Here is a 45,953-nt window from a genome sequence, read left to right as displayed (position 1 = left end):
CCTCTTTCGCCCACGTCCACGCGGTCTGATAGTGCACGCCATTGCGCGCCGCCCACTCGGAAAGCTTCACCCGATCAAGATAGACCATGAGAGAAGCTGAGATTCACTGATTAATCATGTGACAGCTGTCGACCCTCCACGCCGCCCGTGACGGCGACCTCCTCAAGGTCGCGGCGAAGGAACTGCAGGGCCTGCTCCTTCCGCACACCGACCAGACCGCCGTGCACTACCTCAGCCCGGCACCACCCCAGGCCACCGCCTGAGACCTCCACCTGACCCCAGGCTCGCCCCAGTCGGCGTGCCGGACACGTGCCCCTCTTTTTTGCCCTATGAATGCGATGCCGGCGGCGAAAGGAACCACCGATCATGAGCACAGCACCCCACTCGTCGCACACCCCTCGACCCGATAAGCACGACCCGTCCACTCTCGCGTTCGCCACCCAATCCGTGCACGCCGGCAACACCATCGACAAGGGAACCGGCGCAGTACGGACACCGCTGGTGATGGCCAACTCGTACCTGCTGCCGGACGACCCGTCGACAATGGACTGGTCCTCGGCCGAAGGACTGGTCTACACCCGCAACTCCGGCGCCAACCAAGTCGGCCTCCAGGCAAAACTCGCAGCACTGGAGGGCGGCGAGGACGCAGTCGTCTTCGCCACGGGTGTGGCCGCCCTGCACGGTGTGTTCTTCACCCACCTGAAGTCGGGTGACCATGTGGTGGTCTCGGACGTGACGTACGAGGCCGTCTGGCGGCTCTTCAGCAAACTGCTTCCGGAGAAGTACGGCATCCAGGCGACGTTCGTCGACGTCGGCGACCTCGACGCGGTCCGCCGCGCCGTGCGCCCGAACACCAAGCTCGTACACGCAGAGACCATCGCCAATCCGACGACGAAGGTCGCCGACATCGCGGCGCTCGCCGACATCGCGCATGCCGCCGGCGCCTTGCTGTCGGTCGATTCCACCTTCACCCCTCCGCCGTTCTACCGCCCCCTGCAGGATGGCGCCGATCTTGTCGTGCATTCGCTGACGAAGTACATCAACGGCCACGGCGATGCGATGGGCGGGGTCGTCATCGGGGCCGGCGATCTCGTCGGCCCGATCCGCGGTGAGGCCATGGTCGAGGTCGGCGGAGTGATCTCGCCGTTCAACGCCTGGCTGATCATGCGCGGATCCGTCACTCTGCCGCTGAGGCTGCGGCAGCACTTCGCCTCGGCCGAGAAGGTAGCGGCGTTCCTGGAGGCCGACCCGCGGGTCGCGTTCGTCGCCTACCCGGGCCTCACCTCGCACCCGCAGCACCAGCTCGCCCTCCGCCAATTCGAGGGCGCCGGATACGGCGCCATGATGGCCTTCGCCGTGAACGGTGACCCCGACGCCCAGAACCGATTCGTCGACGGCCTGCGCGTCATCACCTCCGCCGTGTCCCTCGGCCACGACGAATCCCTGATCGTGCACGTCGGCACCACCGGACGCGGCGGCATCGAGCACTACCCCGAACCCTTCAGGGAGTACGGGCACCTGCGGCTGTCCGTCGGCCTGGAGGATGCCGACGATCTCATCGCCGACCTCCGCGCCGCCCTCGATGCGACCTTCCCGTCCTGACCGGCCCGCCTACGACCAGCCTCGACCCGGATGACCAGCTGAAACTCAAGGAGGTCCTGGCAGCCTGCCCGCACCTCGGCGCCTTACACGGCCACATCAAGACCTTCGCGGAGATGATGACCGAACGCCAAGGCCACCGCCTCGACGCTTGGATCGACGCCGTCCGGGCTGACGACCTGCCCCACCTGCATTCCTTCGCCAATGGCCTCGAACGCGACCACGCCGCCGTCCTGAACGGACTCACGCTCCCTTACAGCTCAGGCGTTGTCGAGGGCAAAGTATGCAAGATCAAATTCTTGAAACGGCTCATGTTCGGCCGCGCCAGCCACGACCTCCTCAGAAAGATGGCACTGCTGAACTGAGCCGAGATCACCGACCGTGACCGCTCTCCAGCAAATGCACCAGACCCCGGTAAGTGGCCGCGAGCCTTCAGAGATATCTGGCCGCTCCACCAGGGCAGGGGGTTCGACCCACGACATGCTGTGGACATACCACTGCTATACCGCCGGTGTTTAGCGTTCTTCGCGGTGCTCCGATCACAGGCGGAGCACCGCGAAGTTCTCGCTGACTGACAAGGATCGAATCTCATGCGGAAGCTCTCCCCCTCGAAGATGCTCGCCACTGTTGTCGGGGTCTCTGCGGCCTTCGCCGTACTGACACCGGCCACGACCGCCACGGCCTCCACCACCACCGCCTCCTCGAGCGTCTCTTCGGCCGGTTGCAAGGACAAGTGGAGCAAGCTGAACACCAAGGACGGCTTCGTCAGCTACGTCCTGAAGCTCTGCAGCAACGGCTACGGCGAGGCGCGCGGCAGCGTGACGGACACCAAGAACGACGTCTGGACGACCGTGGTCGAGGTCTCCTTCAAGAAGAGCAACGGCAACGAAATTTACGGCGGGTACAAGGAGGCCGGCCGGAACAAGGGCCACAAGAGCTTCAAATGGTCCACGACCCGCACCAACCTCGACCGGATTACGATCAGGGCCAAGCGCTGCCTTCCGGGCACGATCGTGTGCAACAACACCAAGACCTACACGCTCTACCCCTGATCTGAGGCGTGGCAGTCGGGTCGCCAATGGTTGTCAGTTTCGGCGAGAGATGGCCGAGACCTTCTCAGTTATAGGGCCGCGCGTACCTTCGTGCAGCCGAGTAGCCGCCGCGACCACCAGTAAATCCGCATTTACTGCGGCAGCCGCCCGCGCCGTGCCCATCCTGAACTGGACTTGGCGGCGCAACTCCGCGAGCGCGAGGTCGATCTCTTGGTGCTCAAGCAGGGCATCGACACCTCCACGCCGGGTGGACGCCTGCAGTTCCACATGTTCGGTGCCTTCGACGAATTCCTCCGCGAACTCATCGTCGAGGGCACCCTCGAAGGACTGGCCTCGGCCCGCGCACGCGACCGCGTCGGCGGGCGGCCGGCGGCCCTGAACGCCCACGGGGTGGAGATGGCCCGCGCGCTGTACGAGATGAAGGGCGATGACGGCAAGCGCCGCTACACCGTCCCGCAGATCGCCGACCGGCGATGAAGGTCTGGCCCTTCGGCGTCGCCACCGCCGGACAACTCCGAGGCGTCATCGAGCGGCTGATCGATGCCCGCACTCGATGCAGACGCGAAAGCACGTGATGCACCGGCCGGCCTCTCGCTGAACTGGACGGCCGGCAGGTACTGCATCATGGCGAACTCCTTGGAAAGTATCAGGCGGACAGGCGGCGGGCGATGGCCGGGACCACGATCGCGGCGGCGACCACGTGCGTCATCATCAGCAGCACCCTTGTGGCCGGGGCCGCGTCCACGAGCACATCCGGCACCAGCGACAACACGGTGAGCACCACGGTGGTTCGGACGAATACCGTGCGCGGACGGCGAACCGAGCGAGCCAGCACCAGCGCCAGCACCAACCCCACCGCGGAGAAGATGACGGTCAGCACGCCGAACCCGGGCACCGGGATCGGCGTGCCGCCGACGACCAGGCTGATCCCGGCGAGCTCACCCACCGCGGCGATGGCCGCGGTCGCCGCGCCGGCGACCACCGCGGCGATCAAGCCCCCGATGACCAGCGGCTGCGCGGGAGAGGTGGCGGTGGCGGTGACGTCGTCGTGGACGTTCTGCATCATTTTGATGCCTTTCGGAGGAGAACTATTCGGACGGTCAGGCCCGGATCGCTTTGGAGCCGTAGCCCTTGTCGCCGATGACGTGGTCGGGCCGGAAGCGCGGCCTTCCCGGACCGGGCGGCGCACCCGTATCGCGTCCATCACGGCGGTGAAATGGGTGCCGTCGTTGGTGTTCCCGGCCCGTGAGGGTGAAAGCGAGCGGACGCCCCAGGGCATCGCAGGCCAGGTGAATCTTGCTGGTCAGCCCGCCTCGGGAGCGTCCGAGTGCGGCGCGGCCCATGGGCCGTACCACTTGCGTATGTCACGCCAAGCGGTCCCGGTACGGGACTTCCACACGATCCCGTTGAGAACCGGGCGGTCGTCCAACCGCTTCCTGCCCCGCAACGACTCGGGCAGCAGCGGACGGACGAACTCTCACTCGGCAGCCAAACCTGAACGGCCCGGTCGGGGCCGCCGCGGTTCCTAAGCTTCTGCAACGGGGTGGTAGCGCACATCGACCTCGGCAAAGGGTTGTGAGCCGTGGGCGTGTCGCAGCCGGATCGGCTGGCCGCCGGGGTTGTCGAAGAGTCGGATGCCGTCACCGAGCAGGATTGGTGCAATGTGCAGGTCGATTTCATCGATCAGGCCGCGTTCGAGCAGTTGGCGGCCGATCGTCGGGGAGAGGACTTCGAGGTTCTTGCCGCCGGCGGCCTCCAGGCCGATGCGTACGGCCTCGGCCACGTCGCAGTTCAGGAACGTGACGCCGTCGGCGGGCGTGGCGTCTTCGGGGTGGTGGGTGAGCACGAAGATCGGGCCGTTCCAGTCCTCGCTGTAGGGTCGGGCGCTCGGGTCGCGGTCCCAGCCGTTCCGCCCGCCCAGGACCGCGCCGGTGGTCTTGATGTACTCCTCTTCCACGCCGTCGCGGCCGGTGATCCCGGTCAGCCAGTTCATGGCGTGGTTCGGGCCCGCCACGAACCCGTCCAGCGACATGCTGAAGTGAAGTAGCACTTTCCCGCCTGCGGTCTGCGGCTCGGGGTCGTTCATTTTGTCGCCTCCTGCGATCTGCTTGCGTTCTGTGACTTTGTCGAAGAGAGATGGATCCGCCTGTCGCTTGGCCAGCGTCAGGGTCCGGTGAGTTTGGAGGAAACACGCTTCGGCGTGTCGCGATCAGCGACCTGTCCCAGGATCTCGGCGGCGCGGCGCTCGCCAAGGGCTCGGGCGAGCACGTCGCGGAGTTGCCTCCCCGGCGAGTTCCTCGGCCTTCGCGATCGCCTGTGCCACATCGTCGACGAAGTGGTACGACGCCTCAGGGGGCCACCCCGCCGGGCTTGGGCCGGTGCGATACCACGAACAGGTGACGCCCGATCACCATCGCCCCGATGCTCGCCCAGGTCGGCTTGACGTACGCGGCCGAGACCCGCGAAGTCTTGAACGAGCTGCCTTTGACGAGTTCGACGTCACCGTTGGGGTACCAGTCGAACAGCGGGCCGACCTGATCATCGGCGTCGGCGATGAAGCCGTCCACCGACACGACATCGTGCATCACAGTGCTCATGACTTCTCCAAGGTGTTCTGAGGGAATTGACGCTCTGTTTGATCTGCCGTTCTCACCGTCCGGCCGTCACCCAGCGACCACACCGCCATCGAGGTCGAGGTCGGCTGCCTCCTCGCCGCCACCGGCCCCGACGCCACCCACGACTTCGGCCTGCTGCCGGTCACCTGACGTCGGCGTCAGGTAGTAGCACGTGGGTGCGGTGGTCGAAGGCCTGTCCGTGCGGCGCGCAGGCAGTACCGGGCTCGCGCGGGCACAGCGCCCAGTGCCGAGTGACGCGCGCCCGGTAGAGGCGGTACGGCGCGGGCGGACGCAACCGATCGGGCGGGAACGCCCAGCCACCACGTTCGGGATCTCCCGGATAGACCGAAAGCCACCGGTCGAGGTCGATCTCCTCGGCCGCGCTCGCCGCCATGTACACCGCCTGCCCGCTGCCGGGCTCCACCTGGGAGTCGAAGACGACGATGCTGACCTCGGGGCGCTCGGCGATGTTGCGCGAGTGGGCCGCCCCCGGCGAGGAGATCCACAGGAAGTCCCGGTAGCCGTCGTGCGCGAAGTAGACCGGTGTGACCCACGGGCTTCCCATCCCGTCGGCCGTGCCGAGTGCGAGGTAGCGATTGGCGTCGATGATCGTCCGTACCGTGTCGGCGAGCGCGCTCATCGCCGGCTCCCCGCGATCAGCCCGGCCACCGTACCGAGGGCTAGGGGCAGCCACGGGTCCGCGTGCAGGATCGCGACACTCGTGACGACGGCGCCGGCCATCAGGCCGGCCAGGCCCAGCGCCGGGCCTCCGGCGAGCTTGACCGCGCCGGCCATCGCGAACTGGACGGCGAGCACTACCTGCCCCGCCCACAACAGGACCATGGCCCGGGGCCGGATGCGGTTGATCGCAGTAGTCATCGGTGACCTCCGAAACCGTCGTGGTGATGTCGACGTCACCACCTTGCGCCCGACCGGCTGCCGCGCTGAACCGTGGCGTCCACCGAAGCACCACCGAGGCATTACCGAAGCACCGCCGAGCGACCGCGCACCCGCTACCGGCCGCACCGGCGGATGCGCCATCCTGGGGTGATGGAAGGCGAGATCTCCCCGAGGGAAGCCGAGGTCCTGGCAGCTGTCGGTAAGCACCTGTCCAACGCGCAGATCGCCGGCCGCCTGCAGCTTTCGGTGCGGACCGTGGAAAGCCACGTGGCGTCCCTTCTGCGCAAGTACGGCGTCGCCGACCGGCGGGCCCTCGCGGCGCACGCCGCTCTCCGGGCCGTCCGGCCAGGCGAGATCAGCCGCTTGCCCGCCGGCCGTACGAGCTTCATCGGCAGAAGCGACGAGCGCGACGCCGCCCTCACCGCGCTGGCGGAGTCGCGCCTGGTCACGCTGCTCGGCCCGGGCGGGGTGGGCAAGACGCGGCTGGCGACGGTGGTGGCCGACGCGTATCCCGACGGCGGCGCGTTCGTCGACCTGGTCCCGGCCCGCGCCGGGCATGTCGTCCAGGCGCTGGCCGCCGCGCTCGGGGTGTCGGAGCACCCGCCGAGGCCGCTTGAGCACACCGTGCTGGAACGGCTCGCCCCCGGACGGGCCCTGCTCGTCATGGACAACTGCGAGCACCTGATCGAGGAGGCCGGCGCGCTGATCGACCGCGTCCTGTCCCGCTGCCCGGAGGTCCGCGTGCTGGCGACCACCAGGGAACGGCTGAGCGTGATGGGGGAACGGGTCATCCCGATCTCTCCGCTTCCGCTGCACACCGACGCGCGCCGGCTGTTCCTCGACCGCGCACGTGCGATCGAGCCCGGCTTCGACGCCCCTCCCGAGCTCATCGACGACCTGTGCGCCAGGCTCGACGGCATGCCGCTGGCCATCGAGTTGGCCGCGGCGCGCGCCGGATCCCTGGGTACGGCGGGGCTGCTGTCCGCGATCGAGGACCGGCCGCGCCTCCTGTCGGGCGGTCGGGGTCCGGATACGCGTCACCGATCGCTGCGGGCGGTGCTCGGCTGGAGCCACGAGCTGCTGGACGACGAGGAGCGGGCCGTGTTCCGGCGCCTGTCGATCTTCTCCGGCGCCTTCGACCTGGACGCCGCCGCGGCCGTCTGCTCGGGCATGCCGCTCGCGGAGGTGGCCGACGTGGTGGGACGGCTGGCCGACAAGAGCATGGTGGCCCGCCACGGCGACCGGTGGCGGCTGCTGGACACCGTACGCGCCTACGCCGGCGAGCAGCTCACCCTGTCGGCAGACCTGACCGCAACGCGCGCGGCACGATTGTCATGGGCGGCGAACACGGCGGCCCGCCTCGAAGAACTACCGGCCACATTCGACCGCGTGGCCGAAGAGCTGCGCGCGGCCCTGATGGAAGCCGACGATCCGCCCGAGTCGGGCGGGGCAGCGCACCGCCTTGCCCGGTCGCTGGCCCGGCTGACGTTCGGGAGAGGCGCGTTCACCGAGGCGCGAGCCCACTACGCGGCGGCCGCCCGGCATGCGGGCGACGTGGCCGAGGCGTTCCGTGACCTCCGGGACGCCGCCCAGGCCGCGGTGGGCGTGGCCGACGAAAGCGCCGCGTACGCGCTGATGATGGAGGCCGCTGCCCGCGCCCGCGAAGCCGTCCCGCCGCGCCCCGATCTGCTCACTGCAGCGCTCGCCCACGCGGTGATCATCGCAGTGCGCTACCGATCAGGGGCCAAGGAGTCCTGCAAACGCCAGGCCGACCTGCTGGCGGAAGCACTCCCCACGGCAGACCCGCACGCCTCTGCCCTCCTCCTGACCGCGCGCGCCTGGCACGAGACCGGAGTCGGCCCTGCCCGTCAGGCTGTCGACGCCGCCCGCGCCACCGGCGACGACGCGCTGCTGCTCGGTGCCCTCGACGCCCTGGCCACCGCGACGGCCCGGGCTGGCAACACGCGGGAGGCGCACCGCATCGGCCAGGAACGACTCGGCCTCATCACCACCCTGCCCGCCGGCGACCCCGCGTCCACGGCGGAGACCATCGATGCCTTCCACGCCGCCAGCAGCGCCGCGATCGCCGTCGGCAACCTGCCCGCGGCGCGCACCATCCAGCAGCGGTCCCGGACGGAGGATCCCATCGGCGCTCACCCCTACATCGCGGCGCCGCGGCTCGTCCGGGTGCTGGCATTGACCGGCCGCTTCGACGAAGCCCTCGCACACGCGGAGACCATGTGGAACGGCTGGCGCGCCGACGGCTCCCCGCAGATGGCCTGGATGTCCTCCGCGGTGGCCATGGCCGCGTTGGTTCATGGACTGCGGCGATCCGACCGGTTCGAGCTCTGGCGTGCTCGGGCAACGGAGACGTCCGGCTGTTCCGACCCGGCCGACTCGCCCGACCTCGCAGCGTGCATGGCGTTCGTCGACGCCAGGACCGCCGTGCACACCGGCCGCTTCGACGATGCCGAGGCGCTGGTCGAGCGGGCGTTCGCCGACTTCGCCGAACCTTGGTGGGCGGCCTACGCGCGGGCCGCGGGAGCCGAGCTCTCCGTAGCCGCCGGGCTGCCGGACCGCCGGGCTCGCCTCGCCGAGGCGGCACCCTTCGCGGCCCAGAACGACTGGGCCGCCGCCTGCCTGGCCCGTGCCGAGGCCGAGGACGCCGCCGAGCTGACTGCCGCCACGGCACGGTGGGAACGCATCGACGCGGTTTTCGAGCGAGCGTGCACCCTGGCCCTGATCCCGGCCCGCACGCCCGAGGCCGGCGCAGCCCTCCAAGCCCTGGCCACCCATGCCCCGGCCGCTCGCCTGAACCTTGCGGGCCAGCGCGTCGGCCGCTTTCTCCACGGTAGCCGCGAGCTCGGATGGCCGTCTCGCCGAAGCAGTGGGGAAACCTGACACTTTCCCGCCACCTCGCTCCCCCGGTTCCCGAGCCCCTCCGACGACGACCGGGACCAGCCTGGGGGCACCTATCACGCATCGCCGAGCGAGCCGAGAGCACCGATGCTCAGCCGGGCGTTCAGGTCGAGGCGTACCTCGCCGTACGGGCGCACGTGCAGCCAGAACAGCAAGGTCAGGCCGCGCCGGTCGACGGGGGTGAGCAATGCGGCCCACTCGGGTTCGGCGAGCACGTCCTGCAACATCAGAGTGTTGACGTAGACCAGGCCGGCCTGCAGGATGCGCAGGCACAGCGCCGTCATCTCGACCTCTTCGCGCCGGTTGGTGGAGATCTCGCCGCCGCCAACGCGGTGCTCTGCTACGGTCCCATCACGATCTGCAGGCAGCGATGAGCTCCTCGGTGACCTTGCGCTCGGCCCGGGCGCCGACCCGGTGGATTGTGGCGATCAGCAGGTCACCAGGTTGTCGGTGACCTCGCGCTCCCGCCCGGCCAGCAGCGCGGCGAGCAAAGTGACGGTGGCGTCCGGCGCGTTGCGGGCCCGCCGGCGCCGGGCGTAGCGGGGAGGAACTGGTGAAGAAGACGCGGGTAGCACAGTTCCTTCGCGCGGTTCCTGGTTACGGACCGGCGAGGGTCGCGGCGCTGATGGCCGTGCCGGGGGTGGCTGAGAAGCACCGGATCGGCCGACTGACCGAGCAACAGCGGGAGCGTCTGCTGCGGGCGCCGGCCGGCTGATCGCCGAAGATCAGCCGAGCGCCGGCCTCATCTGCACCGGCCCGGCCGCCCGGATAATTGACTCGCCTCGTCAGCGGGAATGCCGATGTAATCCCGCCATGCGCATCACCTCAGAAACGTTCGCTGACGGCATCCGCGAACAGCTCTTCACTATCGGAGACATCCCCGGGGTGCTCTGGACGCCCGCCGAGGGCTCCGGTCCCCGTCCGCTGGTCTTGATCGGACACGGCGGCGGCCAGCACAAGAAGGGAGGGGAGGTCGTCTCCCGGGCCTTCCCCTACGTCACCTCCTGCGGCTTCGCGGTCGCCGCGATCGACGCGCCAGGTACCGGCGACAGGCCGGAGCACCCGCAGATCCGGCGGCTCGTCGCGCTCATCCAGGAACGAGAGGCCGCGGGCGAGCCCTTCGGCCCGGCGTGGCCCGCCCTCAACGAAACCGTGGCGGCGCAGCTCATACCCGACTGGCAGACCACCCTGGACGCGCTCCAGAAACTGGACTCCGTCGGCGACAGCCAGCCCGTCGGGTACTACGGCCTGTCCCAGGCCGGTGAGATGGGCATCCGCCTCGTCGCGGCCGAACCTCGGATCACAGCTGCGGTCCTCGGCCTCATCGGAAGCGACTGGCTCACCGACACCGCGGCGCGGATCACGATCCCGGTCGAGTTCGTGCTGCAGTGGGACGATGAAGGCAATCCGCGGGACTCAGTCATGAAGCTGTTCGACGCACTCGGCTCCGCCGAGAAGACCCTGCACGCCAACCCCGGCAGCCACTTTCGAGTCCCGTCCTTCGAAATCGACAGCTCGATCCGATTCTTCGCCCGGCACCTGGGTAGCCCTGGCACCGCGAGCAGCTCCTGACACCACCGGCGCCACGCCGGGGTCGTGGTCATATCCGGCCGAGATTTCCCGCTTGCTGTCTGGCCGCTGTTCTCGGAAGTGCTGAGCCGGCCGTACGCGACCCTCAGGACCTCGTTCTCGGAAGTCCCGGTTGTGAGCGCTTCCGAGAACACGGTCTTCGCGGAAGCTGCTGGCCTGTGTCGACGGCCGGTAGCGGGAATTTCCGGACGGATATGACCGCGACCCCCTACCGGCCTGCGCAAGCCGTGGCCGCCGATGGGCCGGTGTCTTGGGTGGTCGATGAGGACCTCGGGCTGCATGCACGGCAGACGGGCAAGGCGAGGCGCGATAACGGTCAATAAGCGCCAAACCGGGGCGTGTGGCTCAATGAGCACGGGATACGGCACGATGTGCGACTTCGGGTCTGGCGTCCTCGCCGACGTTCTGCAGCAAGGGCCGCCGCGCGGAGCGTCCCGCTGGCGCTGCGTACGCCGCGGGCGGCGATCTGGTGGATCGGGCTGTCGCTGCTGCTGGTCGGCGGCACGGTGGGCGGGGTGGCCTGGTGGCTGCTGGCCGGAATGCCGCTACCGGGCCGATCAGGCGGGCACGCGCAACGAGAGGCGCTCGGTCCACGCTAAGGATCATGTCACCGGCCGCCATACGGTGTGCAGGAAACTGCACACGCTGGCGCCACTGATCGTTCCCCTAGTCCCCGAGGGCCGTCACCGGCGCCGGGGTGCCGGGTCGAACGGCCGCAAGATCCAGAGCAGTCGGTTTTCGAGGTCGCCAGCACGGATTTCACGCTCGGCATCCGAGCGCGACGAGACGTGCGCCGGGAACGAGCTATGCACCGTCGTTGCCATCGCCCAGGGAATGGATCATGCTCCGCAGGATCCGGAACGCGTCTGACTGTTCGGTCTCGGTCATGCCGGCCAGCATTCTGACCTCGACGGACCGGACCGCTACGGTCGCCTTCTCGAGGCTCCGTCGGCCGCGAGGCGTGAGCCGCGTGGGAAGAACCTTCCCGACGGGTGCCTCCGCAGGCCTGGTCACGTAGCCGTCTCGTTCCAGGGCCTGGAGCAGCACGTTCATCGTCTGCCGGGTCACGAACGCGCCCCGCGCGAGCTCGGAGTTCGACAAGCCCGGTCGTTGAGCCAGCAGCTCGAGGCAGGAGTAGTGCGTCACGCTCATCCCGAGCGGCCGCAGCACCTCCTCCATGGCAGCGCGGAGGGCGCTCGACGCCTCTTTCAGCAGGTAGCCCAGTGACGTCTCCAGGTCGACGCCGACACCGTTTTGACTCATGTCAGTATTCTGACATATCTTCGCCTGTGTCAGAAAACTGACACGAAGAGAAGGAGTATCATCATGCCCGCCACCGGCCCCGACTTCATCTCGCTCCAAGCGCGCGACCTCGACGCTTCGCAGGCGTTCTACGAGCAGTACCTCGGCCTCGTCCGCTCGCAGACCGGACCTCCGCACGCCGTCGTCTTCGAGACGAAGCCGATCGCGTTCGCACTCCGCGACATCGTTCCCGGCACCGATCTCGCATCCGCTGCTCAACCCGGCATCGGTGCCGCGATCTGGCTCCACGCCACAGACGTCCAAGCCATTCACGATGCTCTGGTCGCCGACGGCCACACCATCGTCTCCGCACCGATCGACGGCCCCTTCGGTCGGACATTCACCTTCGCCGACCCCGACGGCTACCAGATCACTCTCCACGATCGCGCCTGACAGGCCAAACGCCACCGGACGATCACCGGCCCCCAAAGACCGAGGTTGCGCCCGAGGCTCGAGAATCCAGGCAACGTTTGTTCACCCAGGGTGATCACTTTTCCGGCTCTTCACACGCGGGGTGGACGGACTGTGACGTCGAGGCCGGGCGGTCATGGTTCGGCGCGTCGAGGGCCCGATAGAGGTCGCCTGCCGTGTCGTTGAACCTGACCAGTGGTGCCGGCGCTGCGGGTCGCAGGGATCGCCGCGGGACACCGTGGCCAGGCGCCTTGCTCACGAGCCGTTCGGGTGGCGTCCCACGACGCTGCCGGTCACGATCCGCCGTTACCGGTGCGGCGGCTGCGGGCACGTGTGGCGCCAGGACACCACCCGTGCCGCCGAGCCACGAGCGAAGCTCTCGCGCCGCGGGCTGGCCGCGGCAAGGGCGTCGGCGCGGGCGTGCCACCCTCGGCTGGGTCTTCTGGTTACACGGCACGGCGAGTACGTAGGCGACTCAGTCGCGGTTTTGCCAGAACAGCCTTTCGTCCTTGTCCGGATCGTTGACGATCTTGCATTCGGCGTCGAGCCACATGGTGGCACGGTTCTTCAGGGTGTAGGCGGGCCATGTAGGCACGTCTTTCGCGGTGGGACGGCCCTTGCGGGCGAAGCCCGCCCACAGTCCGCTCATGTGCCGCGCGGTCGCCAGCCGCCCCGGCGACTGATCTGCGTAGAGGAAGAAGTCAAGGTTCTTGTCGGTGTTGGCGAATTTGAGGTTGATGTCTGATGCGTGCGGCGAGCCGAGGGGGAAGTCGGTGCCGGGCACCAGGGTCGGGTTCTTGTAGGCGAGCTGGTACATGTACACGGGCGCGGCGCGCTGCGCCACCTTCGCTTCCGCGAGCTTTATCGCGTCGCGCCAGATCGGCGAGGTGGTGATCGCGAAGTAGAGCTGTGCCGGCGTCGCGTCGGGCCGCGAGGTGCGGAACGTGTTGATGATCTGGTCGAGCTCGGCGCCCTGATACGTGCTACTGAGCCTGCTGCGTAGGCCGGCCTCGTCGATGCGGAAGATGTCGGGCGGCCCGAAGAGACTGAAGAACACCGTCTCATCGCGGCATGTGCCGCACATCAGCGGCTTGCCGGCAGAGAAGGACGCGACGCCATCGGCGAAGGGGTGCCGCGGGATGATGGCGCCGTCGACGAAGGCGCCGAAGCCAGGGAGCGGGTCGGGGTCGCCCCAAGGCGCGACGCCGTTCGCGGCTTCGGACTGCTGGATCTGCAGCAGCCTCTCGGCCGGAATCTCATGCAGCTTGCGAATGTCCACCGTGGTCAGTCCCAATAGCTCGAGCGTGCGCTTAGCCCGAGCGGTAGCGCCTTCGCGGGTAGGGAAGCGCAGCGGCGCGGCGCTTTCGATCGAGGCCTTGTGGAACAGCGGCGCGGCGGCCGGCATGGTGTAGATGGCCGCGGTCTTGGCGCCGCCGCCGCTCTCGCCCCAGACCATGATGTTGTCGGGGTCGCCCCCGAAGTTTTCGATGTTCTCCCTGGTCCAGCGCAGCGCCGCGAGGATGTCCAGCATCCCCTGGTTGGCGGCGTAGTCGCCGCCTGCCAGATCGCCCAGAAACAGGTAGCCCAACAGGCCGAGCCGGTGGTTGGACTCGACCACCACCACGTCGTACAGCTGCGCCAGACGGGTGCCGTCCTGCCCCGTGGCCGAGCCGGAGCCGATCATGTAGCCGCCGCCGTGGTTGTAGAACATCACCGGCCGGCGCTCGCAGTCCGCGGCGGGGGTCCAGATGTTGAGGTAGAGGCAGTCTTCGGAGGGTGCCGGCATCCGGCCATTGCCGTTGGGGCCCATCTCGTTACCCGCCGCCTGGAACGCCGGGTTCGGAAAGGCCACCGTGTCGCGCACGCCGGACCACCGTCGGGGCGGCCTCGGGGCCTTGAATCGGAGTTCGCCGAGCGGCGGGGTGGCGTAGGGAACGCCGAGAAACTTGACGATGCCGTCCTCGCGTCTCCCGCGCACCTTGCCGTAACGGGTTGCCGCCTCGTCCGTCCTCTCAGTGCCCCGCAAGAGTGCCGGGAACGGCACGGCCATGCCGGCCACGGATAGCGACCGGCCTATCATCGTCCTGCGGTTCATCCCAGAACTTTCCATCAGACCTCCTCCTTCGGGAGAGCGCATATGGTGTGCGCTCTGGAATTCCTGGCGCAGCCAACCTGTTTCTCGAGCCTGGCTCCCCAGTTCCGCGGCGGGCCGACCACAACAAGAAGTGGTCCGGGGCTGCTGGCGATACAGCCGGACGTCGTGCTCACGAGAGCCAGACTTCTTCGGGCGCAGGGTGAATCTGGTGCCACAGCGAGTCCGGAATCGGATGCTGGGCGTGCTGGACCGTCTGCTCGACTCGCTCTGGCCGGGTGATGCCGACGACGGTCGATGTGATGCGGGAATCACGCATGGAGAACTGCAGCGCTGCGGCGGCCAGTGGTACGTCATGCCGGTCGCATACGGCCTGGACCCGTTCGGCCGCCTCGATGATCTGCGGCGGCGCGGATCCGTAAAAGTAGCGGTCGGTGTGGTTCGGGCCTTTGGCGAGCAGGCCGCTGGCGAACGGTGCGGCGTTGACGGCGGCGACTCCGGCGGCCGCGCAGTCGTCCAGCAGCGGCCCTGCCGACCGGTCCAGCAGCGTGAACCGGTTGTGCGTGATGACCACCTCGAACACCCCGGTGTCCACATACCGGCGCAGTAGCTCGATGGGACCGCCGGCGACGCCGAGGTGGCCGATGACGCCGTCCGCCTGGAGTTCGCGCATGGCCTGGACCGGCCCGCCGGGTGCTGTGGCCTCCGAGAAGGAGATACGCTCCGGGTCGTGCAGGTAGACCAGCGGCAGGTGGTCCAGATCCAGCCGTTCCCGGCTCTCCCGCACGGAGGCGTGTACCCGTCGGCCGGAGAAGTCGCCGGTCGAGTCCGGGTCCACTTTGGTCGCTACCAGGAAACCGTCGGGCACGCCGCCGAGTTCGCGTAGGACGGTGCCGATCAGGCGCTCGCTGGAGCCGTTCTGGCCGTACTCGTTCGAGGTGTCGAGGAAGGTGATCGGTCCTTGGAACACCCGGCGCAGCGTTTCCAGCGCCGTGTGTTCTGCCACCTCGTAGCCGTAGGTCTTTGGGTTGCTGCCGAGCGCGCTGGTGCCCACGCACAGCTCGGTCACGTGCAGCCCGGTTTTGCCGAGTGTGCGGATTCGCATGTCTGCTCCTTGTGCCATGACTATGCCTCTGCGGTGGAGAGGATCAGGACGTCTGACGCGGCGAGGGTGAGCGCGGTGCCGGTGACGAGGTCGCCGGCACCACACCGCGCGTTCATGGCGGCTTCATGCCGGGACACGGGCGCCGCTCACGGGCGGCACGGCAGGTCGTGACGGACGGCCAAGTCCGGCCGAGTAGGTCTGTGTCTTGGTGCCGTCCTCGGATGGGACGGTGATCGTGGTTGTTCCCGGTAACGAGGCGGGTTGTTGGATGGCCACGCCGTCGAACTCCAGCGAGATCCGCTTGCCGGTCATCGACTTCGGCAGCGTAAACGTCCTGCGGTACCAGCCCGGACCACCCGGCGCCCAGCCGCTGCCCGCGTCAGTCCCGGCGCCGGCGACGTTGGTTCTGGGCAGCTCGATGCTCCAGTCGTGCGGCACGTCAAGCGTGCGCCACGCCGAGTCGTCGTACCCCACGGACGCCGCCTCCGCGTACGCCCCCGTTGGATCGGTTGTGTCCGCGGAGTTGACCAGTGCGAACCGCCAGTCCTTGTTGAACGACCGGCTCCGTTCGTGCCCGCTGTAGGTATCGCCGGCGGCCTCGGCCGGAGACGTTCCGGTGCCGGCAAGCAAGGCCAGCATCACCGCACAAACGGCGAGCAGCGCCATCCTGCGCGGCGTCCGCAACATGTTCATGTGAACACTCATCTTCACCTCCGACCTTCACGCGGGTCTGGGGGTGGGCTTATGACTGGACGAGAGATGTCAGCGAAGAGGTGTCGAGGTCGGGGCCGGCCCGGCTGTGGGACGGCGTTCCGGCGGGGTCCGATCGCGTACCTGCGGGCTGCGCGAACGGGCGAAACTTGTCACCCTGCGGTGCCGCAGGCGACCGGCCGTCGCACAAGCGACCCGTCGCAGCGCTAGATCGCGACGGGCATCCAGGCGGCTCAGGCATGCGGAGAGAGGACGACACGACACCCTCCGGAAGATTGAAACGTTTTACGCGGGAGTGATGGTCGTTAACGTAGGCGTATCGGTGAGGGCGGTCAAGGGGTCCTTGGGAAACGATTCCTAGCGAGATCCCTGCTAGAGGGCGGCGGAGTACGTTCATTGGCGGTCTGCGCAGGTAACATTACCCATCGGTGTTGATCAGGGCACCGGGCGCCGCCGTGCGAGGCTCCCGAGCGTGACAACGGCGACATGGCGTACCTACTGGACTGGAACTCTGGGCAGACTGACCAGGATCGCGCTGTCTGTGCAAGACGCTGACCTGGCGCTCACCAATGAGAGCTTGGCCGGGCCGGCGTTTCTGTAGCCGGCTCGCGGCGGAAGTGGTGAGTGGCACGGGCGGTGGTCGACTGGGGCGTCAGGTGTGCCGCTGGGCGCTGGGTGGGGCTGTGGTACGGCGGGTGACCAGGGTGGGGGTGAGCTTGATCTGCGCGGCGGGCCGGTTGCGGTCGGCGATGCGATCGAGCAGGAGGCGGGCGGCGTTGGCGCCGATCTGGTAGCCGGCCTGGTCGACGCTGGTCAGAGAGATGAGCCGGAAGGCGGCGAAGGTCGTGTTGTCGTAGCCGGCGACGGAGATGTCCTCGGGGACGCGCAGGCCGGCTTCGGCGATCGCGTCGAGCGCGCCCAAGGCGACGATGTCCGCGCCGGCGAAGATGGCGGTCGGCCGCTCGGGGCGCGCGAGGAGTTGCTGGGTGCCGAGATAGCCGCCTTCCTGGGTGTAGCTGGTGGAGGCGATGTCGATGTGGTCGGCCAGGCCCCGGGCGCGCATGCTGCACAACGACACCCCGTTCACCGGCCGTTTCGAGTGCTCCGACCCGATGGTCAACCAGCGCTTCCGGTATCTGGAGGTCGACGGCTATCCGGGCGAGTTGTCCGCATCGGACGTGACCGCGCGGGATCCAGGGCAACTGGGTGGTGGCCCTGCTCAAGGGCAAGAACCCGAACGGCACCTTCGTGCTGAAGTCGCTGCCGGCCACCGACGACCCGGCAACGTTCATCATGCCCGCCGCGGCCGGCGCCGGCTACGGCGTCAACGCCAAGGCCAAGAACAAGGAACTGGCGATCAAGTTCGTCGATTTCATCATGTCGCCTGAAGGCATGACCGTGTTCAACAAGAAGCAGGGCAGCCTCCCATCGGTTCCGGACACCGGGTACACGGGCGACCCGTCCCTGGCCGAACTCCAGAAGTACATCGGCGAGGGCCGGACCGTGCCGTTCATGGACCAGCTCTGGCCCAACCCCAAGGTCGCGGACAACATGATCACCGGAATCCAGGAGATCTTCACCAACCAGTCCACTCCGGACAAGGTTCTCAAAACTATGGACGCCGACTACAAGGCCGGCTCATAACCCACTCGCACCGCTCCCCGCCCCGCCGGTGCTGCCACCACCGGCGGGGCCACCCCACCCAGGCGCCACAGGGCCCACCGCACCCCGCGCACACGGGTGCGGCGGGGCCGCCCCACGGCAGCACCAGCACGACGGATCAGACGCAGGAAGCACGCCGGCGCCTGAAGGGTGGCCGGCGGCAAGGGAGGCACCAGTGTCAACCCCCAGGTATCGCCGGCGCGTGCCGGCGGGAGTAGGGGTGTGCGTGACCCTGGCGTCGCAGGCGTTGACCTCTGCGCCCGCATCCGGGCACGGAACCGGACAGCCCAACGTGCACGTAGTGAACCTCCAGGTCGACGGCCGGTACGACGAGCCGCTCGGCATCGACAACACCAAACCGACCTTCGGGTGGCGTCGGGCAACGGGAACGTTTCAATGAACCGCTCCGGTATCGGACGGCCGTCCAGCAGGCCATACCCGAAAGGCCCGGCGTCGTCCCGGTTCGCTAACGCGGCCTGGCGTTCCAGCACCGGCCGAATCAGCGCCCGCCCCGGATCGGCGGCAGCCAAGTCCTCCACGCGTTGCCCCTGAATGAGCAGACAGTGAAGGTAGGCGGCGCGAGTGCCGGCCGGCACGGTGTCGATCAACTTGTCGCCGACCTGATGGCGCCACCGAACGTGGCCGCTGGACCCGCAGCCGATGGCAATGTGGACGTCGCCCACGCGCCACACCGCCCTGCTGTCGCGGCCACGCCACCGCCGCGACAGCAGCGGGCGCCAGAAGGTCATCGGCCGCGATAGACCACTCCCGGCGCAGCGTCATCAATGCCGACGTCATGGCCTCGACCGCCTCCACTGGACTCGCGTCAGGCGGCAGCTGCGCCAACGTCTCGGCGACACGCTCAGCAGCGCGGGCACCGCCGCTCATCCCGCCGAAATCGCGGCCGGACTTGTCGATGACGCCATCGATCAACGCCACGCAGTAGTCGATCATCTTCAGGCGCAAGCGTGAGCGAAAGCACGTCATGCAGACAGGTGTGGCGGCACGGCCATTCCGCACAGATCAGAGCCGCCGAGCAAGCTCACGGCAGCCGCCCATCGGGGCATGGAGCTCTAAGCCGAGCTTCGTTGATGCCTTTCGAATCACCACGCGCCCAGGAGATCAAATCCGCCGATGACTTCCGACCGGCGACCGGATGGAGGGGTTCGGATCGGTGCCCAGGCGCGCATGACGGACTCCTTGACGGGATCACCGTGTTGCGGATCCCGTGCCGCACGCCGGAAGGCCACAGTCGTCAGGCGAGGACGGGGAAGTTGCTGCGGAAGACTCCGCCGGGGTCGCGACGGCGCTTGATGTCGCGCAGTCTGGCCAGCTCGTCCTCGGGGAACGCCGCCGCGGCCCTTTCCTCCTCCCCCAGGAAGGTGAACGGCTTGCGGCCACTCGTATACGGTGCCATCGCCTCCGACACGGCGACCTGGCGTTCCTTCACCGCGGTCGCGAGCTCGGGCGTGGCGGGCACGCCGAGCATGCCCAGCACGTACGGCTCGGCGATGTGCCCGCACGCCCCCGCGGTAGGGGTGGCGCGGCCGAACGCGCCGCCGAGATGGCGCACCTGTACGAAGAGCAACGGCCCGACGGTTTCGCGCCCGGCGGCCGACAGCAGGGTCGCCGCCGCCTCGTCCCCGAATTCGGCCAGCAACTGCGCGGAGTACATCATCGGCATGGGCTCGGTCGGCTCAGCGCAGATGGTGCCCAGCTCGTCCACAGGCAGCGGCCCGCGGGTATCGAGGATACTCCCGGCGATCCGCTCCAGCGGTCGCGTCAGCGCCTGACCGGTGGCCGGCTCGCCCAGGAAGGCGACGTCCACGGCGACCGCGGCCATGCCGCGCAGCGGCGGCGGCAGCTCCTCCAGCGGAGGGAATTGGAACAGGGTGAACCACAGGCTCAGCTCATCCGGCGCCTCGGCGGTGATCTCGCGGAAGGCCGACATGACCTCCTCCGCGCGGCTGATCGGCCACAGGCAGCGGCCCCCGTACAGGCTCGGCGCCGGATAGAGGTCGATCTCCATCGCGGTCACCATCGCGAAGTCACCGCCGCCGCCGCGCAGCGCCCAGAACAGCTCGGGGTCTGAGTCCGCCGTGACTCGTGCCCGCGCCCCGCTGGCGTCCACGATGTCCAGGGCGCGCACGCTGTTGGCGGCCAGGCCGTGCGCGCGCCCGAACCAGCTGAGCCCACCCCCGAGGGTGAAGCCCGTCGCGCAGACCACGGGGGAACTGCCGGCCAGCCCGGTGAGCCCGTGCTTGGCCGCCGCGGCCAGCACCTCGCCCCACTTGGCGCCCGCCTCGACCCGGGCCAGCCGCTCCTGCGGCCGGATCTCCACACCGCACATCCGGCCGGTGCGCACAAGGATCTGTCCGTCCAGGCCGGACGACGCGCCGTGTCCCGTCGGCTGGACGGCGACGCCGAGGCCCACCGATGCCGCGTAGGCGACGAGGGCCGCCGCGTCTGCCGCGTCCTCGACCTCGACCACGGCGCGGACCCGCTGGTCGACGACGCGGTTCCAGGGCAGGCCGGCGGCCTCGAAGCCCGCGTCGCCGGGGACCAGGACCTCTCCACGCACCGCACGCCGGAGAGCTGCATGATCGATCATGATTGTCCCTTTCATTCGCTGTTCGGCCCTATGGTGCGTTGGGCCAGTTGCGAACGTCATGGAAGGGACTTGAGATGGGGCCGGCTGTCCGGCAGGTGTGTGGGTCAGTGGCGCAGATCGTGGCAGCGCCTGAGTGCCTCGCGTTCCCAAAGCGGCGCTTCCCAGCGACGCGCGACCTCGACCGCATGGGCGAAGTGCCCGGCCGCCTCCTCGTCGCGCCCGAGAAGGAGGGCGAGTTCGCCCAGCGAGTGCGCCACCGGGCGCATCACCACCGACAGGGCCGCGCCTCCGGCCAACACGTCGCGGAGCGGGAGAAGCATCTCCATGAGATCCTCGGCCTCGGCACGCTCGCCCAGCGCGACCACGGCCATCGTGCGCAGCGTGGCGAACACGGACTGATAGAAGTCCCGGCGCAGGGGCGGGAGATCGGCGCGCACGGCCCTGGCCTCGTCCAGCCGTCCGGCGGCGGCCAGGGAAAGAGCCAGCGCGTCGGCGACGAACGGGCCCGCGGACTCGTACATTCTCCGCAGCATCGGCTCGAACTCGTCGATCCGGCCCTCGCTGATCCGGATGCTGATCATCGCAAGCCCGTGGACGGTATGAGCGTGGATCGATCCGTCCCGCCGCATCTGCTCGTACACCGCGCCGTACAGTCTCTCGGCCTCGTCGAGTCGCCCGGCGATATGGGAGAGCATGGCCTGAGCACACATCGTGACGATCTGCCACTCCCGCATCTGGTACGTCCGTGCGAGCTTGGTGCCACGCTCGACCCGGGCCAGCAGCGCCTTCTTGTCGCCGCGGGCGCCCGCCACCGTGGCGAGGGTCAACTCGGCGAACCACCCGAAGGCGATCAGTTCGTGCTCTTTGGCCAGCGCGGCCAGCTGCTCGGCGAGGGCGGAGCGGAGGTCGGACTCGCGCTCGTAGTCGGCCTCCTTGATCAGGAGAGTGAGGCTCAGCGCCGTTGTCGCCGGGTCGTTGAGATCGCGTGCCAGTTCGGCCGCCTCGCGTGCCGCGGTGGCGCTCCGGGGGTCGCCTTCTCCGTTGAGCTCGCAGACGAATACTTCCAGGAGGCGGCACCGCGTGACCGGCTCCAGGTCGGTACGGCGGAGGAGCCGCGAGAGCAGGCCCAAGGCATGCGTGTCCACCACGCCATAGGGACGGGTCTGCCAGGGCGCGGCCTCGATCCATGACGTGCAGGCGGCCACCAGCAGCTCGTCCCTGCCGGACTTCTCGGCGATCCGGATGGCCCGTTGCCGCGTGGCGTGGGCCGTGGTGATGGCTCCGGCGCGGGCGTGCGCCCTGACGAGCATGCCGAGCAGCTCGACGCGCCGAGCGTCGTGGTCGCCCGGCTCGGTGACGCGCTCGAAGCAGTCCAGTGCCTGGGTCAGCTGTTCGACGGCCGTGTCGTGGGCGTATCGCCGGGTGGCGAGCTTCGCGGCCAGGACCGAATAGTGCACGGCCGGCGCTGCCGTGGCCGATGTCGCCGCCCGCGCGTAGTGGTAGGCGAGGGCGGTCGGCTCGTCCGGGTGGAGCGCCCGTAGCGCGTCCGCGGCCCGCGCGTGCATGCGCGTCCGCCGTACCTGGGAAAGATCCTGGTAGAGCGTGTCGCGCACGATGGCGTGCACGAACCTGACCCGCCCCGGTGACGGCTCCGTCAGCAGACCGGAGAACACTCCGGCCTCCAGCGCGTCGAGGACCCCGTCCTCGTCGCTGTCCGCGGCGTTGACCAGGGCCTCGACGTCCGCTTCGCGGCCGACTACCGCGGCCAGGCGCAGCACGCTCACCGCTGCCGCCGGAAGCCGCGCCAGGCGGCGACGCAGCACGTCCCGCACGCCCTGGGGCACCGTCGACAGCGTTCCCTCGCTGGCCAGCAGCCGTGCGGTCTCCCAGACATAGAACGGATTTCCGCCGGTGCGCTCGGCCAGCGAGGCGAGCGTCCGGTCATCCACGGGCCGGTCGCAGATGGACGTCACGAGCCTCTCGACGTCGCCCGCGGGCAGGCCGTCGAGCTGCAGCCGCATCGGGGAGTGCCGGGCGACCGCGGCGAGGAGGTCCTCCTGCGCTTCCGTGATGTCCGAGTGGCGGTAGGCGGCGATCAGCAGGATGCGGGCGTTGGCCAGCTGCTGGACAACCGCTCCGAGCAGGGCGAGGGTCTCCGCGTCGGCCCTGTGGAGATCATCCAGCACGATCGCCAGCGCACGACCCGATCCGTCCTGGACGATCGTGCGCAACCAGGCGCACACCGCACGATGGAGCCGGAAGCGTCCGGCCGAGGCGTCATCCTCGATCAGCGGCGCCTCGCCCAGAAGAGGGGACAGCGTCCTCTCGTGCTCACCCGGAGGAAAGCGATCCGCCAGCGGACGCAGGACCTCCAACCAGGCCCATGCCGGGGGCGCGCCTTCCGTCTCCGGACAGCGTCCCACGCTCACCAGCCATTTCGCGGGATCCAGGCCGTCTTGCAGGTGGTCCAGCAGCGCCGACTTTCCCGCCCCCGGCTCTCCCGTCAGGAGCGCGATCCTGCGCGTTCCGGCGAGCACGTCGCGTGCCGCCTCCGTGAGCGCGGCCAGCTCGCCCACCCGCCCCACGAACAGCGGCCTGGCGCCCGCGGTGTGCCGCGTGGCGTCCTCCGCAGGCGCGTCAGGCGAATCCGGTGGGGCCACACTGGCGGACCGCCGCGCGACGGAGGCATGAAGCACCTCCATGCGCTGGCCGAGAACGGCCTCCTCCAGCTCCACCAGCGCGGGCCCGGGATCGATGCCGACCTCGTCGGCCAGCGTGCGGCGGGCGCGGCGCAGCGCATTCAGCGCGTCGGCCTGGCGGTCGCTGCCCCACAAGGCCAGCGCGAGCAGCCGCCAGCCCTCTTCGCGCAGCGGTTGCTGACGGGTGAGCACTTCAGCCGCCGGAACGGCGTCGGCTGCGGGTGCGGACCGGAGCATCATCGTCACGAACAGCTCACGAGCGCTCAGCCTGAGTTCCTCCAGCCGTGCCACTTCGGCGACGGCCCACTCCTCGTCCGCCACCTCCGCGAACGCTCCTCCATTCCAAAGGCCCAGCGCGTCCGAGAGAAGAGACCGCGCGTGAGAGGGCTCGTCGTGAGCCCGCTCCCGCGCCGCGCGGACGAGCCGTTCGAACCGCCATGCGTCAACCGCGTCGTCGTCCAGCCGCACGGCGTACCCCGGGGCGGCGCTGACCAGCACACGAGCCAGAGCACGCGGCGGCCGGTCCGGCTCTACGGCACGCCGCAGGTGCGACACGTACGACTGAAGCGCCGCCGTGGCCCGGGGCGGAGGCTCGTCCCGCCACAAATCCTCGATCAGCCGATCCACGGACACGACGTCGCCTCTGGCGAGCACGAGCCGCACCAGGACCGCACGCTGGAGCGGCCCCCCGAGTTGGACGGGCGTTCCCTTCACATCAGCATGGAACGTGCCAAGCACTCGGATCCGGATCGTCACCGAACGAACCCGGCCGAACGTACAGAAGACCGGCTACCGGCCGAGGGCCGGTCGCACAACGCACCAGGAAACGCCCGTTTCGGGACAAAGATGAGCACGCAGAACATCGTAGGTGTCCCGGATCCATCTCCCAAGTGCTCCTCAAGACGAATCCAAGCGATCTGGAGAGAGTAGGCAGTGAGGACGGCTACCGAACGCCCGTCCGCACCCCCGGGAGGAGACATGACGGCCATGACAGATCAGGCACCGCCGAACGCTCACGACATGCGCATCGTCCACAGAGTGTTCCGCAGGGAGTCACGGACGCTGGCCGAAGCCGTCACCGCGGCGGGCCCACGAGACATCCCCCGCGCACGCGTCCTCGCCGCGCACTTCCGCGCCTACGCGCTGGTACTGCACCACCATCATTCGGCAGAGGACGACCTCCTCTGGCCCAAGTTGCTGGCGCGGGTGGACCTGGAGGCCGACCTGGTCCTGCACATGGAAGCACAGCACGAACAGCTCGCAGCCGGCTTGGAGAGGATCGGCGAACTGTTGTCCGACTGGGAGCAGACGGCGGCGGCCCAGGTCCGAGACGAGATCGCGCTGGCCCTCGTCGGTCACCGCGCCGCTCTGCTCGACCACCTTGACGAGGAGGAGACCCATGTCCTCCCCTTGCTCGAGCAGCACATCACCGTCGCGGAATGGGAGGAGATCCGCAACGCGTTCACCACCTTCCCCAGCGAAGGCAGAGCACCGTACCTTCTCGGCGCCCTCCTCGAAGAGGCCACCGCGGACGAACGCGCCCACCTCATCGGCGAACTACCCCTTTCCGCCCGCTTGGGCTGGCGATTCATCGGCCGCCACCGGTACGGCCGCCGGATGAGGCTGATCCGCGGTCAAGGCAGACCCTGAACACCCCCCATGTCACCGAGAACCCGCCCACCGCCGACACGCGATAGGCGGCACCAAGCGGCCATCATCGGACCCGAGGAATCGCCTCTCCTGAATGAGACGGCGGAATCATGCCTTCAGCCCACATGGCCGAGCAGACCCTGCAACCGTTCCCGGACGTACTGCTCGGTCTGTGCCGCATCGCGCTTGCCAACGTCGACGATCACCGGTCCTGAAATGTTCAGCGTCCGGCTAAGTGGCGACGGGGCCGACAGCCTCAGCAGGCGTCTTCGAACTCCATGTGTGATCTTGAGGAACCGAGAGATCGGTTCGAGATCAGAGAAGACGTTGGACAGCGAATCGCGAAGAGGGCGGTATAAGCACATGTCATCGCGGGTCAAGGGGTATGACGTTCTGATTTCACCATGACGAGCAGTCCCGCCGTAGTCAGCCCGCCGGCGTGCAGGCAGAGCGTTGGGGCAATGCCGAGCCGTTCGCCGAGCACGCCCGCCAGCGCCATCCCGAACAGCGCTCGCGGTGTGGCGTTCCCCGGGCGTGCGGCGAGCGCCAGACCGCCGGCGATCCCGCCGACTGCCTGCGCCGACAGGAACAGCCCGTACGCGTCCACTTTTCCGCCGAGCACATCGGCCACGAACGGTGCCGCGAGCGTCGCGAAGATGCCCCCGCCCAGTCCTGTGATCACCATGTATGCCACCAGCAGGCGCGCGCCGCGGTTCTTTCTGGCCGGCCCGCATCAGCAAAAGCTGTCCGCGCCCTGCCCGACGCTTCCCCGCAGCGCTCCCTGTCAAGGGTGAACGACCGGTGGAGTGGCCGCCGTGGTGTGGGTCGCGGTTTGGCCGAGCGTGCCGGCGGCCCACGTGCGCCATTGCTGCACGAGGTCGATCGTGGGGTCGCGCAGCCAGTGCAGTTGCAGTCCGTCGAGTACGGAGATGGTTTGCAGTGCGAGCTGCTCCGGCTCCGGGTGCCAGGCCTCAGCGCGTTCAGCGAGCGTGGCTATCGCCCGTTGCAGCCGGTCGTTGAAGAAGTCATGGGCGGGATGGACGGGGTCCAGCGACTCCGCGGACAGAACGGTGTAGAGGCGGATGATTTCCGGGCGTCGTGCGTTCCGCTGCACGAGCCGATCCACCGCCTCGACGTACTCGGCGGCGGTGCGCACGTGACGATCGGACGGGGAGACGGTATGGATGTCGACCTGGTCGCGCCAGTCGAGGACATCGAGCAGCAGCGCCTCCTTGGAGGGGAAGTAGTGCAGGACGGCCTGAACGGTGATGTCGAGGTGCTTGGCGACGTCGGCCAAAGTCAGCCCCCGGTAGCCCTTTTCCGCCAGCAGGGTCATCGTGGCTTCCAGGATCTCGGCGCGTCGTTGTTCGGGCTTGAGACGTCGTCGTGGCCGACTGCGACTCGCCTTGCCCGAGTTGGGTTCAGCCGGGGCGTTGGTGTTCGCCATCTGCTGGAGTCCGATCAGATCACTCATAGTCATTCTTCGAAGGTCAGTGTGCGGGTCGCGCACAGGCGCTGAAACCAAGACGCGGAGTCTTTCCAAACCCGGGCCATGTCGGCGGTGTCCACGCGGATGAGGCCGAATCGCGCGGTGTACGCCGCCGTCCACTCGTAGTTGTCCAGCAGGGACCAGACGTAGTAACCCCGGATGTCCACTCCGTCGGCGGCAGCGCGGAGAGCCTCCTGGAGAAAGCCGGCCAGGTAGGCGATCCGGTCGGCGTCGTGAACCCGGCCGTCGACCATCGTTTCAGCACGGTCGGCGTACCCGTTCTCAGTGACGTAGAGGGGGATGGTCAGGCCGTACTCGGTACGCAGCAGGCGGGCGGCGTCGCTGACGGCCCCCGGGTGGAATTCCTGGCCGTTGGCGAGGTAGTTCCCTCCCGGTAGCCGGTTTTCCTCGGGCGTCGTCCACCAGTACGGGTTGAAGTTCTGCGCGTCGACGACGACCCGTGAGTAGACATTGACGCCTAGGAAGTCGATGGGTTCGGCGGCCAGCGCGAAGTCGTCAGGCTGGACGGTGGGGTCAGTCCTTCGGCGTCGAGGCGGGCACGTAGACGGGGGCTCCAGCCGCAGCAATGGGCTCATTGAGCGTGGCCCACAACGGCACCCGGTCGCCGTACCGGTCGAAGGCCAGCGCCGCGTACTCCTCGAACCAGTCGATGACCTCGCGGTTGGGCCATCCACCACGGTCCTGCAGCGCCTGAGGAAGATCCCAGTGGTAGAGCGTGACGTTCGGCTGTATCCCGGCGGTCAGCAAAGCGTCGATGAGCCGGTCATAGAAGTCCACACCCGCCTGGTTGACCGGCCCGGTGCCCTCGGGCGGCAGCCGTGCCCAGCTCAGCGAGAACCGGTAGCTGTCCAGGCCGATGGCCTGCATGTGGCGGATGTCCTCGGCGAACCGGCGGTAGTGATCGACGCCATCGCGCCCGCTCACGCCACCTTCCGTCTTGCCCGGCAGAGAGGTGAACGTGTCCCAGATCGACGGGGCTTTGCCGTCTACGTTCCAGGCTCCCTCGATCTGGTAGGCACTTGTGGCAGCGCCGAGAACGAACCCATCGGGAAGGGGCATTTCCGGCAAAGTGCTCTCCTTCGAGTCTTGCGGTGGGCCGGCGTCGCGGGGGCAGGTGCGAACACGGCCAGCCACGAAGCGGTGGAGCCGGCAACGAGAGCAGCTTACCTACCGACGCTTAGATAAGGCCATACCTACTGTTCCTTAGATAGCGGGGACGCTAGGGCGTTGTCGGCCGTACCCCATTCACCACCCGATCGCCGCCCGGGATGGCCACCACGCTGAAGGAGTACGCAGAATCCGCCGCGCCAGCGCATAAACAAGAAGCCGAGACAGCCGTGTAACGTTTTCCAGAAAGTATCGCCGGACCTTAGGAGCTGATCCTTGGACGTTGAGGCAGGAACCGACGACCAGGTGCGAGAACCGATTACACTCCCGAGGTAACGCTTCCTGCCAGCTCTCCGGGGATGTCGAATGACAAAGGGCTCAGCACCGGCCCGGCGGGTCACCATCGTGGACGTCGCCGAGCACGCCCAGGTCTCCATCACCGCAGTCTCCAAGGTGCTGCGCAACGCCTACGGGGTCAGCCCGAAGATGCAGGCCCGGGTCCGTCAGGCCATCGCCGAGCTTGGCTACCGGCCCAACGCCGCCGCGCGGGGCATGCGCGGCCAGACCTACACCATCGGCGTGACGCTGCCGAACATCATCAACCCGTTCTTCGCCCAGATCCTCGACGGCCTCACCGAGCACCTCGCCGACACCGACTACCAGGTCCTGCTCGGGGCCTCCTGCAACGAGGAGAAAGCCGAAGCCAAGGTCACCCACGCCATGATCGACCGCAGCATGGACGGCCTGGTGCTCATCGCGCCGATCTCCTCACGCGCTTACCTCGAACAGGTCGCGAGCACCATGCCCACCATTGTCGTCGGACGGCACGGCCGCTCCCGCGCCTACGACACCGTCGCCGACGACGACTTCACCGGCGCCGCGCTCATCGTCGACCACCTGGCCGACCTCGGCCACCAGCGGATCGCCCACATCGACCACCACGAAACCGATCTCGACCGCCTCGCCGAGATGCCCAACGCCATCCGCGCCGCCGGATACCGACACGCCATGCACGCCCGCGGCCTGGCCGACCACATCGACATCGCCTCCACCAGCTACACCCAGGAAGGCGGCTATCTCGGCGCTCAGCAGCTGCTCGCCCGCCCGGTCCGCCCCACCGCCATCTTCGCCGGCGCTGACATCGTCGCCATGGGCGTCCTCGACGCCATCGCCGAGGCGGGCCTGCGCGTCCCCGAGGACATCTCCGTGGCCGGCTACGACAACACCACCTTCGCCGCCTTCCGCCCCATCTCCCTGACCAGCGTCGACCAAGCCGGCCGCCAGATCGGCGCCAACGCCGCCCGCCTGCTGCTGGACAGGATCGCCGACCAGACACGGCCGTCCACCCAGGTCAAGCTCTCCCCCACCCTCGTCACCCGCCGCACCACCGCTCCACCCGCCGGGTAAAGGCAAGGTCGAGAGTGATACGCATCCGCGGCTGAGGCGCTGCTCCAGGGTGATCATAGAGCGGTGGGCCGGTGGCTGCAGGAGACCGACGAACTCGGCGACGCGGTGGTGTGTGCGCACCCCGCGGGTCTGCGGGTCCTCGGCGATGTTCCCGACGGCGCCCGCGGTCGTGTGGATCGACGCACCCAGGATGGAGAGGCATAATACCAGAAAGGAGCAGATAGCCTCAAATCGACACGTTTAATTTGATAAATTTCGTCAGCGAGTAGACGACTCTGTATCTTGTCCAATGTGAGCGACGGGCGCAGGCAGGGGCGAGACACTTCGGTCCATTCGGTAGACAGGGCGATCTCGATTCTCCAAGTGCTCGCTCAGCGCCGCGTCGCCGGCGTCACGGAGATCTCCAACGAGATCTCCGTGCACAAGTCAACGGTGTCTCGGCTGATTGCCACTCTGGAGGCCAGAGGCCTGGTCGAGCAAGCCTCCACGCGAGGGGGGTACCGTCTGGCCTCCGGCGTCTTGCGTTTGGCCGAGGGAGTGGACCAGAACCACGATCTGACCGTGATCAGTCGCACCGTGTGCAACCGCCTCGCGGAGGAGTTGAAGGAGACCGTCATTGTCGCGGTGCATGAGGGCCGCACAGTGGTCAGTATCGACCAGGTAAACGGCTCGTCCTCGCTCACCATCGTGAACCGGGTCGGGCAGCGTCATCCTCTTCACCCGACTTCTGCCGGCAAGGTTTTTCTCGCGTACATGCCCCGCGCCGAATTGCAGACCTACCTCGACGCGGAGTTGACAGCTCTCACCCCGCACACGATCACCGATCCGGACGCTTTGGAGAGCGAACTGGAGACCGTGCGCAAGCACGGTTATGCCCGAGTCATCGAGGAACAGGAGATCGGACTCGCGGCCGTCGCGGCGCCGATCCGGGCTCACGACGGCCAGGTAGCCGCCGCCTTGGTGGTCTCCGGTCCCGCGTTCCGCATCGGCGAGGACACCATCCCCAACATCGCCGAACACCTGCTGTCGGCTGCCGCGGAGATCTCAGAGCGCAACGGGTATCCGAAGACCGGCTGACTCGCGCCTGTCCGACTTCAGCAGCAGGCCCGCCGTCGTGTCGTGTGGGCCATCGGTGACCTGTCGTAGCGGCGGACCTGGCACCGGATTGCGGCCCGCCGGCCGGGGACTCGGCCAGGAAACGAACAGGGGCGCCCGGCAGAGTGCTGCCGGGCGCCTCAGCGTTCGCGAGGGTTTGGAGCCAACCTGGCTCTGGTGACCGACGGGAGGTCAGCGGCCGTGATAGTGCATGACGTGCTTCGTACGCGAGTAGTCGTCGAGCGCGTAGATCGACAGGTCTCGCCCATACCCCGAGCCCTTGAAGCCTCCCCAGGGCACCTCGTTGGCAAGCACGAGGTGGGAGTTGACCCACACCGTGCCGGCGTCGAGCCGAGCGGCCACATCGTGGCTGCGGCCGCCGGCTGGACGGGTCAGGCGGCCACCATCCCGTGCGGATCGATGACGTACTTCTTCGCCGCGCCCTGGTCGAACTCTTGGTAGCCCTGCGGCGCCGCGTCGAGTCCGATCGTGACGGCGTTGACCGCCTTGGCGATGTGCGCCTTGTCGGCCAGGATGAGGTTCATCAGTCGCCGGTTGTAGCGCTTGACCGGGCACTGGCCGGTGGTGAACTCGTGCGACTTGGCCCAGCCGAGGCCCAGGCGCACGCCGATCTGCCCCACCTTGGCCGCGTCGTCGACCGCACCGGGGTCGCCCGTGACGTAGAGCCCCGGGATGCCGAGCGAGGCGCCGGCGCGAGCGACGGTCATCATGTCGTTGAGTACCGTCGCCGGAGCTTCGCCGGCCCCTGCCCCGTGTCCGCGAGCCTCGAAGCCCACCGCGTCGACGGCGGCGTCGACCTCCGGCTCGCCCACGATGTCCGCGATCATGTCGGCCAGGTTGTTGCCGCTGCTGAGGTCGACGGTCTCGCAGCCGAAGCTCCGGGCCTGCGTGAGCCGGTCGGCGTTCATGTCACCGACGATGACGACCGAGGCCCCCAGCAACTGCGCGGAGTACGCCGCGGCGAGGCCGACGGGTCCGGCGCCCGCGACGTACACGGTGGAGCCGGTGGTGACGCCGGCGGTGTAGGCGCCGTGGTAACCGGTCGGGAAGATGTCGGACAGCATCGTCAGGTCGAGGATCTTGGCCAACGCCGCGTCGCGGTCGGGGAACTTCAGGAGGTTGAAGTCCGCGAACGGCACCATGACGTACTCCGCCTGGCCGCCCAGCCATCCGCCCATGTCGACGTAGCCGTACGCCGCGCCGGCACGGGCCGGGTTGACGTTCAGGCAGATCCCGGTCTTGCCCTCGTTGCACATCCGACAGCGCCCGCAGGCGATGTTGAACGGCACCGAGCAGATGTCGCCCTCTTTGACGAAAAGGACGTCGTCACCCACCTCGACCACTTCGCCGGTGATCTCGTGGCCCAGCGTCTGGCCGATCGGGGCCGTCGTACGGCCGCGGACCATGTGCTGGTCGCTGCCACAGATATTGGTGGTGACCAGTTTCAGTACGACGGCGTGCGGCGCGGCCTTCTTGATGCCCAGCCCTTTCACCACGTCGTCGGGGAGCTCTAGCTTGGGATAGTCGATCTTCTCGATGCCGACCTTCCCAGGCCCCTGGTAGACCACGACCTTGTTGCCTGCCATGTGCGGTGACTCCGTCCTGCTCCTGGATGTGAAGCGAGTTTCCGGCGTGCGTGGCGGGCGTCGTCACATGACTCCCGCCTGGTGTGTGAACCGCTGGCCCGGTACGGCGCTCTGCCTGACGCGAAGACGGTGCCGTACCGGGCAGCCGCGTCACTTCGTCAGGTACTTCTCCAGGGACGTGGCGTAGCCGGGGTTCTTGTCGAGCCACGCCTGAACGGCCTTCGCCTCCTCGCCCTCGCCGAACTTGTTGACCACGGTGTCCTCCAAGCTGCCGTACTGCGTGTCGTCGAGCTTGAAGTTCTTGATCATGTTGGCGACCTCCGGGAAGTCCTTGGAGAATCCGTCGCGAGCGATGCTGTGCAGACCTTCCGACTTGCCGAACGCCCCCTTCGGGTCCTCAAGGGGCCGGACGGCGAAGGCCTGGTTGGCCCAGAACGGCTTCCACAGCGTCACCGCGATGGGCTTCTTCGTCGCCGTGGCCTTCTTCAGCTCCGTGAGCATCGCGGTCGTCGAGGAAGTCACCAGCTTGAAATCGCTGTCGAGCCCGTAGGCAGGGAAGACGTCGTCCTGCGCCGCCTTCGTCAGACCGGCGCCCGGCTCGATTCCGATGATCTTGCCGTCGAGCTCCTTCGCATGGCTGGGCAGGTCGGCGATGGACTTGATAGCGGAGTCCGTGGGCACCGCGAGAAAGAGCCCTGCGCCCTGGTAAAACGTGCCGATGTCCTCGATCTTGTCGCCGTACTTGTCCATGAAGGCCTTGTGCGTACGCTCCGGCCAGGCGGAGGAAAGGACGTCGATGTCCCCGTTCGCGAGCGCCGTGTACATCGGGGCGTTGTCGCTGAGCTTCGTGATCTTGACGGTGTAGCCCTTGCTCTCCAGCACGTTCTTGAGCAGGTACGCCGTGCTCGTCTCGTCGGTCCATCCCGGGATCACACCCATCGTGATGGACTTGCCGTCACTACCGGACCCGCTGGTGCCATTGGTGCCACTGTTGCCTGCGCAGCCGGCCGCAGCCAGGGCGAGCACCGCCACGGCAATACTGAGCCGCACCGACAAGGCCCTGTGTCGCTTCGCCATATTTGTGTTCCTCTCACGTTCCGGATGGCTGCAGCGCGCTATCCGCCGACCCTTGCTGACTCGATTTCGACCGCTGCGGGCGATTTCGCTCCACCCTCGTCGAGAGTGGAATCCTCTTGTTCCTGAGCGGACGGCCGTTGCTTGCGCGGCCAGAAACCGCGCCTCCCGCCGCCCTTGCCCTGTCCGATGGAGGCCGTGACCCGATCCAGATAGATGGCCAAGATCACCACCGAGAGCCCTGCCTCGAAACCAAGGCCCAGATCCAGCGTCGCGATGGCGGTTGTCACCTGACCGCCCAGCCCCTCCGCTCCGACCAGACCAGCGATCACAGCCATCGAGAGGGACATCATGATGACCTGGTTGACCCCCGCCATGATCGTCGGGAGCGCCAGCGGCAGTTGTACGCCGAGCAGAGTCTGGCGGGGCGTGGAACCGAACGCGTGGGCCGCCTCGACGACCTCCGCGTCCACGTTCCGGATCCCCAGTTCCGTGAGTCGCACGCCCGGCGGCAGCGCAAAGATGATTGTGGCGATGACAGCCGGGACGACGCCGATGCTGAACAGCGTGACGACGGGTACCAGCCACACGAATGCGGGCATCGTCTGCATCAGATCCATGACTGGCCTGAGCGCTGCACTCGCCCACCGCTTGCGCGCTGCGAGTACCCCTGTGGGGATCGCGATCAGAACTGCGGCCACGGTGGCGACCAGAACGAGCGCCAGCGTCTGCATCGCGGCGGCCCACTGACCCATGCTGATGATGAACATCAACCCGAGCAGGCCGGCGAGGGCGAACTTCCACCCTTTCACCAGCATCCCGATCAGGGCGAAGATCAGCGCCAGAACAACGGGGTCCGGAGCTTCGAGCAGGCTGATGAATCCGTCGACAGCGGAGCCGATGACATTGCTCACCGCGTCGAAGAACCCACCCAAATGTGTGGTGAGCCAATCAAAGAAGTCCTGGAGCGCATCCCCGACGGGGATCTTGGGGATTTCGATCAGCGACTGTACAGTCACCGCCACTCACCTCGTTCGGGCGTGATCAGAATGGAGCTCCTGCATGGCAGAGGCCTGGCCGCTGCTGGCGTGATGTGCGCCACCGCGTTGACCCAGAGCTTGAAGCAGCGTGACTCTGGCGAGGACCCCCACCATTCGGCCTTCGTCGTCCACAACAGCGAGGGCCTTGGGAGTGTCCGCACTCAATGCCAGCAGTTCTGCGAGGTGGGCATGCTCGGGCACACTGACCACCTGGTCGTCGAGAACGCCGTCGAGGGACTCCGCCCCGTCCCGTACGGCTCTGACGATCGCCTCTTCGTCGACGGCACCGCACAGTTTCTTGTTCCGGTCGACCACGAAGAGGCGCCCGGTCTGATGCTCACGCATCAGTTTCTGTACGGCTCGGGGTCCCTGCTCGGATCCGACCAGAGCCACCGGTGGGGTCATGACGGCACTGGCGGTCAGAACGCGCGTTCGATCGACATCCTGAACGAACTGGGCGACGAAGTCGTCGGCCGGATCGTTGAGAATCTGCTCTGCCGTGCCGATCTGGACGATCCGCCCATCGCGCATCATCGCGATTCTGTCCCCGAGGCGCATCGCCTCGTTCAGATCGTGCGTGATGAAGAGGATGGTCTTGCCCAGCTTGTGCTGGAGCTCGATCAACTGGTCCTGCATCTCACGCTTGATCAGGGGATCCAGGGCGCTGAACGCCTCGTCCATCAGCAGGATGTTGGTGCCTGTCGCCAGTGCTCTCGCCAGGCCGACGCGTTGCCGCATACCTCCGGACAGTTGTCCCGGAAGTGAGTCTTCCCAGCCCTTCAGCCCCACCAGGCGCAGTGCTTCCTTGGCGCGACGCTCGTGCTCGTCCTTCGGGATCCCCTGGATCCTCAAGCCGTACGCGGCGTTCTCACCCACTGTGCGATGCGGAAACAACGCGAAGTGCTGGAAGACCATGCTGACCTTCTCGCGGCGCATGCGTCGCAGCTGCTGCTGATTCATCGTGACGACGTCTTCGCCGAAGACGAGCAACTCCCCCGCGGTCGGTTGCAACAGGCTGTTCACCATGCGGATCAGCGTCGACTTGCCCGAGCCGGACAATCCCATGACGACGAAGATCTCGCCTTCGCGTACCTCGAAGGACGCATCGATCACAGCCGCGGTGATGCCTTCCTTGCGGAGTTCCTCACGCGTCGCCCCTTCGCGCAGACGTGCGACGCCACGGTCGGGGCGCTTGCCGAAAACCTTGTACGTCTCATGAGCCACAATCGCGTTCATGCCGGACTCCCGTCGCCGGTTGTGGTGCGCACTCGGCTGCCAGACACGTGAAGTCCACGGGGCCCGAAGCTTTGAGTACTCGGTGGATGATCACTGGCCTGAGGCCTGAGTGAGGAGGGCCTGGTGAGCCTCATTGAGGCCGAGATGCTCTCGCAGGCGCTCTATGTACCAGTTGTCGAACGCCTCGACGTCGCCCTCGATTGCCGCAAAGGGGCCCGGCTCGTATCCCGGGTCACTCGCACCGCGCTGGGCCATCTCGACGAATGCTCGGTCCTGATCGTTGGTGGCACTCCACACGGCGGTCAGGGAGTCGATGTCATAGTCGACACCTTCTACGGCGTCGGCGTTCACCAGCCAGGTGGTGCGCACCAGGGTCTTGTCCGGCGCGACAGGCACGGCGCGGAAGACCACGGCATGGTCGCTGAGCATATGGAACCACGAGTTGGGCTGCAGGTGCAGTGACATGTCGCCGAACTGAGGGACGGCGATCTGGCCCATCAGCCTGCGACTGAGCTGCGCCCCCGCCGCTCCGAATGAGATGCCGGCGCCGTCGAGCGGCAGGTGGGAGATCTGGTACCCGGTGGGCCGGCCGTCGAGCTCGCGATGCCCGCCGAGCGGGATGCTGGTCGCCGCGCAGGCAGACTGCAGACGAGCCTCGGCGGCCCGGTACCGCTCGAGAACAGCACGCATCCGCGGGCGGTCATCGCCCTCGGCGTAAAGGCCGAAGGCGAAGTAGGCGCTGAGCAACTCGGGGTGGCCGACATCGCAGTGCTGGCACTCGCGGTTGTTCTCCATCACCAGCTTCCAGTTGCCCCCCTCGATCAGGTCGATCTGATGCGCGACCTTCGCGTCCTGGAGCCGGTAGGGCGCGAGGTAGGGCTCGATGACCGCGGCCACCTCGTCGATGTCCGTCGGCGGCTCATCGGAGAGGCACACCAGGACCAGACCGGCCACGGTGCGCACACTGACGGACTTGAGGCCGAACCGCTGACGGTCGAACGAGGGGGGCTGGCCCTCGGCGAAGATCAGGCTGCCGTCGGTGCGGTAGGTCCACTGGTGGTAGGGGCAGACCAGGTTGCCCACGGAACCACAAGGGTTTTCCAGGATCCGGGAGCCACGGTGCCGGCACACGTTGCGCAGGGATCGAACGTTCCCGTCGTCATCACGCACAATGATGATCGAGTGCCGCCCGACGTCCAGAGTGACATAGTCGCCCGGCTCGGCAAGCTCCGCCTCTGTACAGGCGAACAGCCAGTGCTTGCCGAATATGACATCGAGGTCGAGGTCGTACACCTCTTCGCTGGTGTAGAAGGGCGCCTCAAGGCTGTAGCCGACCGCTCGCCGCGCGACCATCTCAGCGATGTCAGGGGCCGATGCCGGAGTGCCGGTCGAGAATCTCACGGGACATCTCCCAATCATGATCAAGAATTCACAACCAGTCCCTGTTGCGTACCGTGGGACAAATGCGCTGTGCGAAACGAGGCTAGGAGTGCCTCAATACCATGTCAAGGGCCCAGCGCGGTGGTTTTGGCGGATTGACACCGACTCGGTAAAAGCTTGATTTCATGGCGGTTTCGCCAGTGATCCGCTTAACGAGCAAGCAGTCACGTCACCCCTGAGACCCCCTCGGTGACCAGATGAAGCCTGTTGACAACCAGGACCGGCAGATCCACCCTTGTCTCGTATAGCAAGAAAGTTGCGCCAGGCGGGACAAAATGTATGAGGGTCAGGGGCAACGAGTGTCCGCTCGGGCGAGGACATCACCGCCTGAGCGCGGTCGAGCAGAACTGAACGCTTTGCATGACCGAGTCGCCGCTCACCTGACGCAGCGGGTTCGATCTTGAATTATCAATGGGTGCCCACCGTGCTACTGGAGGTTCAAGTGGTGGTCGCAGGAACTGGCCCGCACACCACGGTCATCGCAGGTGACCTGTTCGCAGCCCAGGCGGGTGCTGGTTTGACGCCTCCGCTCTGGGCTCCGGACTGCTGGGGTGAGGAGGACCAAGCGGTCCTGGTGTGCCGAAAGGTCCTTGAGATCACCCATGACGTCAAGAGCTTCCACTTCGAGGCCGAAGGCCATCGCGCGTTCAGCTTCGACCCAGGTCAGTTCATCACGCTCCAGCTTGAGATCGACGGTGCGGCATTCAGCCGCTGCTACACCATCTCGTCGCCACCGACTCGACCGCACCTGATCTCGATCACGGTCAAGCGTGTTCCCGGCGGCCCGGTCTCGAACTGGCTGCACGACCACGTAGGGCCAGGCACTCGGATCACCGCCCAAGCACCGTTGGGCGGCTTCACGCTCACGGGCCCTCCAGGGCCGAGGTACTTGTTCCTGTCTGCCGGCAGCGGCATCACCCCGGTCATGTCAATGACCCGGACTCTGTACGACCTCGGCTCGGACGCAGACGTCCTGTTCGTACACAGCGCCCGCACGCCGGCGGACATCATCTTCCGCCGCGAGCTGGAAGCCATTGCCGCGGTGATGCCGAACATCCGGGTCGTCCATGTGTGCGAAGACGACTATCCCTCGGAACGGTGGATGGGGCTGCGCGGCCGCCTGTCAACGGCCATGCTCCAGGCACTCGTACCCGATCTTGAGGAACGCGAGACCTACACCTGCGGGCCTGCCGGCTACATGGCGTCGATCCGGGCGATGCTCGGGGAAGTCGGCTACGACATGCGCAGGTACCACGAGGAGAGCTTCTCCTTCGAAAGCCTCCCGGCCCTCGCCGTACCCCCTTCTGTCCACTGCGGCCGAGGCACGACGCTGCCCGACGGCGCAGAGGGTGACCACACCCCTTCGCCGGACGAGGAAGCCGGCGCGCCCACCACCTACAGCGTCGAGTTCGTCCGCAGTGGCCTTACCGTCACCTGCGCCGCGGATGAGAACCTCCTGGACGCCGCGTACACGGCCGGACTCAGGCCTCCGGCCTCGTGCACCCAGGGGATGTGCGGGACGTGCAAGACGACCATGCTCTCCGGAGAAGTCGACATGCAGCACAACGGGGGGATCCGTCCCCGCGAAGTCGCCCAGAACAAGATCCTGATCTGCTGCTCCAAGCCCTTGAGTGACGTCCGTATCGACGCATGACAAGGGGCTGTGACGCCATCCGCTCGTGCCGCTGACGACCAGCTGTCGAGGCCGCTCAACCGGAGCGGGCGAAGTTGAAGGGTAGCGAAAACTTGGACCTTCAGGTCCACCGCGCCATCTACGCCGCCACGCACAACCCGTACCTGGAGGACACCCTCGTCCGCCACGACAACCTGGCCACCCGCATCTGGTGCCTGTTCGTCGACCGGCTGTCCGACATGGCCGGTCACGTCGAAGAACACGGACCGTTGATCGAGGCGATCGTCGCCGGCGACCCCGGCAAAGCGGCGCATCTCGCCCGCAGTCACGTCGTGGGCTTCGAACAGGCCATTCGCGATGCCATCTGACACGGCGCTTGCCTGAGGCCGTGAAACCGACGACTCGCTCTCGTACTGTCGCAGTCGGAGATATGTCCGACGGGCCGCCGGTTCTCCGGGTCAGTGCGCGGCGCGCCGCGGATGCTCCGGGCGCAGGCGGGGCCTGCCCGCCAAGGTGGTCCACAGGTGCGGGGCGACGTCGCCCTCGGGAAGTCGGGCGATCATGAAGCGGACGCAGCGTTCGATCTTTACCCGCCACAGACGGGCCGCCTCGTTTCCGTCGGCGCTGAGCAACGCGTCGTGGACGGCGGTGTCTTCGTCGGTGACGGTGTCCCAGGCCTGGCTGTAGTCCATGTCCAGAACGCTGACGAACATGCGCAGGCGGGCCGTGAGACGTTCGAAGGTGCCGGCAGCCTGCGGGAGGTCCGCGATACGGGCGAGCGCGTCCTGGAACCGCAAGTCGGCCTCCCCGCTGCGGACGTGATCGTTGTCCCGAGCGGCGGCGCGGATCTCCGCCAGGGCCGCCGAGGCGGGGCCGAGGTGTTCGTGGCCGAGCATGGCGACACGGCGGATCAGCAGCGCACCGAGGCTGGCACGCAGGGCGTAGAGATCGAGGACATCCTTCGCCGTGACGGCGGGGACGGCGGTCGCACCGCTCGGAAGCAGGTCGAGCATGCCCTCCTCGGCCAGCGCCCGCAGTCCCGCGCGGACGACCCTGCGTGAGAGGCCGAGGCGGATCGCGAGCGGCGCCTCCCGTACGCGGTCACCGGGCCGGTAGCCGCCGGCGAGGAGAGCTTCGCGCAGGACGCCTACGGCGGGGTCAGTAGTGATGGGGGCGCCGGGCGGAGCGTCGGGGAACGGGATCCCGGGCGCATCGGGGACGGCCGGTCGGCGGAGTGCGCGCGCGTCCCGCAGATTCGAGTCATTGTCACGTCCGCAGATGGCCGGGGTGTCGTAGGCCGGGCGCGGAGCGGCGATCAGGGTGAAGGGGGCTGCGGAGGAGGTCCATGTGGTGGACCAGGTCAGCAGCGCGTCACGAAGATGGGACAAGTCGGGTGCGGCCTCACGTCGGAGTTGAGCATCGGCGCCGAGGAGGCGCCGGATCTCGTCGGTCCATGCCGCTGGGCTGGGTGCGCGGTGCCAGCGCAGCGGGAGCGCGGCCGTGTCCGGTTGCCGGCGGGCGCCGCGTGCCTCCGCCGGTACGCCGTGCGCCAACAGGTGCACGCCTGCCCGGGCGTCCGCCACCGAGCTCACCCGCTCCAGGAATGTGCGCAGGGCAGGGCGGTCCGTCCAGGTTTGGTCTTCTTTGTGCCGTTTGCCCCGCAGGGCCGCGAAAGCGCCGGCCACGGCCAGTACGTGGGGTGTCTCCCGGTCCCGGCCGAACAGCCGGCCCCCGGCGCTCACCGCAGCAGTGCGTACGGCACCGCCCCCTCCCGCACGGGTTCTCACGGCGAGCACGCACACCGGTGGGGCCAGGAACAGACCGACCATCTCCTCTGCGTGGTCCGGCAGGGACCACGCCCGGCGCCGCTCGACCGTGACGCGCTCTCCCGGCTGGAGGCGGTAGGTCCGCCAGATCCGGCTCACCGTGCTCTGGCTCAGGCCGGTCTCGGCCGCCATGGAACGGGTCGTCCAGGTCTGCCTGGCGCCGGGCGGTGGCGGGGTGAGAGTGCGGAGGAGGACGTGCGCCACGGTGTCGTCGTCGGCTATGGGAGGCCGGCCGGGACGGGGTTGCTCGTCCAGGCCGGCCAGCCGTTCGGCGAGGAAGCGGGCGCGCCACTTGCCGACCATGTCGCGGGAGATGCCGAGGCGCTGGGCTACGGCGGTATTGGTGGGCTCGTCCTCACACGCCAGCACGATCCGCGCACGCAGAGTCCGGGCCTGTGAGCCGGTGCGACTGCGGGTCCACCGCAGCAGTGTGGCCCGTTCCTCCTCGGTGAAGATCACGGCGTTGCGCGGGCGGCCGACCATGTCGGCAACCGTAGCCGAATTTTTGACTCAAGGGTATCCCGGCGCCCGGCGGGACAGCGGGGGCATTGTCGGCCGCCCCTGTCCTTCACATACTTCATGCCACCGGCGGCCACGCTGCCGGCGTCCCCAAGAAACCACGAGTTCGTCTCGATCACCACGACACCGTCCGCCTGTCGGTAAGGACTGACAGGGCGCCGTCACGATCCTGCGAGCCCGGAAACCGCTCTCGGAGCCGGTGATGACCGCGAACCCAGGAAATGGGCTGGATAACGTACCTCGCTGCTGGGCGGCCCGGTCGTCATATGGTTCGCCGGCGCCGCCCTGGCCGGCCAGGCACGCGCCAGGTGTCACCTGTGGATCCACGAGTGAACTCGCCGGCTTCCCCACCTTCATCATCCGGGACAGCCTTCCCCTGACCGCGATCTCCGAGGGCACCGCCGGTGTCGCGGCTGGGACCGCGAACGTGATGCCGGCCGACCTCCTTTCGACCCGCCGTGCGTTGCGCGACGGCCGCCTTGAACGCGCGCGAGCCAAGTGGGCACGCTCGCGGTCGGCGTCGTGGGCACGCTCGCGGTCGGCGTCGCGGTGGCGAACGGTGCGGCAGCCATGAGATTCCTTGACGAGCACGACGTCCGTTCCCTCTTCGACATCGACACCGCGATCATCTCGCAGCGGACGGCGTTCATCGCTCTTGCGCGGGGAGAGGCGTGGCAGCCCGAGAAGATCCTGGGTGGCCGCGCCGACGATCCCGACACCATTTTCTGCTACGCCTCCCGCCTCAATCGCCGAAGCGGCCCGGTCTGCAAGTTCGGGAGCATCAATCCCGGGAACGCGGTGGCAGGCCGGCCGACCGTGAATGCCGTGGTCGCCGTGCTCGACCCCCACACCGGCGTCCCTCTGGCCTTCATGGATGGCACAGCGCTCACCACGCTGCGCACAGCGGCTGCGAGCGCGCTCGCGGTCGGGGCACTGGCCAGGAAGGAAGCAGCCCGTCTCCTCGTGCTGGGATCCGGCGTACAGGGACAGGCGCACATCGCTGCGCTGCAGCGGGACAGAGCCTACGCCTGGACCGGAATGTGGTCACCACGCCCGTCCTCGCTCGACGCGTCCATCGGCCGCCTGCGCGAGCAGGGGTTCGCCGTCGAGCAGGTGGAGTCCCTGAGTGACGCGATCGCCGAGGCGGACGTCGTCGTCTGTGCCACTTCGGCCACCGAGCCACTGTTCCACGCGCGCGAGCTCTCACCCGGTGCCACCGTCGTCACGGTCGGATCCTTCGACCGGCACCGCTGCGAGATCGGACCCGACATCCTCCACGCCGGCCGCCACGTCGTCGTCGATCATGAACCGACGGCACGGCAGAACTGCGGTCCGATCGTCGCGGCTCTGGCCCAGGCCGACGCGGCGGAGCTGGATGTCCTCGAACTCGGTCATGTCCTGACCGGTGCCGCGACCGGGCGCGGCAGCGACGACGACATCGTCACGTACATCAGCTCCGGCCTCGGTGTCCAGGACGCAGCGGCGGCCTGGAGCATCTACCAGCGAGCCGAAGCGCACGGCGTCGGCTGGAGCGTCGATTGGCCGCGAAACACTGGAGGTGTGGAATGAGCGTCAACGATCCCCTGATGAGTCCGTTCGTCCTGAAGAACCTGACTCTGCGTAACCGCATCGTCAGCACGTCCCACGAGCCGGCCTACAGTGAGGACGGCCTGCCCAAGGATCGCTACCGTGCTTACCACGTCGAGAAGGTCCGCGGAGGCGTCGGGTTGACCATGATCGGCGGCAGTGCTCTGGTCAGCCGTGACAGCGCACCCGCGTTCGGAAATCTGCAGCTCTGGAAGGACGAAGCGGAGCCTTGGCTGCGCCGGCTCGCCGACGAGGTCCACGAGCAGGGCGCGGCCGTGATGACTCAGCTCACGCACCTCGGTCACCGCACCAGCAATTACACCGACGACTGGATCCCGGCGATCTCGGCAAGCAATGTCCGCGAGCCCGCACACCGCGCGTTCGCCAAGGCGGCCGAGCGATGGGACCTCGATCGAGTGCTGCGGGACTTCGTCGACGTCGCACAGCGCTGCCAGTCCGCGGGTCTCGACGGCATCGAACTCATGGCTTACGGGCACTTCTTGGACTCGTTCTGGACGCCTTTCTGGAACCACCGGGACGACGAGTACGGCGGCTCCTACGAAAACCGGATGCGGTACCCGCTCCAGGTCATCCGCGCCGTCCGGGAAGCGGTCGGTCCGGAGTTCATCATCGGCGCGCGCATGACCTTCGACGAAGAGCGCGAGGGCGGCCTCGAGACGAACGAGGCACTGCGCATTGCCGAAGACATCACCGAAGCCGGGATCGACTTCATCAGTCTGATCAAGGGGTCGATCGGCACGGACGCCGACCTGGCCCGCGCCATTGCGCCGATGTCCACGCCGGCCTCTCCTCACCTGGAGTTCGCCGGGCGGATCAAGCAGAAGCTCTCCGTCCCGGTCATGCACGCCGCCCGGATCACCGATGTCGCCACGGCGCGGTACGCGATCGCGGAGGGCTTGCTCGATCTGGTCGGCATGACCAGGGCGTTGATGGCTGACCCCGAGCTGCCCAACAAGGTCCGCGACGGTCGCACGGACCAGATCCGTCCGTGCGTCGGCGCCAACATGTGCATCGACGGCATCTACAGCTCCGGCGCGGCGTTCTGCATACACAACCCATCCACCGGCCGCGAGCTCGAGGTACCCCAGCGCGTCGACCGTGCGAGCGGGACGAAGCGGGTGGCGGTGGTCGGAGCCGGCCCCGCCGGTCTGGAAGCGGCCCGGGTCCTCGCGGAGCGCGGTCACGACGTGCATCTCTTCGAAGCCGGCGACAAGGTGGGCGGACAACTGTTGCTGGCCTCGATGGCCCCTCGCCGTCGCGATCTTCGCGGAATCATCGACTGGAGAACCGACGAACTCGCCCGCCTGGCCGTTCCGATCTCGCTGAACACCTACGTCGACGGCCGGACGCTGCTCAAGCAGTCATGGGACGTCGTGATCGTCGCGACGGGCGGCACACCCGCGGCACCCCGGATTCCCGGGGCCGGCCTGGTCCATGACACCTGGGACGTACTCTCCGGGGCCAAGCGACTGCAGGGACATGTGATGGTCTACGACGACCACGGCGGCAACCAGGCACTCGACGCGGTGGAGGCCCTCGTCCGTGGAGGCGCCACCGTCGAGATCGTCACGCCTGAGCGAACCCTCTCCCCCGACGTCGGCTCGCTCACGGCCTCCTACTACTTCAACTCATTGGCGCAGAACGGTGTCGCGGTCACCGTCCTTCGACGGCTGCACGGGGTCACCAGGACTCCGGACGGCCTGAAGGCGGAACTCGGTGTGGACGGCTTCGAGTTCCGTGAACACCGCGCCTTCGACGCCGTCGTGGCCGAGATGGGCACCGATCCGGTCCAGGAGCTCTACGACGAGCTGCTCGCTTCCTCGACCAACCTGGGGGCCGTCGACCTGACGGAACTGCTGGCTCGCAAGCCGCAGTCGATGGTGCGCAACGAAGACGGTTCATTCCAGCTGTTCCGCATAGGGGACGCAGTGGCGAGCAGAAATGTCCATGCCGCGATGCTGGATGCGGCCCGCCTCTGTCGAACGATCTGAGGACCGTAGCCGCCGCCCCCTGGTTCCGGCTCCAGGTGGACCTGCCGGCCGAGGACGGCGGGACCGAACGCGTCGGCGTCGCCCTGAACACCCTCACCGACCTCACCTGGCGCGACCCCATCGCCTGAACCCCTGGCACAAACACGTCCCCGCCCGTTTCCAGCCCGTCCCCGCCTGACACTTGATGCGTGATGGCGGATTCGGACGTGGTGCACGGCCGTACTCCGGCTGGCCGGGCCGCTCACGCGGCGGGCTGAGCAACAGGGTTCGCCGCCATCACGGCGTGGGCGGTCGCGGTGAGGCGGGACACGGCCGAGTGCGCGTCCGGGAGCCAGGCCAGCACGAGCTGGGTGACTGGGTATCCGTGGACGGGCACTGTCCGTACAAATCCGCCGAGGCGGTCGCGGACGCTTTCGCCGACGACGACCACGAGCCGTCCGAGCGCGACGCGGTCGACCATGACGTCCAGCGGCTCATTCGGCAGTTGCGCCTCGTAACCCGGCAGCGCCTCCACCTCGGTGAGTGTCAGGAAGGGACGGTCGGCCAGAGGGTGGCCCGCCGGGAGCAGGACGACCGGCCGCTCCGGGCCGAGCTCCATCAATTCGAGACCGGGGGTGGCAACCGTCTGGCACATGAGGGCGACGTCCGCGGTGCCGTCCCGAAGAGCGCCGACCTCGTCGTAGGTGAAGACGACGTCGGTGAGCACGCCGTCCGCACCCTGTGCGCCGGCGGCGAGCAGCGCGGGCAGGACTCCGGGGCCGGCGGCGGGCCGTGCCGCGATGGTGACCCGCTGCTGCTCGGCGGCTTTGCGCGCCTTGCGTACGGCGGTGTCGATCGCCGCCAGGATCGTGCGGCACTCGGCCAGGAAGGCCTCGCCCCCGGCGGTCAGCTTCACGTGTCGCGTGGTGCGTTCCAGCAGGGGAACGCCCACGCGCCTCTCCAGGTGGGCGATGGCCCGGGACAGGGGCGGCTGTGTGATGCCGAGGCGTTCCGCGGCCTGGCCGAAGTGCAGCGTCTCGGCCACGGCCACGAAGTAGGCGAGTTCCCGGGTCTCCAGCTGATTCATGCTTCCAAGGTATTACCTGTTGCCCAGACAGTCATTGCTCCGCCGTAGAAGCCCTGGTCAGCTTGACCGTGCGCCTTCCAGCCCCCGGCGCCATGAAGTGTTCACGCCGAACTGCACGCAATACGAAAGGCAGAGCTGTGAAAGCCGTTCAATACCGGAACTACGGCGGACCCGAGGTCCTTGAAGTCGTGGATGTTCCGGATCCGAAGATGTTCGCTGATCTCGTTCTGGTGACGATCGAGGCAGCGGCGCTCAATCCGGCGGATCTGGCATTCCAGAGCGGAGCCGTGGACCCTCTCGTGGACTCTCTCTTTCCGGTGACGCCCGGGTGGGATCTGGCCGGGGTCGTCGAGCAGACCGGAGTCGCGACGGCGGGATTCCGGCCGGGCGACGAGGTGATCGGATACGTTCGCGGCCAGGCCATGCACTACGGCACCTACGCGGAGAAGATCTCGGCCGAACCGCGTCAGCTCGTCCGCAAGCCGAAGAACCTGAGCTGGGCCCAGGCCGCCGGGCTTCCGGTCGCCGGGCTCACCGCCTACCAGGCGATCGTGCACAGCCTCCAGGTGACCGCCGGCGACACCGTGCTGGTGCACGGGGCGGCGGGCGGCGTCGGACACCTCGCCGTCCAGATCGCCATAGCGCAGGGCGTACGGGTGCTCGGGACGGGCTCAGAGGCCAGCCAGGCGTTCATCGAGTCCCTGGGCGCGACGCCGGTGCGCTACGGCGATGAGCTCGTCGAGCAGGTGGTCAGCTTCTCGGCCGTAAACGGACCGAGCTCGCAGCTCCTCGCCGTCGATGGCTTCGACGGTCCGGTCCGCGTCAGGCAGCGTGACTCACTGCCCAGCCCGTCTCACCGCGTGAGGCGATGTTCCG

Annotated in this window: 46 protein-coding genes and 2 pseudogenes; 19 read left to right on the top strand and 29 right to left on the bottom strand. The window is 67.9% G+C overall.

Translation table 11 applies throughout. From position 1 onward, the window contains the following. Positions 1-366 precede the first annotated feature (366 nt). The 4 genes from ACIBX3_RS58785 to ACIBX3_RS58770 all read left to right on the top strand — a co-directional run bounded on the left by ACIBX3_RS58785 (position 367) and on the right by ACIBX3_RS58770 (position 3,128). A complete protein-coding gene (locus tag ACIBX3_RS58785) occupies positions 367-1,602 on the top strand; it encodes a trans-sulfuration enzyme family protein (RefSeq protein ID WP_397129572.1) in 1,236 nt (411 codons plus the stop codon). After that, the gene (locus ACIBX3_RS58780) at positions 1,599-1,964 is read left to right on the top strand and encodes a transposase (RefSeq protein ID WP_397129575.1); all 366 of its coding nucleotides are present in this window, start codon (positions 1,599-1,601) and stop codon (positions 1,962-1,964) included. Before ACIBX3_RS58785 ends, ACIBX3_RS58780 begins: the two co-directional genes overlap by 4 nt. A gap of 225 nt (positions 1,965-2,189) precedes the next feature. Continuing rightward, positions 2,190-2,651 (top strand): hypothetical protein, encoded by a 462-nt coding sequence (locus ACIBX3_RS58775; RefSeq protein ID WP_305919512.1) that lies wholly within the window; start codon positions 2,190-2,192, stop codon positions 2,649-2,651. Between the two features lie 174 nt (positions 2,652-2,825). Next, positions 2,826-3,128: a recombinase family protein gene (locus ACIBX3_RS58770; protein WP_397129571.1), complete on the top strand. Its 303-nt coding sequence runs from the start codon at positions 2,826-2,828 to the stop codon at positions 3,126-3,128. 169 nt (positions 3,129-3,297) lie between these two features. Here the strand turns inward: ACIBX3_RS58770 and ACIBX3_RS58765 are convergent, their stop codons facing one another. The 7 genes and pseudogenes from ACIBX3_RS58765 to ACIBX3_RS58735 all read right to left on the bottom strand — a co-directional run bounded on the left by ACIBX3_RS58765 (position 3,298) and on the right by ACIBX3_RS58735 (position 6,145). Beyond that, positions 3,298-3,717: a DUF6069 family protein gene (locus ACIBX3_RS58765; protein WP_397129570.1), complete on the bottom strand. Its 420-nt coding sequence runs from the start codon at positions 3,715-3,717 to the stop codon at positions 3,298-3,300. 169 nt (positions 3,718-3,886) lie between these two features. Then, positions 3,887-3,982: pseudogene (locus ACIBX3_RS58760) on the bottom strand (IS5/IS1182 family transposase); the annotation flags it as partial. Further along, on the bottom strand, positions 3,955-4,080 hold the full coding sequence (locus ACIBX3_RS58755) for a hypothetical protein (RefSeq protein ID WP_397129569.1): 126 nt from the start codon (positions 4,078-4,080) through the stop codon (positions 3,955-3,957). The gene ACIBX3_RS58755 and the pseudogene ACIBX3_RS58760, both read right to left, overlap by 28 nt. A 96-nt stretch (positions 4,081-4,176) precedes the next feature. After that, positions 4,177-4,737 (bottom strand): dihydrofolate reductase family protein, encoded by a 561-nt coding sequence (locus tag ACIBX3_RS58750; RefSeq protein WP_397129568.1) that lies wholly within the window; start codon positions 4,735-4,737, stop codon positions 4,177-4,179. A gap of 262 nt (positions 4,738-4,999) precedes the next feature. Next, positions 5,000-5,248 carry a hypothetical protein gene (locus ACIBX3_RS58745; RefSeq protein WP_397129567.1) on the bottom strand — a complete coding sequence of 83 codons (249 nt, stop codon included), beginning with the start codon at positions 5,246-5,248 and terminating at the stop codon, positions 5,000-5,002. A gap of 160 nt (positions 5,249-5,408) precedes the next feature. After that, positions 5,409-5,906: a pyridoxamine 5'-phosphate oxidase family protein gene (locus ACIBX3_RS58740; RefSeq protein ID WP_397129566.1), complete on the bottom strand. Its 498-nt coding sequence runs from the start codon at positions 5,904-5,906 to the stop codon at positions 5,409-5,411. After that, positions 5,903-6,145 (bottom strand): hypothetical protein, encoded by a 243-nt coding sequence (locus ACIBX3_RS58735; protein ID WP_397129565.1) that lies wholly within the window; start codon positions 6,143-6,145, stop codon positions 5,903-5,905. The genes ACIBX3_RS58740 and ACIBX3_RS58735 overlap by 4 nt, the downstream gene beginning before the upstream one ends. Before the next feature lie 171 nt (positions 6,146-6,316). Between ACIBX3_RS58735 and ACIBX3_RS58730 the strand changes: the two genes are divergently transcribed. Further along, positions 6,317-9,067 (top strand): ATP-binding protein, encoded by a 2,751-nt coding sequence (locus ACIBX3_RS58730; protein WP_397129564.1) that lies wholly within the window; start codon positions 6,317-6,319, stop codon positions 9,065-9,067. 74 nt (positions 9,068-9,141) lie between these two features. Here the strand turns inward: ACIBX3_RS58730 and ACIBX3_RS58725 are convergent, their stop codons facing one another. Together ACIBX3_RS58725 and ACIBX3_RS58720 are read right to left on the bottom strand one after the other, a co-directional pair. Further along, entirely contained in the window at positions 9,142-9,453 is a 312-nt protein-coding gene (locus ACIBX3_RS58725; RefSeq protein WP_397129574.1) for a Tn3 family transposase, read from the bottom strand. 60 nt (positions 9,454-9,513) lie between these two features. Then, entirely contained in the window at positions 9,514-9,660 is a 147-nt protein-coding gene (locus ACIBX3_RS58720; protein WP_397129576.1) for a hypothetical protein, read from the bottom strand. Here ACIBX3_RS58720 and ACIBX3_RS58715 point away from each other — a divergent pair. The 3 genes from ACIBX3_RS58715 to ACIBX3_RS58705 all read left to right on the top strand — a co-directional run bounded on the left by ACIBX3_RS58715 (position 9,639) and on the right by ACIBX3_RS58705 (position 11,274). Next, positions 9,639-9,800 (top strand): hypothetical protein, encoded by a 162-nt coding sequence (locus ACIBX3_RS58715; protein WP_397129563.1) that lies wholly within the window; start codon positions 9,639-9,641, stop codon positions 9,798-9,800. The genes ACIBX3_RS58720 and ACIBX3_RS58715 overlap by 22 nt on opposite strands. A 98-nt stretch (positions 9,801-9,898) precedes the next feature. Continuing rightward, on the top strand, positions 9,899-10,657 hold the full coding sequence (locus ACIBX3_RS58710) for a dienelactone hydrolase family protein (RefSeq protein ID WP_397129562.1): 759 nt from the start codon (positions 9,899-9,901) through the stop codon (positions 10,655-10,657). Positions 10,658-11,046: 389 nt separating this feature from the next. Further along, the gene (locus tag ACIBX3_RS58705; RefSeq protein ID WP_397129561.1) at positions 11,047-11,274 is read left to right on the top strand and encodes a hypothetical protein; all 228 of its coding nucleotides are present in this window, start codon (positions 11,047-11,049) and stop codon (positions 11,272-11,274) included. A gap of 205 nt (positions 11,275-11,479) precedes the next feature. Here ACIBX3_RS58705 and ACIBX3_RS58700 read toward each other — a convergent pair whose 3' ends face one another. After that, positions 11,480-11,938 (bottom strand): MarR family winged helix-turn-helix transcriptional regulator, encoded by a 459-nt coding sequence (locus ACIBX3_RS58700; protein WP_397129560.1) that lies wholly within the window; start codon positions 11,936-11,938, stop codon positions 11,480-11,482. A 63-nt stretch (positions 11,939-12,001) separates the two neighbouring features. Here ACIBX3_RS58700 and ACIBX3_RS58695 point away from each other — a divergent pair, with 63 nt between their 5' ends. Then, positions 12,002-12,370, top strand: a complete 369-nt coding sequence (locus ACIBX3_RS58695; protein ID WP_153262873.1) for a VOC family protein — start codon at positions 12,002-12,004, stop codon at positions 12,368-12,370. A 184-nt stretch (positions 12,371-12,554) separates the two neighbouring features. Continuing rightward, positions 12,555-12,782 (top strand): annotated as a pseudogene (locus ACIBX3_RS58690) (ISL3 family transposase); the annotation flags it as partial. Positions 12,783-12,863: 81 nt separating this feature from the next. Here ACIBX3_RS58690 and ACIBX3_RS58685 read toward each other — a convergent pair. The 4 genes from ACIBX3_RS58685 to ACIBX3_RS58670 form a co-directional block, all read right to left on the bottom strand. Continuing rightward, positions 12,864-14,483 (bottom strand): carboxylesterase/lipase family protein, encoded by a 1,620-nt coding sequence (locus tag ACIBX3_RS58685; protein WP_397129559.1) that lies wholly within the window; start codon positions 14,481-14,483, stop codon positions 12,864-12,866. Between the two features lie 169 nt (positions 14,484-14,652). After that, positions 14,653-15,585, bottom strand: coding sequence for an aldo/keto reductase (locus tag ACIBX3_RS58680; RefSeq protein ID WP_397129558.1), 933 nt, complete (start codon positions 15,583-15,585; stop codon positions 14,653-14,655). 123 nt (positions 15,586-15,708) lie between these two features. Continuing rightward, positions 15,709-16,290, bottom strand: a complete 582-nt coding sequence (locus ACIBX3_RS58675) for a sugar-binding domain-containing protein (RefSeq protein WP_397129556.1) — start codon at positions 16,288-16,290, stop codon at positions 15,709-15,711. A 658-nt stretch (positions 16,291-16,948) separates the two neighbouring features. Continuing rightward, complete coding sequence (locus ACIBX3_RS58670) at positions 16,949-17,416, bottom strand: substrate-binding domain-containing protein (RefSeq protein ID WP_397129555.1); 468 nt, start codon at positions 17,414-17,416, stop codon at positions 16,949-16,951. A 71-nt stretch (positions 17,417-17,487) separates the two neighbouring features. Here ACIBX3_RS58670 and ACIBX3_RS58665 point away from each other — a divergent pair, with 71 nt between their 5' ends. After that, positions 17,488-17,940 carry an extracellular solute-binding protein gene (locus ACIBX3_RS58665; RefSeq protein WP_397129573.1) on the top strand — a complete coding sequence of 151 codons (453 nt, stop codon included), beginning with the start codon at positions 17,488-17,490 and terminating at the stop codon, positions 17,938-17,940. Between the two features lie 1,273 nt (positions 17,941-19,213). Here the strand turns inward: ACIBX3_RS58665 and ACIBX3_RS58660 are convergent. Beyond that, the gene (locus ACIBX3_RS58660) at positions 19,214-20,569 is read right to left on the bottom strand and encodes an FAD-binding oxidoreductase (RefSeq protein ID WP_397129553.1); all 1,356 of its coding nucleotides are present in this window, start codon (positions 20,567-20,569) and stop codon (positions 19,214-19,216) included. Between the two features lie 104 nt (positions 20,570-20,673). Beyond that, positions 20,674-23,982, bottom strand: a complete 3,309-nt coding sequence (locus ACIBX3_RS58655; RefSeq protein WP_397129552.1) for a BTAD domain-containing putative transcriptional regulator — start codon at positions 23,980-23,982, stop codon at positions 20,674-20,676. Positions 23,983-24,255: 273 nt separating this feature from the next. Here ACIBX3_RS58655 and ACIBX3_RS58650 point away from each other — a divergent pair, with 273 nt between their 5' ends. Next, positions 24,256-24,918, top strand: a complete 663-nt coding sequence (locus tag ACIBX3_RS58650) for a hemerythrin domain-containing protein (RefSeq protein WP_397129551.1) — start codon at positions 24,256-24,258, stop codon at positions 24,916-24,918. Positions 24,919-25,034: 116 nt separating this feature from the next. Here ACIBX3_RS58650 and ACIBX3_RS58645 read toward each other — a convergent pair whose 3' ends face one another. The 5 genes from ACIBX3_RS58645 to ACIBX3_RS58625 form a co-directional block, all read right to left on the bottom strand. Beyond that, positions 25,035-25,298: a hypothetical protein gene (locus ACIBX3_RS58645; RefSeq protein WP_397129550.1), complete on the bottom strand. Its 264-nt coding sequence runs from the start codon at positions 25,296-25,298 to the stop codon at positions 25,035-25,037. Continuing rightward, a complete protein-coding gene (locus ACIBX3_RS58640) occupies positions 25,295-25,603 on the bottom strand; it encodes a hypothetical protein (RefSeq protein ID WP_397129549.1) in 309 nt (102 codons plus the stop codon). Before ACIBX3_RS58640 ends, ACIBX3_RS58645 begins: the two co-directional genes overlap by 4 nt. 99 nt (positions 25,604-25,702) lie before the next feature. Next, complete coding sequence (locus tag ACIBX3_RS58635; protein WP_397129548.1) at positions 25,703-26,392, bottom strand: TetR/AcrR family transcriptional regulator; 690 nt, start codon at positions 26,390-26,392, stop codon at positions 25,703-25,705. Between the two features lie 2 nt (positions 26,393-26,394). Then, complete coding sequence (locus ACIBX3_RS58630) at positions 26,395-27,003, bottom strand: family 1 glycosylhydrolase (RefSeq protein WP_397129546.1); 609 nt, start codon at positions 27,001-27,003, stop codon at positions 26,395-26,397. After that, complete coding sequence (locus ACIBX3_RS58625) at positions 26,942-27,487, bottom strand: glycoside hydrolase family 1 protein (RefSeq protein WP_397129545.1); 546 nt, start codon at positions 27,485-27,487, stop codon at positions 26,942-26,944. The genes ACIBX3_RS58630 and ACIBX3_RS58625 overlap by 62 nt, the downstream gene beginning before the upstream one ends. A gap of 414 nt (positions 27,488-27,901) precedes the next feature. Here ACIBX3_RS58625 and ACIBX3_RS58620 point away from each other — a divergent pair, with 414 nt between their 5' ends. Both ACIBX3_RS58620 and ACIBX3_RS58615 read left to right on the top strand, forming a co-directional pair. Further along, the gene (locus ACIBX3_RS58620) at positions 27,902-28,942 is read left to right on the top strand and encodes a LacI family DNA-binding transcriptional regulator (protein WP_397129544.1); all 1,041 of its coding nucleotides are present in this window, start codon (positions 27,902-27,904) and stop codon (positions 28,940-28,942) included. 291 nt (positions 28,943-29,233) lie between these two features. Then, a complete protein-coding gene (locus ACIBX3_RS58615; RefSeq protein WP_397129543.1) occupies positions 29,234-30,019 on the top strand; it encodes an IclR family transcriptional regulator in 786 nt (261 codons plus the stop codon). A gap of 210 nt (positions 30,020-30,229) precedes the next feature. On the opposite strand, the gene ACIBX3_RS58610 is transcribed toward ACIBX3_RS58615, so the two are convergent. The 6 genes from ACIBX3_RS58610 to ACIBX3_RS58585 all read right to left on the bottom strand — a co-directional run bounded on the left by ACIBX3_RS58610 (position 30,230) and on the right by ACIBX3_RS58585 (position 36,395). Then, positions 30,230-30,400 (bottom strand): aldehyde dehydrogenase family protein, encoded by a 171-nt coding sequence (locus tag ACIBX3_RS58610; protein WP_397129542.1) that lies wholly within the window; start codon positions 30,398-30,400, stop codon positions 30,230-30,232. Between the two features lie 29 nt (positions 30,401-30,429). Continuing rightward, complete coding sequence (gene fdhA / locus ACIBX3_RS58605; protein WP_397129540.1) at positions 30,430-31,644, bottom strand: formaldehyde dehydrogenase, glutathione-independent; 1,215 nt, start codon at positions 31,642-31,644, stop codon at positions 30,430-30,432. A 150-nt stretch (positions 31,645-31,794) separates the two neighbouring features. Next, positions 31,795-32,721, bottom strand: a complete 927-nt coding sequence (locus ACIBX3_RS58600; RefSeq protein ID WP_397129539.1) for a glycine betaine ABC transporter substrate-binding protein — start codon at positions 32,719-32,721, stop codon at positions 31,795-31,797. A gap of 38 nt (positions 32,722-32,759) precedes the next feature. Next, positions 32,760-33,737, bottom strand: a complete 978-nt coding sequence (locus ACIBX3_RS58595; protein ID WP_397129538.1) for an ABC transporter permease — start codon at positions 33,735-33,737, stop codon at positions 32,760-32,762. Positions 33,738-33,743: 6 nt separating this feature from the next. Beyond that, entirely contained in the window at positions 33,744-34,994 is a 1,251-nt protein-coding gene (locus ACIBX3_RS58590; protein ID WP_397129537.1) for a glycine betaine/L-proline ABC transporter ATP-binding protein, read from the bottom strand. Positions 34,995-35,084: 90 nt separating this feature from the next. Then, positions 35,085-36,395 (bottom strand): aromatic ring-hydroxylating dioxygenase subunit alpha, encoded by a 1,311-nt coding sequence (locus tag ACIBX3_RS58585; protein ID WP_397129536.1) that lies wholly within the window; start codon positions 36,393-36,395, stop codon positions 35,085-35,087. 484 nt (positions 36,396-36,879) lie between these two features. On the opposite strand from ACIBX3_RS58585, the gene ACIBX3_RS58580 reads away from it, so the two are divergent. Together ACIBX3_RS58580 and ACIBX3_RS58575 are read left to right on the top strand one after the other, a co-directional pair. Next, positions 36,880-38,088, top strand: coding sequence for a 2Fe-2S iron-sulfur cluster-binding protein (locus ACIBX3_RS58580; protein WP_397129535.1), 1,209 nt, complete (start codon positions 36,880-36,882; stop codon positions 38,086-38,088). Positions 38,089-38,180: 92 nt separating this feature from the next. Continuing rightward, the gene (locus ACIBX3_RS58575; protein WP_397129534.1) at positions 38,181-38,435 is read left to right on the top strand and encodes an FCD domain-containing protein; all 255 of its coding nucleotides are present in this window, start codon (positions 38,181-38,183) and stop codon (positions 38,433-38,435) included. A 90-nt stretch (positions 38,436-38,525) separates the two neighbouring features. Here the strand turns inward: ACIBX3_RS58575 and ACIBX3_RS58570 are convergent, their stop codons facing one another. Further along, positions 38,526-40,376 (bottom strand): helix-turn-helix domain-containing protein, encoded by a 1,851-nt coding sequence (locus ACIBX3_RS58570; protein WP_397129533.1) that lies wholly within the window; start codon positions 40,374-40,376, stop codon positions 38,526-38,528. 606 nt (positions 40,377-40,982) lie between these two features. On the opposite strand from ACIBX3_RS58570, the gene ACIBX3_RS58565 reads away from it, so the two are divergent. Further along, positions 40,983-41,981 (top strand): ornithine cyclodeaminase family protein, encoded by a 999-nt coding sequence (locus ACIBX3_RS58565; protein WP_397129532.1) that lies wholly within the window; start codon positions 40,983-40,985, stop codon positions 41,979-41,981. 17 nt (positions 41,982-41,998) lie between these two features. Continuing rightward, on the top strand, positions 41,999-44,011 hold the full coding sequence (locus ACIBX3_RS58560; protein WP_397129531.1) for an FAD-dependent oxidoreductase: 2,013 nt from the start codon (positions 41,999-42,001) through the stop codon (positions 44,009-44,011). 241 nt (positions 44,012-44,252) lie between these two features. On the opposite strand, the gene ACIBX3_RS58555 is transcribed toward ACIBX3_RS58560, so the two are convergent. Beyond that, the gene (locus ACIBX3_RS58555; RefSeq protein ID WP_397129530.1) at positions 44,253-45,077 is read right to left on the bottom strand and encodes a LysR family transcriptional regulator; all 825 of its coding nucleotides are present in this window, start codon (positions 45,075-45,077) and stop codon (positions 44,253-44,255) included. A 209-nt stretch (positions 45,078-45,286) separates the two neighbouring features. Here ACIBX3_RS58555 and ACIBX3_RS58550 point away from each other — a divergent pair. Beyond that, on the top strand, positions 45,287-45,953 hold a 667-nt coding region (locus tag ACIBX3_RS58550), incomplete at its 3' end, for an NADP-dependent oxidoreductase (RefSeq protein ID WP_397129529.1).

Origin of the sequence: Nonomuraea sp. NPDC049480 (assembly GCF_044465905.1) — a bacterium.
Classification (GTDB): Bacteria; Actinomycetota; Actinomycetes; order Streptosporangiales; family Streptosporangiaceae; genus Nonomuraea.
The sequence above is the reverse complement of the archived record's forward strand: the minus strand, read 5'-3'. Positions and strand labels throughout refer to the sequence as shown.

What these genes read in the sequence shown, in the direction of transcription:
- ACIBX3_RS58635 (WP_397129548.1), bottom strand. Translation starts at nt 26,392, where the DNA reads ATGAGTGATCTGATCGGACTCCAGCAGATGGCGAACACCAACGCCCCG.
- ACIBX3_RS58735 (WP_397129565.1), bottom strand. Translation starts at nt 6,145, where the DNA reads ATGACTACTGCGATCAACCGCATCCGGCCCCGGGCCATGGTCCTGTTG.
- ACIBX3_RS58745 (WP_397129567.1), bottom strand. Translation starts at nt 5,248, where the DNA reads ATGAGCACTGTGATGCACGATGTCGTGTCGGTGGACGGCTTCATCGCC.
- ACIBX3_RS58785 (WP_397129572.1), top strand. Translation starts at nt 367, where the DNA reads ATGAGCACAGCACCCCACTCGTCGCACACCCCTCGACCCGATAAGCAC.
- ACIBX3_RS58740 (WP_397129566.1), bottom strand. Translation starts at nt 5,906, where the DNA reads ATGAGCGCGCTCGCCGACACGGTACGGACGATCATCGACGCCAATCGC.
- ACIBX3_RS58675 (WP_397129556.1), bottom strand. Translation starts at nt 16,290, where the DNA reads ATGAGTGTTCACATGAACATGTTGCGGACGCCGCGCAGGATGGCGCTG.
- ACIBX3_RS58680 (WP_397129558.1), bottom strand. Translation starts at nt 15,585, where the DNA reads ATGCGAATCCGCACACTCGGCAAAACCGGGCTGCACGTGACCGAGCTG.
- ACIBX3_RS58695 (WP_153262873.1), top strand. Translation starts at nt 12,002, where the DNA reads ATGCCCGCCACCGGCCCCGACTTCATCTCGCTCCAAGCGCGCGACCTC.
- ACIBX3_RS58710 (WP_397129562.1), top strand. Translation starts at nt 9,899, where the DNA reads ATGCGCATCACCTCAGAAACGTTCGCTGACGGCATCCGCGAACAGCTC.
- ACIBX3_RS58640 (WP_397129549.1), bottom strand. Translation starts at nt 25,603, where the DNA reads ATGGTGATCACAGGACTGGGCGGGGGCATCTTCGCGACGCTCGCGGCA.
- ACIBX3_RS58730 (WP_397129564.1), top strand. Translation starts at nt 6,317, where the DNA reads ATGGAAGGCGAGATCTCCCCGAGGGAAGCCGAGGTCCTGGCAGCTGTC.
- ACIBX3_RS58685 (WP_397129559.1), bottom strand. Translation starts at nt 14,483, where the DNA reads ATGAACCGCAGGACGATGATAGGCCGGTCGCTATCCGTGGCCGGCATG.
- ACIBX3_RS58775 (WP_305919512.1), top strand. Translation starts at nt 2,190, where the DNA reads ATGCGGAAGCTCTCCCCCTCGAAGATGCTCGCCACTGTTGTCGGGGTC.
- ACIBX3_RS58650 (WP_397129551.1), top strand. Translation starts at nt 24,256, where the DNA reads ATGACAGATCAGGCACCGCCGAACGCTCACGACATGCGCATCGTCCAC.
- ACIBX3_RS58570 (WP_397129533.1), bottom strand. Translation starts at nt 40,376, where the DNA reads ATGGTCGGCCGCCCGCGCAACGCCGTGATCTTCACCGAGGAGGAACGG.
- ACIBX3_RS58620 (WP_397129544.1), top strand. Translation starts at nt 27,902, where the DNA reads ATGACAAAGGGCTCAGCACCGGCCCGGCGGGTCACCATCGTGGACGTC.
- fdhA (WP_397129540.1), bottom strand. Translation starts at nt 31,644, where the DNA reads ATGGCAGGCAACAAGGTCGTGGTCTACCAGGGGCCTGGGAAGGTCGGC.
- ACIBX3_RS58660 (WP_397129553.1), bottom strand. Translation starts at nt 20,569, where the DNA reads ATGATCGATCATGCAGCTCTCCGGCGTGCGGTGCGTGGAGAGGTCCTG.
- ACIBX3_RS58600 (WP_397129539.1), bottom strand. Translation starts at nt 32,721, where the DNA reads ATGGCGAAGCGACACAGGGCCTTGTCGGTGCGGCTCAGTATTGCCGTG.
- ACIBX3_RS58765 (WP_397129570.1), bottom strand. Translation starts at nt 3,717, where the DNA reads ATGATGCAGAACGTCCACGACGACGTCACCGCCACCGCCACCTCTCCC.
- ACIBX3_RS58630 (WP_397129546.1), bottom strand. Translation starts at nt 27,003, where the DNA reads ATGAGCCCATTGCTGCGGCTGGAGCCCCCGTCTACGTGCCCGCCTCGA.
- ACIBX3_RS58555 (WP_397129530.1), bottom strand. Translation starts at nt 45,077, where the DNA reads ATGAATCAGCTGGAGACCCGGGAACTCGCCTACTTCGTGGCCGTGGCC.
- ACIBX3_RS58625 (WP_397129545.1), bottom strand. Translation starts at nt 27,487, where the DNA reads ATGCCCCTTCCCGATGGGTTCGTTCTCGGCGCTGCCACAAGTGCCTAC.
- ACIBX3_RS58750 (WP_397129568.1), bottom strand. Translation starts at nt 4,737, where the DNA reads ATGAACGACCCCGAGCCGCAGACCGCAGGCGGGAAAGTGCTACTTCAC.
- ACIBX3_RS58700 (WP_397129560.1), bottom strand. Translation starts at nt 11,938, where the DNA reads ATGAGTCAAAACGGTGTCGGCGTCGACCTGGAGACGTCACTGGGCTAC.
- ACIBX3_RS58560 (WP_397129531.1), top strand. Translation starts at nt 41,999, where the DNA reads ATGAGTCCGTTCGTCCTGAAGAACCTGACTCTGCGTAACCGCATCGTC.
- ACIBX3_RS58565 (WP_397129532.1), top strand. Translation starts at nt 40,983, where the DNA reads ATGAGATTCCTTGACGAGCACGACGTCCGTTCCCTCTTCGACATCGAC.
- ACIBX3_RS58590 (WP_397129537.1), bottom strand. Translation starts at nt 34,994, where the DNA reads ATGAACGCGATTGTGGCTCATGAGACGTACAAGGTTTTCGGCAAGCGC.